Source organism: Amycolatopsis sp. NPDC024027 (assembly GCF_040638975.1).
Classification (GTDB): Bacteria; Actinomycetota; Actinomycetes; order Mycobacteriales; family Pseudonocardiaceae; genus Amycolatopsis.
Map to the genome: position 1 here is coordinate 147,141 of NZ_JBEZYY010000022.1, position 42,631 is coordinate 189,771.

General features: G+C 65.7%; 32 protein-coding genes and 5 pseudogenes (1 of these 37 running past the window's edge). 11 read left to right on the top strand and 26 right to left on the bottom strand.

Annotated features, from left to right (window positions below):
* A pseudogene (gene rlmN / locus AB0F52_RS40115) lies at window positions 1-415 on the bottom strand (23S rRNA (adenine(2503)-C(2))-methyltransferase RlmN) (its annotated part extends 176 nt beyond the left edge of the window); the annotation flags it as partial.
* A 650-nt stretch (window positions 416-1,065) separates the two neighbouring features.
* Here rlmN (AB0F52_RS40115) and AB0F52_RS40120 point away from each other — a divergent pair.
* Complete coding sequence (locus AB0F52_RS40120) at window positions 1,066-1,551, top strand: hypothetical protein (RefSeq protein WP_360182643.1); 486 nt, start codon at window positions 1,066-1,068, stop codon at window positions 1,549-1,551.
* A 113-nt stretch (window positions 1,552-1,664) separates the two neighbouring features.
* Here AB0F52_RS40120 and AB0F52_RS40125 read toward each other — a convergent pair whose 3' ends face one another.
* The 6 genes from AB0F52_RS40125 to AB0F52_RS40150 form a co-directional block, all read right to left on the bottom strand.
* The gene (locus tag AB0F52_RS40125; RefSeq protein ID WP_360182646.1) at window positions 1,665-2,033 is read right to left on the bottom strand and encodes a hypothetical protein; all 369 of its coding nucleotides are present in this window, start codon (window positions 2,031-2,033) and stop codon (window positions 1,665-1,667) included.
* Entirely contained in the window at window positions 2,021-3,574 is a 1,554-nt protein-coding gene (locus AB0F52_RS40130) for a tetratricopeptide repeat protein (protein WP_360182649.1), read from the bottom strand. Before AB0F52_RS40130 ends, AB0F52_RS40125 begins: the two co-directional genes overlap by 13 nt.
* Before the next feature lie 5 nt (window positions 3,575-3,579).
* Window positions 3,580-4,389 carry an NB-ARC domain-containing protein gene (locus AB0F52_RS40135; RefSeq protein WP_360182652.1) on the bottom strand — a complete coding sequence of 270 codons (810 nt, stop codon included), beginning with the start codon at window positions 4,387-4,389 and terminating at the stop codon, window positions 3,580-3,582.
* Window positions 4,390-5,126: 737 nt separating this feature from the next.
* Window positions 5,127-5,261, bottom strand: a complete 135-nt coding sequence (locus AB0F52_RS40140) for a hypothetical protein (protein WP_360182655.1) — start codon at window positions 5,259-5,261, stop codon at window positions 5,127-5,129.
* Window positions 5,262-5,307: 46 nt separating this feature from the next.
* Window positions 5,308-7,458 (bottom strand): tetratricopeptide repeat protein, encoded by a 2,151-nt coding sequence (locus AB0F52_RS40145; RefSeq protein ID WP_360182657.1) that lies wholly within the window; start codon window positions 7,456-7,458, stop codon window positions 5,308-5,310.
* Window positions 7,459-7,700: 242 nt separating this feature from the next.
* Window positions 7,701-7,889, bottom strand: coding sequence for a hypothetical protein (locus AB0F52_RS40150; protein ID WP_360182660.1), 189 nt, complete (start codon window positions 7,887-7,889; stop codon window positions 7,701-7,703).
* A 502-nt stretch (window positions 7,890-8,391) separates the two neighbouring features.
* Between AB0F52_RS40150 and AB0F52_RS40155 the strand changes: the two genes are divergently transcribed.
* Window positions 8,392-9,621 carry a pentapeptide repeat-containing protein gene (locus AB0F52_RS40155; RefSeq protein ID WP_360182662.1) on the top strand — a complete coding sequence of 410 codons (1,230 nt, stop codon included), beginning with the start codon at window positions 8,392-8,394 and terminating at the stop codon, window positions 9,619-9,621.
* 339 nt (window positions 9,622-9,960) lie between these two features.
* Here the strand turns inward: AB0F52_RS40155 and AB0F52_RS40160 are convergent, their stop codons facing one another.
* The 3 genes and pseudogenes from AB0F52_RS40160 to AB0F52_RS40170 form a co-directional block, all read right to left on the bottom strand.
* Window positions 9,961-10,233 carry a hypothetical protein gene (locus tag AB0F52_RS40160; protein WP_360182714.1) on the bottom strand — a complete coding sequence of 91 codons (273 nt, stop codon included), beginning with the start codon at window positions 10,231-10,233 and terminating at the stop codon, window positions 9,961-9,963.
* A gap of 37 nt (window positions 10,234-10,270) precedes the next feature.
* A pseudogene (locus AB0F52_RS40165) lies at window positions 10,271-10,843 on the bottom strand (radical SAM protein); the annotation flags it as partial.
* Between the two features lie 661 nt (window positions 10,844-11,504).
* A pseudogene (locus AB0F52_RS40170) lies at window positions 11,505-12,311 on the bottom strand (IS481 family transposase); the annotation flags it as partial.
* Between the two features lie 576 nt (window positions 12,312-12,887).
* Here AB0F52_RS40170 and AB0F52_RS40175 point away from each other — a divergent pair.
* The 3 genes and pseudogenes from AB0F52_RS40175 to AB0F52_RS40185 all read left to right on the top strand — a co-directional run.
* The gene (locus tag AB0F52_RS40175) at window positions 12,888-15,683 is read left to right on the top strand and encodes an NACHT domain-containing protein (protein WP_360182665.1); all 2,796 of its coding nucleotides are present in this window, start codon (window positions 12,888-12,890) and stop codon (window positions 15,681-15,683) included.
* A gap of 261 nt (window positions 15,684-15,944) precedes the next feature.
* A protein-coding gene (locus tag AB0F52_RS40180; protein WP_360182668.1) for an IS5 family transposase occupies window positions 15,945-16,792 on the top strand; the annotation gives its coding sequence in 2 pieces (ribosomal slippage) (window positions 15,945-16,292 and window positions 16,295-16,792; 846 coding nt in all).
* 77 nt (window positions 16,793-16,869) lie between these two features.
* A pseudogene (locus AB0F52_RS40185) lies at window positions 16,870-17,562 on the top strand (IS256 family transposase); the annotation flags it as partial.
* Window positions 17,563-17,749: 187 nt separating this feature from the next.
* Here the strand turns inward: AB0F52_RS40185 and AB0F52_RS40190 are convergent.
* Window positions 17,750-17,950, bottom strand: a complete 201-nt coding sequence (locus AB0F52_RS40190; protein ID WP_360182671.1) for a hypothetical protein — start codon at window positions 17,948-17,950, stop codon at window positions 17,750-17,752.
* Window positions 17,951-18,208: 258 nt separating this feature from the next.
* On the opposite strand from AB0F52_RS40190, the gene AB0F52_RS40195 reads away from it, so the two are divergent.
* Window positions 18,209-18,946 carry a hypothetical protein gene (locus tag AB0F52_RS40195; protein ID WP_360182673.1) on the top strand — a complete coding sequence of 246 codons (738 nt, stop codon included), beginning with the start codon at window positions 18,209-18,211 and terminating at the stop codon, window positions 18,944-18,946.
* A 104-nt stretch (window positions 18,947-19,050) separates the two neighbouring features.
* Here AB0F52_RS40195 and AB0F52_RS40200 read toward each other — a convergent pair whose 3' ends face one another.
* The 5 genes and pseudogenes from AB0F52_RS40200 to AB0F52_RS40220 form a co-directional block, all read right to left on the bottom strand.
* Entirely contained in the window at window positions 19,051-19,764 is a 714-nt protein-coding gene (locus AB0F52_RS40200) for an SAVMC3_10250 family protein (protein WP_360182676.1), read from the bottom strand.
* A 412-nt stretch (window positions 19,765-20,176) separates the two neighbouring features.
* The gene (locus AB0F52_RS40205) at window positions 20,177-20,440 is read right to left on the bottom strand and encodes a hypothetical protein (RefSeq protein WP_360182677.1); all 264 of its coding nucleotides are present in this window, start codon (window positions 20,438-20,440) and stop codon (window positions 20,177-20,179) included.
* Between the two features lie 36 nt (window positions 20,441-20,476).
* Window positions 20,477-21,049, bottom strand: a pseudogene (locus tag AB0F52_RS40210) (radical SAM protein); the annotation flags it as partial.
* 315 nt (window positions 21,050-21,364) lie between these two features.
* Window positions 21,365-23,446, bottom strand: coding sequence for a tetratricopeptide repeat protein (locus AB0F52_RS40215; protein ID WP_360182679.1), 2,082 nt, complete (start codon window positions 23,444-23,446; stop codon window positions 21,365-21,367).
* Window positions 23,447-23,463: 17 nt separating this feature from the next.
* Complete coding sequence (locus AB0F52_RS40220; protein WP_360182681.1) at window positions 23,464-24,021, bottom strand: hypothetical protein; 558 nt, start codon at window positions 24,019-24,021, stop codon at window positions 23,464-23,466.
* A gap of 350 nt (window positions 24,022-24,371) precedes the next feature.
* Here AB0F52_RS40220 and AB0F52_RS40225 point away from each other — a divergent pair, with 350 nt between their 5' ends.
* On the top strand, window positions 24,372-24,914 hold the full coding sequence (locus AB0F52_RS40225; protein WP_360182683.1) for an SLATT domain-containing protein: 543 nt from the start codon (window positions 24,372-24,374) through the stop codon (window positions 24,912-24,914).
* A gap of 292 nt (window positions 24,915-25,206) precedes the next feature.
* Entirely contained in the window at window positions 25,207-28,356 is a 3,150-nt protein-coding gene (locus AB0F52_RS40230; protein ID WP_360182685.1) for an N-6 DNA methylase, read from the top strand.
* Between the two features lie 647 nt (window positions 28,357-29,003).
* On the opposite strand, the gene AB0F52_RS40235 is transcribed toward AB0F52_RS40230, so the two are convergent.
* From AB0F52_RS40235 to rlmN (AB0F52_RS40245), 3 genes are all read right to left on the bottom strand, one after another.
* Window positions 29,004-31,067: a tetratricopeptide repeat protein gene (locus AB0F52_RS40235; protein ID WP_360182687.1), complete on the bottom strand. Its 2,064-nt coding sequence runs from the start codon at window positions 31,065-31,067 to the stop codon at window positions 29,004-29,006.
* Window positions 31,068-31,526: 459 nt separating this feature from the next.
* Window positions 31,527-31,799: a hypothetical protein gene (locus AB0F52_RS40240; RefSeq protein WP_360182716.1), complete on the bottom strand. Its 273-nt coding sequence runs from the start codon at window positions 31,797-31,799 to the stop codon at window positions 31,527-31,529.
* A gap of 35 nt (window positions 31,800-31,834) precedes the next feature.
* Window positions 31,835-32,941 (bottom strand): 23S rRNA (adenine(2503)-C(2))-methyltransferase RlmN, encoded by a 1,107-nt coding sequence (gene rlmN / locus AB0F52_RS40245; RefSeq protein ID WP_360182689.1) that lies wholly within the window; start codon window positions 32,939-32,941, stop codon window positions 31,835-31,837.
* A gap of 155 nt (window positions 32,942-33,096) precedes the next feature.
* Between rlmN (AB0F52_RS40245) and AB0F52_RS40250 the strand changes: the two genes are divergently transcribed.
* On the top strand, window positions 33,097-33,675 hold the full coding sequence (locus AB0F52_RS40250; RefSeq protein ID WP_360182691.1) for a hypothetical protein: 579 nt from the start codon (window positions 33,097-33,099) through the stop codon (window positions 33,673-33,675).
* Here AB0F52_RS40250 and AB0F52_RS40255 read toward each other — a convergent pair.
* Together AB0F52_RS40255 and AB0F52_RS40260 are read right to left on the bottom strand one after the other, a co-directional pair.
* The gene (locus tag AB0F52_RS40255) at window positions 33,668-35,962 is read right to left on the bottom strand and encodes a pyruvate dehydrogenase (protein WP_360182693.1); all 2,295 of its coding nucleotides are present in this window, start codon (window positions 35,960-35,962) and stop codon (window positions 33,668-33,670) included. The two genes, AB0F52_RS40250 and AB0F52_RS40255, sit on opposite strands and share 8 nt — an antisense overlap.
* 107 nt (window positions 35,963-36,069) lie before the next feature.
* Window positions 36,070-36,555 carry an Lrp/AsnC family transcriptional regulator gene (locus tag AB0F52_RS40260; protein WP_360182695.1) on the bottom strand — a complete coding sequence of 162 codons (486 nt, stop codon included), beginning with the start codon at window positions 36,553-36,555 and terminating at the stop codon, window positions 36,070-36,072.
* Window positions 36,556-36,674: 119 nt separating this feature from the next.
* Between AB0F52_RS40260 and AB0F52_RS40265 the strand changes: the two genes are divergently transcribed.
* Window positions 36,675-37,295: a PadR family transcriptional regulator gene (locus AB0F52_RS40265; protein WP_360182697.1), complete on the top strand. Its 621-nt coding sequence runs from the start codon at window positions 36,675-36,677 to the stop codon at window positions 37,293-37,295.
* Here the strand turns inward: AB0F52_RS40265 and AB0F52_RS40270 are convergent.
* Entirely contained in the window at window positions 37,235-38,044 is an 810-nt protein-coding gene (locus tag AB0F52_RS40270) for a class I SAM-dependent methyltransferase (protein ID WP_360182718.1), read from the bottom strand. The genes AB0F52_RS40265 and AB0F52_RS40270 overlap by 61 nt on opposite strands.
* 114 nt (window positions 38,045-38,158) lie before the next feature.
* On the opposite strand from AB0F52_RS40270, the gene AB0F52_RS40275 reads away from it, so the two are divergent.
* Window positions 38,159-39,004 carry a VOC family protein gene (locus AB0F52_RS40275; RefSeq protein ID WP_103343726.1) on the top strand — a complete coding sequence of 282 codons (846 nt, stop codon included), beginning with the start codon at window positions 38,159-38,161 and terminating at the stop codon, window positions 39,002-39,004.
* Here the strand turns inward: AB0F52_RS40275 and AB0F52_RS40280 are convergent.
* The 4 genes from AB0F52_RS40280 to tsf form a co-directional block, all read right to left on the bottom strand.
* A complete protein-coding gene (locus AB0F52_RS40280; protein ID WP_360182699.1) occupies window positions 39,001-40,164 on the bottom strand; it encodes a CDP-archaeol synthase in 1,164 nt (387 codons plus the stop codon). The genes AB0F52_RS40275 and AB0F52_RS40280 overlap by 4 nt on opposite strands.
* Window positions 40,164-40,721 (bottom strand): ribosome recycling factor, encoded by a 558-nt coding sequence (gene frr, locus AB0F52_RS40285; protein WP_020644474.1) that lies wholly within the window; start codon window positions 40,719-40,721, stop codon window positions 40,164-40,166. The genes AB0F52_RS40280 and frr overlap by 1 nt, the downstream gene beginning before the upstream one ends.
* Before the next feature lie 48 nt (window positions 40,722-40,769).
* The gene (gene pyrH / locus AB0F52_RS40290; RefSeq protein WP_013223864.1) at window positions 40,770-41,513 is read right to left on the bottom strand and encodes a UMP kinase; all 744 of its coding nucleotides are present in this window, start codon (window positions 41,511-41,513) and stop codon (window positions 40,770-40,772) included.
* A gap of 117 nt (window positions 41,514-41,630) precedes the next feature.
* On the bottom strand, window positions 41,631-42,446 hold the full coding sequence (tsf, locus tag AB0F52_RS40295; protein WP_013223863.1) for a translation elongation factor Ts: 816 nt from the start codon (window positions 42,444-42,446) through the stop codon (window positions 41,631-41,633).
* Window positions 42,447-42,631: the final 185 nt, after the last annotated feature.

The following is a 42,631-nucleotide window of genomic DNA, read 5'->3' on the forward strand; positions in this document are numbered from 1 at the left end:
GCACCAGCTGGCCCAAGTGCTTGCGCAGCCGCTTGGCCAGCAACTCCGCGCGCCACGGCTGGTCGTTGATGTCCCGGATCAACGCGTACTCGATCGACACCCGCCGACCGGACGTGTCCGCGTAGTACCGCGCCGCGGACAGCACCTCGTCCACCGACCAACGCTCGTTCACCGGCACCAACGTGTCCCGCAGCTCGTCATCCGGCGTGTGCAACGACACCGCCAGCCGAACCTGCATCTTCTCGTCCGCCAGCTTACGAATCGCCGGAGCCAACCCCACGGTCGACACCGTCACCGAACGCTGCCCGATCCCCAAACCACCAGGAGCCGGATCCGTGATCCGCCGGACCGCGGCCACCACGCGCTTGTAATTCGCGAGTGGCTCACCCATCCCGACCGTTTTACAAAACACCAGGACTGACGTCTGCACAGGTCAGAACGCCACTACGCATTCCTGTGTTACTCATCACCCCGAAGCACGCCGACCTTGCCCAAGGTCGAACACTTCCGGAAGCGGCGGCTCCGGGACCGGCCCGCTTCCCTGGTGTCAGCAAGCCTGCTCACCCGGATACAACCCCGTCAACACCGACCGCGTGCTGGGCTCAGCCGCTGACGCCAGCGCAGGCCGATGCCCGCTGCCGTTAAACCAGTCGACCACCCGCTCGATCTGGCGAAGTTCGACGCAGAGCCATACAGCCTGCTCACGAAGAACCAGATCATCGCCATGGTGGCCGATCCTCCCGACAGAGTGCAGCCGTTCAGCAGAATCACCGTGCCCTACTCCGCTGCTCCTGGATCGAATCGAAAACTTACTGGGCTGACGACCGTTGCGGCGGCGTGGCGAAGATGGCCGTGATCGGCAACCTCCGCCAGCCCTGACCCAATGATCGCTAGCTCCCGAGGCGCACACGATCCGCCCACCGCGGTGCTCTCACATCACACTTGAACGTCCTCTTCTGCCGATGTGCGGACGCCGACACCGCCGCGGGACCGGCCCGGACGAGACAGGCCGAGCGTTTCCGGCGCGCCAGGCAACCGCCACGGCCTTCCCGGCGTGCTGGTGGCATGACGTCGTCGAGGTCCTGGCTGCCCGAGGCGGCCCGGCTGTGGCTCCCTCTCGTGGTGCTGGTCGGCGGGCTCGCCGTGGTGTGGACCGGCGTCGCCATGGCCGCGGACGTGAACCGGTCGGCGGGGCTCTTCCCGGGGCGGGTCGTCTCGACCGACGTCCGGGAGGCCTCGACCGCGTACGTCCGGTACACCGGGCCCGACGGGGTGACCAGGACGGAGGCGTTCGAGCACCATCAGGGACGCGAGATCAAGTCGGGGCGCCAGGTGCAGATCCGGGTGTGGCCGGGAGAGCGGCGCGCGGAATTGGACCCCGGTGACGAGCACACTCCGGTCATCGTGGCCGGCAGCCTGCTGACCCTGACCGGCGCGGGCGCCACCCTCCTGCTGTTCATGTGGCACCACGGCGTGAGGCTGGATCTGAAGCTGGAGAAGTGGGGGGAACGGTTCGACGCGTGCCTGTGGTGGCTGTCTCGCTGGCGGTGACCTCCCGCGAGCACGGCAAAGAAGAGGGCTGGTCCGGTGTTCGAGGAATCGATGCGTAGGGCCACATGTCTGGCCGCCGGACGACCGGGTGTTTGGTCGCTGCCGCCGTGCGTTCAGGCGAGCTTGCGGACGAGTTCGCGCAGCCAGACGTCGTATGCGCCACTGGCATGCACGAGCTCGGGTACGAGGTACGTGGCCGTTCCGGCTGAGCGGATCTGCTGATCAAGGACCGGCAGCACGATGATCCGCAACGAGAACGGCCCGGCCTTGTGCCCGATCTCGGCTTCCACCGCCCGGACGACCGCGCCTTCCCGCCCCGGCCCTTGGGCGCGTGCGGCGCGGAATGCCTCGATTCCGGCCCGCTTGCAAGCCGAATGCCACGCGTTGGCCTCACCCCACCGCGTGCTGACCACGTGCCGAAGCGCCGGATAGCCGGCAAGGCCTTCGAAATCCGGCGGGCCGACCCTGTTCAGGTCAGCCATGTCCGGCGATTCCGGGGCCCGGTGAGCGACGGTCGGACGGGCGGGCCAGGCGCGCGCTCATGCCGACGAGCGGATGAGCGGATGAGCGGATGAGGCAGGGTGTTGGTCGAGATCGCAGCGAAGTGCTGGCCCATTTCCGGGCACGATAACTGGGCTGGGTAGTCGGAAACCACCGTCTCGTCAAGCCTGTGTAGGCATGCCAGCAGCAGCTTCAAGGCGCGGAGTCGCTCACGCACGCGTTCGGCCCTCTTATGGCGGGTGTCGCCGTAGATTCGCAGGGCTTCGCGCCAGCAGTCAAGTGCCCGAGCAATGTCGCCGCTCTCGCGCAGCACAACGCCGAGCGTGTCCAGCACGTGAGCGACAGACGTGGGGAAGAATTTGTGCGAAACGATGCCGAGTGCCTGCTCGCACAACTCGATGGCCCGGTGAGTGTCTCCTAAGCTGTGGTGGCTCATCGCCATAGCGCAAAGAATGCCGGCCTCACCTTCTCGATCGCCGGCTCGCTGGCTGAGGACGAAGCCGCGGCCAGCGTGCTGCAGTGCCCCCTGATAGTCGCCCAACTGGAGGCACACCTCGCTCAAGTCGGACTCGATCTGAGCTTCTATGCGTCCGTGCTGCGCACCGGGCGCCAGCGGCAACGCCGCCAGCAGACAGTCCCGCGCCTGCGCGTAGTCCTCCTGTGCCAGGTACCCATCACCAAGTTGCAGGAGCGCCGTCGCTTCCCACCATTGCTCCTCGGAATCACGGGCCATATCCAACGCGGCCAGAAGAACGCCCTCGGCGCCTCGCCATTGGCCAAGCAGTTGAGACGTCTCCCCCACATTGATCAAGGCCTGGATCTCGGCGAGGCGGCTACCACTGCGACGGGCTGCCCTCAGACCCCGCGAGTACAGATCGAACAGGTCGTCCCAGCGTCCCCGCCGATGCAAGATCATTGTGGTGGTCGAGACGAGGAGGAGAGTCAAGGACGTCTCTTCGTGCTGGTCAGCGTGCCGGGTGGCAGCAACCAGGTTGTCCACCTCGACGTCAGTCCACGCCCACGTCTCTTCATGCTCGGACAGCCGGATTTCCGGGCTGGTTGAGGTGGTCAGGCGCAGAGCGGGATCCCAGTCGCGATGCGCCGGAAACAGAGTTCGGAGTGCTGCCTTGGCATGGTGGGCGTACCACGTCAGCAGCGCAGTCCTGGCATGCGCCCGCTCTACCGACGAGTCGTCACGCTTGGCGCGGTCGGCGGCGTAGGCGCGCAGTAAGTCGTGAAATCGGTACCGGCGCCGGCTGGCTACTGACTCGATCAGGTGCGCTCGCGCCAGCGCCGCGAGCACCCGCTGCGCGTCATGCAGGTCAAGCTCTGCCACCGCAGCGGCCGCTTCTACACTGAATTCCTCACCGGGATGCAGTCCGAGCCGGCGGAACAGCCGCGCCTGTTCAGCCGACAAACGTTGGTAGGACCAGTCAAACACAGCCCGTACCGAAGCCCGTTCATCGCCGTCTTCGCTCAACGCATCCAGACGAAACCTCTCGTCGGCGAGTTCGGACACCACGTCGCCTACGGTGACGTCCGAAGTCGTGACGTGGCTGCGGCAATCCGCAGCGCCAGCGGCAACCGGGCGCAAAACCGCACCAATTCCCGGATCGCGTCCGGTTCGACAGCGCTACCGGCAGGCCCGAGGATGCTGGTTACCAACTCCACAGCTTCGTCCTCGGGCAGCAGATCCAGGGTCAACCGGGTCGCCGCCTCGGTCACCACCAGCCCGGTCAGGCTCTCCCGGCTAGTCACCACGACGACACACCCCGGCGATCCCGGTAACAACGGACGGACCTGGTCGGCGTTGTTCGCGTTGTCCAGCACAATCAGCATCCGCCGCCCGGCCAACACCGACCGAAACAACCCCGTCTGAGCCTCGACACCTACCGGGATCTGTTCGGCTTGCAGTCCCAACGCGCGCAGAAATCCCTCCAGCACCTCGCTGGGAGCGGCAGGAGCAGCAGCACCGTAACCACGCAGATTCACATGCAACGTGCCGTCGGGGAAGCGGTCCTGGACTCGATGAGCCCACCACACCGCCAATGTGGTCTTCCCGATTCCTGCAGTACCGTCCACCGCCGAGATCACCACAGCTCCCCCCACACCGCCGTCCTCCGCGGGCAGAAGCGCGTCCAAGGCTGCGATGTGCTCGACACGACCGGTGAAATCGGGAATCGCCAGCGGCAGCTGCCGCGGCACCGCTGGCTCAACTCCACGTACCCGCAGGTCAGCCGACATGGCCCGTGACACGTGCTGGAACCCCCCGGCCCGCATCGCCGGTTCAGCGTCCCAGCTGCCGGCAGCATCCCGAACACCCGCGCCATCCGTCACGGAAATCAGTGTGTCGCCCCCATGACGCCGACACAGCAGGAATTCCCAAATCAACCCACACGGACCACGCAACGCAGTCCTCAGACCGAGGCCTGACACTGAAGACGGCCACCACCCGTACGTGCCCGGTGAGCTGCACGGATGATACGCGAAGGAACGGGCTCGGCAATTTGGTGGAATCGTGCACGCCAAGTTTGGACGCCTCGACGTTCGGCGAACCAGCCCACATCCGACGCCCATCCCCGGGCGGAAGTAAGCCCGCTGCGGCTTCACCGGTGAGCTGACCAGGCACGTTTGCCCGAGCTACAGAACGTGATCGTGCGTCCTCTACCGCGACCGCTCGTACGTCCTCTCCTGCCGATGAGCAGGCTCGGTCATCGCGAGTCCGGTCTGGGGGATGCGGATGCCGGGGTCCTGATCGGTCAGGGTGATGGACATGGCGGTGCTCTCCTTGGGCTCTGTCGTTCTCGGCCAGCGTGGTGCGCCGGTGCGACGAGCTTCCGGCCTGGCCCGAGGTCGACCTCAATCGTGATCTGGCCCACAGAGCTCAGCGGTCGGATGATCACCGGCGGATGTGCCGAGAGTGCTCGGCCATGAACCATCTCGAACAGCTTCGGAGTACGGCGATCGAGCGTGGCATCCCGACCGAAGCGGCCGACCGGATCGGCGCTTTCTCCGTGTGGCGTTACGGCGTCCCGGAACACGTGGCGAACCTGCTCACCGGGCTGCTGGTCGATCTACGCGACGGCCGCGGTGCCGACCTGGCTGACGGTGTCCAGCGTGCCTTGGGCCGCCCGCCGCGGTCGTTCGAGGACTTCGTCGCGACCACCCTGGCCGTGACCGGCGGGACGCAGCCTCGAATGCGCGCTCATGCCGAATGCGGCTGTGGCGCGCCGGCCGCCGAAGGTCGACCGACGATCACTCTCCTCGCAGGTGCGCACGAATTTCCGCGGAGCGCGGGAGGTCGAATACGTCGTAGATCGCGAGTGCCTTCTCCCAGCAAGCCGCTGCCTGTCGGCGATCGCCCAGCTCGACAAATGATTCCGCCATGACGTCGAGGAGCCTGCCGACGCTCCTGAGATGACCGCGGCGCTTGTTTAACCGAGAGAGCGCTTCATTGCAGATCTTCACGGCCTCGGCGTTCCGGCCCTGGCTCTGGTACGCCAGCGCGAAGTGATAGGGGGAGGCGAACTCGAGGCCTTCCACATCGTCGGCTCGGCGGCGCAGCACCAGCTCGCGCTCGGCGTGCTCGAGAGATTGTTCGTGGTTGCCCAGACAAGCATGGACCTCGCTGAGGTTGCCTTCGATGACTCCCTCCATGCGCCCGTTCTGATAGCCGGCACTCAGCGGGCGCGCTCTGTGCAGGTAGCCGGCGGCGTCATCGTATCGACGCTGGGCGATGCTGATCAGGGCCAAGGTGTTGAGCGCCCACGACATAGCAGATGTCCGGCCGAGACGTTCCGCCAGCGCCAAGCCCCGTGTCGCGACTTCGATGGCCCGGTCGGCGTTGCGCTCGGGCATGTCCCAGAGGAATTCGGCCAGCTGACAGAGCATGTGGGCTTCGATGAGCTCCTCGCCGCTGCGCTGTGCTGCGGCCACGGTCGACTCGACGACGTCGACGACGTCGGTCCACCGGCCTCGACGCGTGAAGGTCCCTGTCGCCCCGTACAGCAGCATCACCGTCAGCTTGAGGCGCGCCATGTTCGTGGCACTCCAGCGCAGGACTGCAGACACATTGGTGGTCTCCTGGTCCCACCAGGCAGTGACGTCGTCGATCGAGGAAAACGCCAATTTCGGCAGGTCATCCGCCAGCGGCTCGCGGAACGGGTCGGCCCTGGACGGTGGGTGAGTGACCAGTTTCCCTGCTGCCACCTGCTGGGCATACCACTCGACCAGCCGCCGTTCTGCCTGCTCACGCTCGGATTGCGTGTTCTCGCGACCCGCTCGTTCCGCGGCATAACTGCGCAGCAGGTCGTGGAGGCGGTAGCGATGTCGTCCGGCCGGTTCGATCAGGTGTGCCGTCGCGAGCTTGCCCAGCAGCCGCCGGGTCGCCGCCAGATCGAGTCCGGCAAGAGCCGCGGCAGCGTGGGTACTGATATCCGCTCCCGGGAACAAGCCCAGCAGCCGGAACAGCCGCGACGCGGCGGCGTCGAGCATGCGGTAAGAGCCGTCGAACACCGCGCGGACCGTGGCTTCTTCATCGTCGGACATGCTCAGCGTGTCCAAGCGGGCTGGCTCGTCGGCGAGTTCCGCGATGAGATCGGCGATGGTGAGGTCGTCGATCTCAGTGACGCGAGCTGCCGCGATGCGCAAGGCCAAGGGCAGCCTGGCGCACAGCCTGATGAGCTCGTCCACCTGACCGGGGTCCGCCGCGGAGATCGCGGGGCCGATCAAGGTCCCGAGCATGCTCCTGGCCTCGTCCGGGCCAAGGAGATCCAAGGCCATCCGGCGAGCCGAGGTGTTGACAACCAGCCCGGTCAGCGACGCCCGGCTGGTCACCAGGACCAGACAGCCGGGGTCGCCCGGGAGCAGCGGTCTGACCTGGCTGGGTGTGTTCGCGTTGTCCAAGACGATAAGCATGCGCTTGCCGGCCAGCAGCGACCGGTACAGGCCAGCCTGGCTTTCGATGCCGGGAGGGATCATCTCACCCGGCACACCGAGAGCCTGCAGGAATCCTTCCAACGCCTCGCTTGGGGAGAGTGGGGCGCCAGGCCCGTAGCCGCGGAGGTTGACGAACAGGCTCCCGTCGGGGAACTGCCGCTCGACCTTTCGTGCCCAGTGCAGCGCCAGCGTTGTCTTGCCAACGCCGCCGGTTCCGTCAACCGCAGTGATCACTACGGCCTCAGCTCGGTCGTCCTGGGCTTCCACGCGTAGCTGCGCATCCAGGAACGCCAATTGCTCCTGCCTGCCGGTGAAGCCGGGCATGGCCTGCGGGAGTTGCCGGGGCACGGCAGGAGCCGACCACCACCGATTAGTCCCCATGACAGAGAGCTGCTGGATCGTTCCGGCCTGCACCACCGAACCGAGATCGCCGCCACCTGCGAGATTTCGGGTATGAATCGGATCCATGGGCAGCGGTCACGCCTCTCTGAGCGATGTCTCGAGTGCGGCGATTCCCGGGCGATCCTCCGGCTCACCTCCACACCCCTTGCCAACGCAGATCCGCCATGGCGCCAGCATGTGAGTCAGTCGCGCAAGACTCCGCCACCGTTACAAACAACCACTGTCCGTGAATGCAATGTTCCGAGGCCTGCACCGGGTGGCGTCCGACGGGACGCCAGCGCCTGGACTGATGCTCTGCCGGGAGTTCCTTAACGTCCTTCGCGGTCGATCAAGCGCAAAGCCTGCAACGGCGTACGGCCCGTCGCCTCGGCGAGGGCCGTCACAGCCGCTGCCGCCAGCGCGGTCAGGTTCAGAGCAGCCATCACCGCGTCCTCCCGGGCGGCGGCATCGGTGATGTTGTAGAGATCCGCGTTCTCATCGGCGCGGTAGGCCGCCACGCTTTCGACCGCGGCGCGGCGCGTGGCTGCCGCTTCTTTCGTTCGCTGCTCGACACTCGGCCAGTATCCTCGCCGGCGTCGTAAGTAGCCGCTGAGTGACCGTTGTCGGGGCTGTCAATTACGCATCCCGTGTCACGAGGGCCTACCCATCGGCGGCGAGCTGCCCACAAGCGGCGGCGATCTCCTGGCCCCGGGTGTGGCAGCGCCGCCAGCGAGACTCAACCGCGTCTCGACCCCGATCGGGCGACCGTCGTGCCGCGACACCGCCGTGCCACGGCGTCAGACGCTCGCGTGGCGGTCCCATCGAGCGGGAAGACACAGCTCTCGGAAGTATCACCGAGAACTTCGACGCGACAGCCCCTCCGGTGGAGTAGTCGGCAACGAGCTGCGCTCAGAGTCACTCCTACGGGATTCCCAGTCGAAAATGTGACGGTACTTCAGCATTGCTCGCCACGAGATAGGGCATGCTGATGTCGTGTCTAATCAGTCCAGTCTTGCGGGAATGCAGCGGATCCGGCTTCGGCCACTTCGCTGGTGGTGGGTTGCCATCGCGGCGCTGCTCGTTGTTGTCGCGGGCGTCAGTGTCGGATGGACGCTCTGGCTACAAAGCGAAGGCTCAACGGGACCTGCGTCGGCACAAGCTCACGCAGATGCGATCCGCACGGGGCTAGCAACCGCCGGGGGCACGGGTGCTGCGTTGGCACTCTTGCTCGCCGTCCGCCGGCAGCGCTCCACCGAACTCGCACTCGACCTACAAGCTGACGACTTGATCCAGAAAGAACAGGTCGCCTCAGTTAACAACCACGACGCCACAGAACGCCGCATCACAGAGCTATACACCAAGGCCGTCGAGCAGTTAGGCAATGACAAGGCACTCGTCAGACTAGGCGGCTTGCACGCCCTAGAACGACTCGCCCACGACAACAGAACCCACCGACAGACAATCGTGGATGTCCTCTGCGCATATCTACGCATGCCCTACACGCCAGCCGACCAGCAAACGCTTATCCATGCTCACCGGCTGCCTGCGTCCGCCCAGGAAGGAGACATCACTTTCGCTGCAGACTCAAACCTAAACGCCCCAGAACTCGAGCAACGCGAGCAAGAACGCCAAGTACGGCAGACTGCGCAGCGGATCCTCGCCAGCCACCTCAAGCCATACCGAGACAAAGAGGGGCAACCAAGCAACCCGAAGTTCTGGCCTGACATCGATATCGACCTCACCGGCGCCTATCTCATCGATTTCGCAATGAACCAGTGCGAGCTTTCCACCATCACCTGCAACGGCACAATATTCTCAGGCGAGACTACTTTTAGATCATTTTCATGCAATATGGCCTTCATTCAAAGCGCCGAGTTCATTAGACATCCAACGGCGGAGACCTTCATGGCAGACTTCCGCGGCTCAAAGTTCAGCTCTGATGCATGGTTCTCATATACCACTTTTGCCGGAAAGCCCTTGTTCAACGCTGACGAATTCTTCGCGGGTTCACACTTCAACGGACACGCAAGCTTCAAGGAATCAACCTTTTGTCGCGGCGCAAGATTCGATGGCGCGACATTCGAGGCGGGCGTCAACCTCACTGGCGCACGAACCCGAGTAGGCGACGACCCGGCAACATGCTGGCCAGAACACTGGGTCAAGTTCTCGACGAGCCAAGCCTCCGACGAGAACCGTCGCGAAGCGGGCGGCCAATGGCACGAAATCGTTACACAGGAGGATCAACTCTGAATTTAAGCACATATCTGGATTGACTCGTCGAACACGGTCAATTCGCTGGTCAATATTTTAAATTCGTCCCAACGACAAAATCTCATCGAGAGTCTGCCGCCCTCGACACCGACCTCGCGACCCAGACAGTAACAGCATGCGTAACGATGGAACAAGCAATGCGACACTGGATCCTGGAAGTTATCGACCTCTACCAGGCGACGTCCGAGGCCAATTGCGCACGAGCGTCTTCGCACGCGCACGTGAACGAAGCTACCGCAGGTGGGACGCTGTCCTTTGGTTCCACCGGACGAACGCTACCGCAACGACGGCCAAGTGAGCCGCACGCGATGACGAACGTCAGCGGCTGAGCCACGGTGCCAGCAGCTTCTCCAGGTCGGCGTCCGACAGCGAGCGCGGGCCGCCGTGGAACTCGTGCCACCGGGCCGCGTCACAGGCGGCGGCGTACTCGACCTCGAACGCGCGCATCAGCACGTACATGAACGTCACCGAGCTGAAACGCTCACCCAACAGGTTCCGTGCCTCGCGGGCAACCTCGGTCGCACCGCGGCCGACCACGTCCGCGAGCCGAAGCTCCTCCGCAGCCGGGTCTAACAGGCTGGGGGCATACATCACGACAAACACTCCACCATCATCGAAACGAACAAGATCAGCCTTCAGCGGCCAGCTGGCCACACGCCGCCGCGATCTCCTGACCGCGCGTGTCCCGCACGGTGCACGCGACGCCGGCGGCGTTCACCAGCCGCACGAACTCCCGCTCCACCGGCTTTGGCGACGCATCCCACTTCGAACCCGGCGTCGGATTCAACGGGATCACGTTCACGTGCACCAACTGCCCCAAGTGCTTGCGCAGCCGCTTCGCCAGCAGCTCCGCTCGCCACGGCTGGTCGTTGATGTCCCGGATCAACGCGTACTCAATCGACACCCGGCGCCCGGACGTGTCCGCGTAATACCGCGCCGCCGACAGCACCTCGTCCACCGACCACCGGTTGTTCACCGGCACCAAGGTGTCCCGCAGCTCGTCGTCCGGCGTGTGCAACGACACCGCCAGCCGCACCTGCATCTTCTCGTCCGCCAGCTTCCGGATCGCCGGCGCCAACCCCACCGTCGACACCGTCACCGACCGCTGCGAAATACCAAGCCCAGCAGGAGCCGGATCAACAATCCGATATATCGCCGATATAACGCGACGAAAATTCGCGAGAGATTCACCCATCCCCACCCTTTTACAACGCGAGATAGATGCGTGGACGCACAGGTCCAGAGCACCATTTGAGTCAAAATATGAGATAACGCACAGCGCTTCGATCCCCACCCACCGTACCGGCCACACAAAGCTCGGACCCCAGCCGACCACCAGCGGCGAACGCCGAAAGAAGCAGTGCAACCCGCGTTGAACACGTTCGAGATCGCCTTCGACGGCCACCGGGCCACCGGGCCGCCGGACGCAAGGCTCCCAAGCTACACCGCCCGTTTGACAGGCGCGCCAGCGTCGGCTTGCGCGTCATTCCTCGGTTCGCAATCGTCGACGGAAGGCTACGGCCTCGTCCGGCGAGTTCAGCTGAAGTGTCGACCGATCACACTCGGGCAACTGGGCATCGGTGGCCTGCCAACTGCGGGCGTCAACGGTAAGGAGCCTGATCGTTCCCGCCAGGAACGGGCGACGACCAGGCGCGCGATCAGTGTCTCCGGCCGACGCGCAGTTCTGTGACGGGGCTCCTGATCCAAGCTCCTATCAGGTCAGACCCGTCTGGCCGGTGCGCATACGGTGCTGCGCCCGAGCGGGCCGACAAATCGAACGCAGGACACCACGAACTACCCGTGGGTCACACCTTGGCCGGGGTCAGACGAGCCCGGCGCAGTTCCAAGCCCCAGTCTTCACAGATCTTGCTATTGGTCTGCGGCCGATAAGGCCGGGTTCGCTTCGGGGTGATCCCCAGCTCCGCGCAGGTGCCGCGCCAGGCGTGCGAGCGGTAGGCCGAGCCGTTGTCCGACCGCACCCGTTCGACGGTGACGCCGCGGGCGGCGAACCAGGACACCGCGCGGCGCACCGCAGTGGCAGCAATTTCGCCGGCATGGATTTCGGCGTAGGCGACGCGGGAGTGGTCGTCGAGCACAGGTGCACGAACGCGGTCCCGATCTTGGGGTTGCGGCGGGCGTTGCGGGGCTTGCCCAGTGTCGCGGCCCGGTTGCGCTTGCCTTGAGCGCGGCCGACGAACCGGTGTCCGCCGCCGCCGTCGGGGATGTTGCCGAACTTGGTGACATCCACATGGATCAGCGAACCGGGCTGGTCGTGTTCGTAGCGGCGCAGCGGTTCACCGGTGACCCGGTCGATCCGGGACAGCCGGTTGATTCGGCACCGGGTCAGCACCGCGTGCACCGTCGAGGCGGGCAGGCCGAGCCGGCCGCCGACCTGCAGCGGGCCCAGCCGCTGCCGCCACCGCAGCCGCACGATCGGCCACACCAGGTGCTCGGGGGTGCGGGCAGGGCTGCGAGGCGGGGCGGCAGCTGCGGTCAGCCATCCCGGCCACACCTTCGGCGCGGTAGCGGGCCGCCCACTTCGCGGCGGTTTTGGGTGCGACCATGAACATTTTCGCTGCTGCCGCGCAGGGCCAGCCCTGTTCGACGATCAGACGGGCCAGCCGCCGCCGGGTGCGTGGGGTCAGGGTGGGACACGAAGGCCTCCGGATGGTGATGTGGTTCCTAGACAGCTCCACTTCACATCCGGAGGCCTTCACCTGTCTGCACGACAGGCCGCCACGGTCACCTCAACTCGGGACAACCTCCCTGAACATCACACCTAGGACGCCGGCGTTTCCCGGTCGTGGCTCTACACCCAACCGGACCTGATCGCGGGCCTGCGTCAACTCGCTGGACAAGTACCAACGCCACGATCAGCCCCGGCCAGTGAACAGTCCCTGCGAGTCCGCCTCGCCGCGGCTCAGACGCGAAACGAACGACTCCAACGGCGAGTCGACGCTCTCACCGAGCAGAACAACCAACGACGCCAACAACTCGAAGTCGCCTACGCCGAACTACGCCGCCTCGAAGCCTCGCGACCCCCCTTCGACGCCGGGACTTGATCAACTGCAGTATAGATTTGATTGAAGTTGGTCGTTTTCCCACTGCATGCACAATCGGTGGTTCTTATAGATATCGGCGTTGATCACTCGATGCATCGTTACAGCCTGCCGAGTCAACACGGACAGATAACGGCATCCGGTCCCATACCTGACAACGAGGCCGAGTTATGGTCTGATCCTCCTATGACATCCGGGTTCGAGGCCTCCGCAGCGAGGGCGTTGAGTCAGGTCAGTTGGAAGCTCTTCGGCGCAGCAGAGAAGCGCATGGCCAAGAAGCGCGTCCGGCGCGACGCTCGCACGCTGGTGTCCACCCGGGTCGCCGAATCCTTCCTCACCGAACTGAAAGAGGACGAAACGAGAAAACTCTCCGATTATCTCGGGTCCCCTGACTTCGAGGAGATCGCTCTTCAGTTTGTCCTTGGTCGTTCGCTCGGCGATATCTTCTGGGAGAGCGCTACTGCGGATATCCGAGAACAATTGCGCCACGGTCTGCGTGCTTCCGCTGGCCTACGCAAGGAACTACTGGTCACCGCGACTGACGTCGTCTTCGACTCCCTCGCAACGGCGTTCGATGAGAGCGTCGATATCAACGTAAGCGCCAAGCCAGACTCAAGTTTCATCGCAGTAGCCACACGTTTGACCACCGCAGCTGTTGCGAACTCTCAGCTTCTGCGTGGGCTGGAGAACCTAACCGAGTTCCACGACTTCGCCAGCGCGCTGCGCGTCCAGGTCGCTTCCCAGCACGAGCACATGCGTCCGCCTCACCTAGGGCTTAGCAAATCCGTGCCGTACGACCAACTCTACATTGAGCCCAGTGTTCTGCCCATCCCCGATCATCCGTCTGAAACGCCTCACCCGGCGCGGCTAGCTCTGTCTGGGCATCGTTCCGTCATACTCGGCGACCCGGGCGCCGGCAAGTCAACCCTCGCAGCAAAGCTTGCTCACGATGTTGCCAGCGACCTAGTCCCCGGGGCCGAAGGCCGCGTGCCACTCCTCTTGGTACTGCGGAACCACGCTGGCTCTTTTCGCGACGGCGGCAAGAGCCTGGTGCATTATCTGGAGCGGACTTGCGCTGATCCTTACAACCTAGAGCCACCCGACAAGGCCATCGAGTACCTGCTGCGCAATGGCCGGGCGGTCGTGATGCTCGACGGTTTGGACGAACTGGTCGAGCCCGATTTGCGACGCAAGGTCGTCGATCTAGTCCACGGCTTCGTCAACCTTTATCCACTTGTACCGGTCCTAGCCACGGCTCGGCGTATCGGCTACTCCGATGCACCTCTAACAAGCCCTCTTTTCAGTCACGGCGCCATAGCCGAGCTGGACAATGACCAGGTCCGCTATTACGCGGAGCACTGGTTCGCGCTCGACGAGAGGATCCCGAAACTCGAGCGTCCACAGATATGTAATTCATTCATGGCGGAAAGTGAGGGCATTTCAGAACTTCGATCGAACCCACTTTTACTTGCCCTGCTTTGCGCGCTGTACGCCAGCGAACGCTACATCCCAAGCAACCTTGCGCAGGTTTACGAGAGATGTGCAACAATGCTGTTCGATCGCTGGGACTCCATGCGAGGTATTGCCAAACCATTTCAGTTTGTCGGTCGGTTGCGCGCCGCAGTGCAGTACCTGGCGTGGCAGCTTTTTACCGCCAGGGAGTCTGGAAAAGCTCAGCCCAGACACGCGATTGTCCGCACTCTCACCGACCATTTGACAGCCAAAAAGTTTGATGAGGACGAGGCCTCTGCCACAGCCGAGCAGTTCGTCGATTTTTGCACCGGACGCGCTTGGATCTTGACTGATGTGGGCGCGACCGAGCAGGAGCCCCGCTTTGGTTTCACACACCGCACCTTCATGGAGTACTTCGCCGCAGAGCATCTCGTACGTACTCACTCCACGGCTGAAAGACTATGGAATCAACTCGATACTCACATTTTGGACAGCGAATGGGAGATGGTCGCCCAAATTAGCCTCCAACTGTTGGACCGTAACATCGACGGCGCTGTGGACGATTTTCTTTCCCTAGTGCTCGAGTTCTCCTCCAGCGATCATAAGGCAGGTTCGACCTTGTATCCATTTGCGGCGCGCACCCTGCGCTACGTACATCCCAGGCCCGATACGATCGCCGACGTGGTGTCTGCTGCCCTGGAGTGTTCACTCGACCTAGACATCGGTACGCGGGGACACTACGGGTTCGCCAGAGGAGTCATGACACTAGACGCCGACGAGGCGCTGCGAGATCTCGTAGGTGAGTGTTCACCAGCAAACTTGCCCACCGTGCAGAGGAAAGTTGTAACACATCTGGAAGGTCAGATCTATTCTGGCAATGAGACAGCTATGCTCCTCGTTCTCAGGCTTGCTGGAGCGTCGTTTCTTGGCCGTATGGGGCACGTGTGGGATTCTTTTGTCGGGGAATTGCGCGATCGACATGAGTCACGCTTGAGGACGTGGGGTAGCCAGGCCCCTTGGGCGAGCATTGCGGCGGGCGAAGACCCGGGACTGATACTTACGCGATTCGGGCTAGAGCCACTTTATAAAAGCGTTATGTATCCGACCGCGTATCACCCATCAGTGATCGAACAGATTCTTTCTGCTGATGAACCTTTCAACAGATTCGACTTCTTTCGACAATTGCAGAATCTGCCGCACCCTTGGATCTCCGACGATCACTGGTGGCGCGACTTCCAGGCATTGTCCAGCGACGATTCTCCACTCGGACAACAGGAGGTCATCACGCCTGGCGTGTTGTTATTACTTCCTTGCTTGGAGATGTATGAGCACGGACATCAACCGTTCCGCATGTCCAAGGTAGATCAAGTGATGGCTGAACTCATTGAGGCACGCGCCAAACGCGGCAATCGCTCGATTATCAGCAAACTGGACCTTCACCCTTCGTTCACGAACGAGATGATGGACTTCCTCATGGCATGGACCAACGGTGAGTTCGACCTGGTCGTGCCACCGCCGCCGCCAGAGTAGAATCGCGCCCGTTCGAGGGCAAACGACTTCGGTCTGAATCACCTCGGCTTTGCGACCTGTTAGGAGCAAGCCGCGAGTCTGGTCACTCACACGGACCGACAAGAGAAGGTGCATGGCCACGCGCCGTCAAAGGCAGTTGAGCTTGGCTCTCACCTCGCCGACCTGCTCATACGAACTCGATGACGTGGACTAGGGCGTGTCCTGTAAGCGGTGGAGCTGGGCCTCTGGTAGTTGTGCCGGGTGGTTGGTCGCGGTGAGTTGATGGACAAGGCGTGGGCGGTGATCGAGCCGTTGCTGCCGCCGCAGCAAGGCGGTGGGCGGCGGTGGCGGGATCACCGTCAGGTGATCAACGCGATCCTGTGGAAGCTGCGCACCGGCGCCCCGTGGCGTGATCTGCCTGACCGCTACGGGCCGTGGAAGACCGCGCATGAGCGGCTGCGGTTGTGGACCAAGGACGGCACCTGGGACAAGATCCTCGACCGGGTGATCGTCAAAGACGACGCCGTCGGCGACCTCGAGTGGGTCATCTCTGTCGACTCGAGCGTGGTCCGGGCGCACCAGCACGCCGCGGGTGCCCGGAAAAAAGGGGATGCAGCGACGAAATCGACGCCCTCGCTCTCGACGGAGAAGGACTCGGCCGGTCCCGCGGCGGACTGAGCACCAAGATCCACCTCGCCGTCGACGGGCGAGGCCTGCCGATACGGATCCTGCTCACCCCCGGCCAGGCGGGAGACAACCCGCAACTGGTGCCGTTGCTGGATGGCATCAGCGTCGCCCGCCTCGGGCCGGGACGTCCGCGGTGCCGGCCGAAGACTGTGATCGCGGACAAGGCCTATTCGCATCCTTCAACTCGGGAGGCGATGCGGGACCGCAGAATCACCTTCGTCAGCCCCGAACGGGACGATCAGATCGCCCGCCGCAAGGGCAAGGGCTCCCGCGGCGGGCGACCACCGGCCTTCGACGCCGAGGCCTACAAGCACCGCAACGTGGTCGAACGCTGCTTCAACCGGCTCAAACAGTTCCGTGACCTGGCCACCCGCTACGCCAAACGCGCCGCCTACTACCAGGCAGAACTCACCATCGCCGCCATCATCCTCTGGCTCCGATGACTTAGGGACTGTCCCAAGATCGGTGTTTCCGGCCCGACACGCCGGGCTGAGGTCCGGCGGGATGGGCACTGTGAGTGATGACATCGGAGCTTGTGAGTCCACGTAAGCGTGAGTCGAAGCCGGCGCGGGAGCTGTCGCCGGAGCAGGCCGCTGCGGCGGCGATGGTGGCCGAGGCGAAGGCTCGCGGGCTGGCGTTGACCGGCCCGGACGGCCTGCTGAAGCTGTTCACCAAGAACGTGCTGGAAACCGCCCTCAACGAGGAGATGACCGAGCACCTCGGGCATGAGAAGAACCAGGCCGACCCCGACCGCGAGTCGAGGAATGTGCGCAACGGCACCCGCCCGAAAACGGTGATCTCCGACACCGCGGGCGAAGTCGGTATCAACGTGCCGCGGGACCGGGAGAGCACGTTCGAACCGCAGATCGTGAAGAAAAGGCAACGGCGACTCACCGAAGTGGACGAGATCGTGCTGTCACTGTATGCGAAGGGAATGACGACCGGGGAGATTTCGGCACATTTTGCCGAGATTTATGGTGCTGCGGTGTCGAAGGAGACGATCTCGCGGATCACCGACAAGGTCGTCGCGGAGATGCAGGAATGGGCCAACCGGCCGCTGGATGCGATATATGTGGCGGTGTTCATCGACGCGATCCACGTCAAGGTCCGTGACGGGCAGGTCGCCAACCGGCCCGTCTACGCCGCTATCGGCGTCACCGTCGACGGCCGCAAGGACGTCCTGGGTCTGTGGATGGGCGCTGGCGGGGAGGGCGGGTGACGACGACCAGGTTTGAGAAGTCCGCCGCGATCGTGTCAGGTCGACGAGCATGCGGTAGATCCCGGCTGTTGATTCCGCGTCCGTCCCGTACGGCCAGACGTAGGGCATCAGGTCGAGGGGCGAAGGTATCGCCAGTAGCACGTCGGGCGAAGCGGACCAGTTGCTGAGCGAAGTACACCTGCTACACGTGCCATCCGGCCGCTCGCCAGGACAGGGCCTGCATGTGACTGTTGTTGGCCCACCATTGGCGCCGCTCGTACGCCGAGGCCGGTAGACCGTTGACCAGTTCCGCGATCTCGGCGAAGGAAAGCTCAGCAGCAGCCTGGTCAGCAGACGCGAGCGCGGCGAGGTACCGCTGGAGAGGTTCGTATTTGCCCGCCATGCCGCGTCTCCTCACGGTAGATCCCAGTGACCGTCCCACGCGACGACGTGTCTTGCCATCATGACGCTGTAACGCCGCGTGACCAACTCCGGCAGGACTGCCCGCAGGCTGTTGACCGCGCACGCGTCCATCCCGGCCCAGCGTCACCCCGCCGCTGGTCCGCTCCGGCGTGAACCGACCGATCGACGCGAGTGACGCCGGGCTCGGGACCGGCGTGGCAGGTTGAGGATGGCGGCCACGTGCCGTATGAACCCGACCATGCCCCGCGCCGATCGCGTAAGTCTCACCGAGGAAGGCCTGGCGATTCCGCCCGTCGACCACCTCTCAAACCGGAGCGTCACCAACATTCTGCTCGACCGAGCTTTTTCAGGAGTCCCGGCAGGCATACCTCCGGATCGCATACTGGTCGGTCTCTTCGTAAACTTTGCACGGCTTACCGACAAGGCCCTGCGAGAGTATGACGCCGCTCGCACGGAACTACTGGCATACGTCGCGCCTGGCACCTCGCTGCAGACGAGCTGCTACCTGCGGGCGATCGATCACATGGAGAACTGCATCAGTGCCCTGCATCGAGCAGTGCTCAACGCTCGAGCACTTCGCGCGAACAAGATCGGCAGAGCGGGCCCACGCCTGACTGAGCGACAGGAGCGACGGCTGGCCTACTCACGCAACGCGATAGAACACGCCGACGAGAAGCTGACTGGGACGTCGAAGATCAAGAACTTCGGGCGATCGGACCCATTCTCGCTACGGATTGCGAACACATCGACGGTCATTGGAGACAATGTCCTGACCTATCAAGAGATAGTGTCTGCAATGACCAAATGCCACAACAACATCGAGATCATCCGCGGAGTGCCAACTGGAGAACCGGGGCCGTCCTTCCCCAACGCAACGCTCCGCACCAACCCAGGCACACCGGCCAATTCGAGCACCACGCTGCGCGCCTCCACTTACCTCAAAGAGCTCAGCCGCCTGACTGTCACCCATTCGTAAGTTCATGGATGGAGCGCCAGCCCCGCCAAGCGAACGCGACAGACCTCGCGACCAGCATCTCGCCCAGGGTGTGGCGCACGACCGGCGAGATACACTAAGTACAGTTAGGAGTGGTCAATCCCCGGCGACTCGATGTACTCGACGTATAATGGTGTCGCGGCGAGGACGACGCCACCGTCGATCGGAATCACGGCAGTGACTCGCGCATAGCCCGCCATCCACGCTGCCGCGTAGCGCGGCCGCATTATTTCGGTAAGCACATGAATTCCGTGTTCGACATCGTCAGAACCATACGGCCTCCAAGTATTTTTATCAGCCGTTTTGCGCCCCTTATTCCCAAATTCATCAATAGTTCGCAGGAGGTATTCACCGAAGGTTACCCAGGACGAACTAGGGAGCAAGTTCGGTATGTCATCATCCAGATCCGTCGGCCGTTCGCCGACGAGATGGCGACGCGATCCGTGCAGCAACAACCTCAGGCGCCCACCGGTCGGATACTCGTCGCTCGGCTCGTCGTCATCAAGAAATATCACCGCGTCACCGGCTACACGGTGAGCAAGGGGAGACTCAAATTGAATCCATTCCCCAGGCCTGACTGTAGTTTCAGCGAACCAGGCAGGCGCTCGGGACGACTGGTTCAATATTCGGATCGCGGCGGCGAGACTGGGTTCCCTCTTCCGAGCAGGCCTGCCGATCTTAAATCCACCCAAAGGCGTCTTAAATTCCGCTTCCAAGTCGCGCGACCCACCAGAGCCGCGAGGAAGACCTTTCGCCAACTGATAGAGCTTCGCGTCAGATACGTACACAAGCTCGTGCATCTAGCCATACTGCACGAACTCTGCCCGCAACGCGACGATCCACGCCTCGAAAATCGCCCCGTGATAGCCGGCGGGCCCTGAGCCCCGGGGACGAGTCTTTCGGCGGCAGGATGACAGGATGAGAAGTGCGCCCCACTCGCCCCGTAGAACTGGAAGACCGTCCACACGCCGCCGTTGAGGCTCCTCTGCCAATCGAGGGCTGCCGCGCCGCCTTGGGCGCTCGTCGCCAGGCCAAGTAAGTGCTCGGCGTCGACCGGCTGTCAGCTGACCGCTGATCGTGGACGGGTCCACACCGCAGCCCGACCGCTACCCGACCCCCAGGTGAACGAACTGATCAATGGCGGCATCTCGCGCAACCTCGCCATATCGAGACGTAGCGCGTCAGGTTGACGGCGACGCGGGTAAGCGATGGTCAGCGGTCGAGCCAGGGAGCAAGCAGCTTCTCCAGCTCCGCATCCGACAACGCACGCGGCCCGCCGTGGAACTCGTGCCAGCGCGAGGCGTCCCGCGCCGCGGTGTACTCGACCTCGAACGCTCGCATCAGCACGTACATGAACGTCACCGAGCTGAACCGCTCACCCAGCAGCGTCCGGGCCACCTCGGTCGCGCCGCGGCCGACCACGTCCGCGAGCCGAAGCTCCTCCGCAGCCGGATCCAACAGACTGGGGGTGAACATCACGACAAACACTCCATCATCGAAACGAACACGAACTCAGCCTTCAGCGGCCAGCTGCCCGCAGGCCGCGGCGATGTCCTGGCCCCGGGCGTCCCGGACCGTGCAGGCGACGCCGCCGGCGTTCACCAGGCGGACAAACTCCCGCTCCACCGGCTTCGGCGACGCGTCCCACTTGGACCCCGGGGTGGGGTTCAGCGGGATGACGTTGACGTGGACCAGCTGACCCAGGTGCTGGCGCAGCCGCTTCGCGAGCAGCTGGGCTCGCCACGGCTGGTCGTTGATGTCCCGAATCAGGGCGTACTCGATCGACACCCGTCGTCCGGAGGTGTCGGCGTAGTACCGCGCGGCGGAGAGCACCTCGTCGATCGACCAGCGGTTGTTCACGGGCACGAGAGTGTCCCGCAGCTCGTCGTCCGGCGTGTGCAGCGACACCGCGAGGCGGACCTGCAGCTTCTCGTCCGCCAGCTTCCGGATCGCCGGCGCCAATCCGACCGTCGACACCGTAACCGACCGCTGAGAGATGCCAAGGCCAGCAGGAGCCGGATCAACGATTCGATATATCGTCGATATAACGCGACGAAAATTCGCGAGAGGTTCACCCATCCCTACCCTTTTACAACTGTCAGAAGCTCCAGGTTTGCGCAGGTCACCGTCCATCCAACTCACTACTGTGCCCTTCGCCACTCGATGAATCCTCAGCCCAATTCCCAAGCAGAGCACATCGCCCGAGACTCGATACATCGCCGACTTATCGCTAGGCTCCAGCGAGCAATAGCACCCGAGGTCGTCGAGACTTCCCTCATGTTGCGTCGGTGGTGTGTTTTGGCACCTGGTCAACGAAGCGGACGACGGGGACGGCCTAGCCCAGTTGGTCACCAACTGGCCGTGCGCTCTACCGGCCCGCGTGTCCCACTGGGTGGACGTTCAAACCACCTGAGCACGCCAGTAGTCGAGCGCGTCACGTGTCTCGACAGCATCGGGGTGTTCGACGCCCAGCACTCGTTCGCGGATAGGCAGCAGTTCGACGAGGAGATCACGGGCGCCTGCCGCATCGCCAGCACGACCGGTCCAGACAGCGACATCGTGGCAAGTCGACAGGGTGACGGGGTGTTCTGCACCCAGAATTCGCACACGAACGGGAAGCAGCTCGGCCAGCAGATCGCGAGCTCCAGCCGGGTTGCCTGACTGGCCGGTCCAATAGGCCAAGTGACTCTCCACGAGCAGTGTCCGAGGATGTTCGAGGCCGAGTACTCGTTGCCGGACCGGCAGCAGCTCGGCGAACAGGTCACGGGAGGCGGCCGCGTCACCCGTTTCACCGGTGAGACGGGCCAACGTGCTCCAGACGGCCAGCACCGCGGCATGCTCGGTGCTCAGTGCTCGTTCGCCCGTGGTCAAGAGCTCTCTGACCTGGTCGCGCGCGGCAACGGGATTGCCAGCGTGCCCGGTCCAGCTCGCGAGGTCGTGTCGAGTCGTCAGGGTGGCCGGATGTTCGGCGCCGAGTGCGCGCTCGCGGACGGGAAGTAGATCGCGGAGCAAGTCGCGCGCCATAGCTGGATCGCCGGCGTGCCCGGTCCAATACGCAAGTTCGTGGCAGGTGGCGAGGGTCGCTGGGTGCTCGCCGCCGAGTACCTGCTCGCACACTGGGAGCAGATCGCGGAGCAAGTCCCGGGCCATAGCTGGATCACCGGCGTAGCCGGTCCAGCAGGCGACGTCCCGCCGAGTGACGAGGACTGGGGCTTGCTCCAGTGGCAGGATGTCCAAGAGCTTGCGCACGTGCGCACGGAGGACATTCCAGGTACCGAGGCTGGCGGCAGTCACGGAATCACACGGAGGCATCGCGGCGACGACGAGCGAGTGGGCAGCCTCGGCCCACGCGCCAGCCTCGGATAGGGCGCGGAGCCGGTCGAGGGTCACGGCTTGCACCAAGCGGTGGACCGTAACGCTGTCCACCCCGGCGCCGGTGATCAGGCTGTGGCCGTGCAGCACGCCCACGGCGCGACGCCTGGTCAGCTCGTCGGCGAGCAGCGGACGCAGCTGTGGTCCGACCGCGACGGGCAAATCGATCGTCTCCGGAACACCGGCAAGCAGCAACGAAACCGGAATCGCATCGGAGGCGTAGAAGGAAAGGAGGTTCAGCAGCGCCGCCGCGCTCGGCGGGAGCCGTCCGATCGCAAGCTGCCACGTGGTAGCCACAGTGTGAGGGTAATCGGGTGGCTGGGCATCGGCGTTCAGCTCACTCGACCGCGCCTGGTAGAGCCGGAGATAGGTGGCGAGGTCGATGCCATTGGCGCGAGTGAACGATCCTGCCTGGCTGAGGGCCAACGGGAGCCGTCCCAGGTCGGCAGCCAGCGCTTCGGCGCTTCTTCGGTCGGTGTCCAGCGACAGATGGATGAGTAGATCGATCGCCCCTGCCGGCGTGAGAGCGCCGATCCGCAGAACTGCGTCCTCGACTGGCCAGTGACCAGACTGGCTGGTGATCAGCACATGACCGTTGCCTGCGCCGGGTATGAGAGATTGCGCGACCGCCGCATCCGCCACGTTATCCAGAATGAGCAACCAGGGGTTCCGCCAGCGGGACAACAGGATCAGCGCCGCGGACCGGGCGTCGCGGATGCGGCCCGCTTCACCCGGAGGCAAGAGGAACTCCAGCAAACCGCGGAATTCGGCGTCAATAGCGTCGGAATCTTCCGCCCGGATCCACCATACGATCTGGTAGTCACCTTGGTGTCGCTGAGCGTAAGCACGGGCCAAGGTCGTCTTGCCTACACCTCCCATGCCGCACAAAATGCGGACCACGGGCATGCGACCAGTCGCCAGTCCCGCGACCAGCTGCCTCAACTCGTCTTCGCGCCCCACGACGCGAACAAGACCTCCGACCTGAGGACAGATCACTCGGTCGACCATCGTGCGGGAAGCCGCAGCCGCGAGCGTCTGGTTGACGATGACCTGGCCGACCTGGCCGAACGCATTGCCGAAGCGGCCAGCTGGCACGAGCGGGTTGGGCACAGAGACGCCGGACGCGGTCAGCCCTGGTTTCGCGTCGGCTCCAGAGGGTCCGGGAGGTTAACCCCGACTGAGCCACCCGTGACCCCACCGATCGCGATACCTCCGCCGGTCGCACTCACCCCTCCGGCGACGACGACGGCGTGGTCTCCTGCGACCGCCCCGGGGCCGCCCTGGACCTCGTGAACGGCAGCAGCGAGTTCGGAGGCGAAGGTCTCGTCACCCTCGACAGCTTCCTCCAGCGCGAGCCGAACCCTCATCTTAGTCCTCGCCGTGGCCTCGCCAGTTTTGGCTGCCTCGTCCTCGAGGACAGCGAGGGCGGGATCGTTGCCCAATTTGCGAGCCACCACGTCGTGCAGCTTGTCAAGGCCTGCGTCCAAGGTGGCATCGACCTTCCCCTCGAACCGATCGCCCACGTGCTTCGCACGACGCACTAGCCAGGCGATCAGGAACCCAACCACGACTTCGACGCCGCTCACGTAGCCTCCCAGTCGGTTCGACAGATCCTCAATGTAGGTCGTTCCGCCCGGAAGAACGTTAACAACGACGAGTGAGGATCTATACGTCGCGAAGATCAATCCGCCTTGCCAAGCAACCCATATACTGCCCGGGATCGACTGCCACCGTCACGGCGCATCTGGTCGCCGAGATCGGCTCCGCTGCCATGCTTGAAGCGGACCTTGCCAGCCCACCATCGCAACAGCTAGCGTCCGGCGCGCCAAACCCGCCTGCCGCCGACTCCGGCTGCCTCGGCGAAAGCCGCGACACACGGCAGCCTGGGATCGACCCCGCTGCCGCTCGGCGACGCGAGCACCTGCAGGTTACGCTGCGGCGCACCGAAGGCCTAATTTGCTTGCAATGACCTGACGGGTCTTCAACGATATTCAGGTTACAACTACTCGGTCTCATGATTAACGATGGAGGTTTTGTGACAGACGCCGAAAGCAATAACACAAAGCGAAGAGCTCTCGAAAAGGAGTTGAAAACCATCCAAGCTCAGGCCCACAATATTGCAGGAATGCAATTTGCACAGGCATTATTGTGGCGCTTTATAAATCTTGCCGTCGGCTTGCCCGCGGCGGCCAGCGCCGCGGTGGCTGGCGGACTGGCACTCTCGGGGTCCGCCAGCTCTGGCGTCGTCGGAGTCCTTTCGCTTGTGTCAGCATCCCTCGCCTCACTCCAGGCAATACTCGGCGCACAGAAGCGGCAATTTACGGCCGAACACTCCGGAAATGCATACCTAGAGGTGCGTAATTCCGCCCGCAGACTCGAGCGGATTGACCTCGAGAGTCTCACGCATCACGAAGCACGTGCACGACTTGAAGCTATCACTCTTCGCCAGGAGGAGATAAACCGTTCTTCCGACCCCCCATCAGTCCTGGCAATCTGGAGAGGGAAGCGATTCTCGGCAAAGAAACGAATTGTCGCTCCACATATTTTCGATGACCCGGACCAGAGCATGAAGCCGTAGCCTCAGCCTGCTGGACGTCTGGACAGCAAGCTGTGCAGGCTCCCAGGACTGGATCGGATGACAGAGATGGCCCATACGAAGGACGTTAGCCGCCGAGGAGGGACGCCGACAGCGAGATCACATCGAGTTCGCGAAGAAGGCTGGTCCGGCAGCGAGGTCCGCTGGGGACAACGGGAATCGATCTCTCGGCGCTCGGCGACGTACGCGGCGCTCGTCAGGCGTGCGACAATCCAATTTCGCCGTGCACCGCACCGGCGGGCTGTGACACACCAGCAAGTCGACCGGGAGACACGTGAGCAACTTTCGAAACCTGACCAGCCTGGTGTGGTCCGTCGCCGACCTCATGCGTGGCAGGCTCACCTCCTCGGAACACGCGAAAATACTCATTCCCTTCACCGTGCTCCGTCGGCTGGAATCCGTCCGAGCTGGCGAAAACGTCACGCTCGCGGAGCTGGCGACCCGGCCGGACATCACCGTTCAGGCGTTTTCCGACTACATCGGATCCTTTCCGCCGATTGTCCGCGTCCCCCTGGAAGAATACGACTTTCTTCGGATCATGCAGCAGTTGGACGACAACGCCGTGCTCCATCAGGTCGTCGCGCGGTTCGCGGAGATCGACCTGAGCGCTGAAACTGTTTCAAACAGTGATATTGTCCACGTCTTTGACGATCTGTGCCGCGGTGCCGCCGACCGATTCATCGAGCAGACGGGCGAGTTTTCCACCCCACCCGATGTCGCCACCTTGGCGGTTAAGCTCCTGGTGGGACCCGATTCCGCCGCGTTGGCAACGACCAGCTCACCCAGAACCGCACTCGATCCCGTGTGTGGATCCGGTGGCTTCCTGAACGAGCTGAGCAAGCAGCTCGCGGCCATCAACCCCGCGCTCGATCTGGGGTTGTACGGCCAGGAGATCAACCACGAAACCTGGGCGATTTGCCGCATGCGGATGCTCCTGGAAGACCGAGATTCGAGCCGTATCGAACTGGGCGACACACTCTCCGACGATCGACATCCCGACCAACAGTTCGACTATCTCATCGCCACCGCCCCCTTCGGAGTGGAGTGGAAGAAGTCGGCAGAATTCGTCCGGCAGGAGCATGAGAACCTCGGCATGGCTGGCCGTTTCGGCGCAGGTATACCAGGCATGGCCGACGGTTCACTGCTCTTCTTGCAGCACCTGCTTTCGAAGATGAACCCGGCGGGAAGTCGGGTCGTCACACTCTTCAACGAACCGGTGATGCAGCGAGGCCGAGCCGGCAGCGGCGAGTCGGAAATCCGGCGCTGGGTCATCGAGAACGACTGGCTCGAATGCGTTGTGGCCCTGCCGGACAGCATGCTCCACAACACGTCGATTCCCACGTACTTGTGGACGTTGACCAACCGCAAATCCGACGACCGACGCGGCAAGGTAGTCCTGGTCGACGCCCGGGATCAGGCGGAACGGATGCGGAAGCCGCAGGGCTCGAAGGGCAAGTACCTCACTCACGAGCAAGTCGACGTGATCGCACAGACGTGCCTACACCCCGTGCAGGCCCGATCGGACCCGGACCACCCGATGAGCGATCGGGTCCGAGTCGTCGAGAACCGGGATCTCGGCCACCAACGGATCATCATCGAACGCCCGTTGCGCCTACGCTTCGAGCTGACGGACGGCGCGCTCACCGAGCTGTCGGCGTCCTGCCTCGCCCGCGACGGCGACAACCTCGAGGGGGTCGTGGCGGCGCTCCAGGGCAAGCTCGGCTCCGCGTGGCCGGACGAAGAGTCCGCGCTGGCCGGCGTCAAGCGCATGGTGCGCGACGCCGGCTACCTATGGCCACCTGACCCCGGGTTCAGACGAGCTGTAGTCCGCACCATGGGCATCCGCCACGCGGACGGGACAGTTCAGATGCGCCGAGGCGCCCCGCTACCCGATCCGGAGCAGCGCCGCTCCGTGCGAGTTCCCCTGGACACCGACTTCGATGCATACCTGCGCACAGAAGTCCTGCCAGGTGCACCAGACGCGTGGGTTGACCGCGAATCGGCGGAAATCGGGTACGCGATATCGCCGATGTTGTTCTTCCGGTATACGCTGGACGCTGAATTCGTCAATCTGCACCAGCTGGCGGAGCCCGTCGCGGATCGGGTGAAGCCGAGCAACACCGGGCACCAGCTGCGTCAGCTTCGCGGAAAAGATCTCCACTCGGTCGATTCTGCCGCGAAACTTCCTGCGACCGCCGGAGCCGACTCGCGTCTGGTTATCTGCACCGGCGGCGACCTGGTGGGGAACGGCGCGAGCTGGCGGGCACTGCCGGCGGATTTCGGCGAGGCCGCGACGTCGCTGCCGGCGCTTCGCCCCCACGGCCCCTACGGTCGTGCGCTGTGCGAGTGGATCAACCACCGCACCGACCACACACGTTTCTCGCACGCACCGAGGCACCCGCCGGACGACCTGCCCGTCCCGATCGACCTGATCACCGACGACCTTCTCGACGGAGTGCTCGAGGAGTTGCAAAGGCACCGCAGAACACTGGGCGGCGCCGTGTCGAACTTGGTGCCGAACGTGTTTTCCGCGACCAACCGGGACGTCCGGCACTTCCGCGAGCACGCCCGGTCGATCGCCGTGCAGGCCGGGCTGGCCGACGATGTCATGACCTCGGCGATCGACCCGGTGTGGCAAGCCGAGCTAACGTTCCCGTTCCACGTCGCCGCGCTTGCTCGCCAGTACCGGCTCAGCGTTCAACCGGCTGAGCGTAAAGACGCTTTGCTCAAGCTGGGTGAAGGGCTGGCTCGGACCATCGGCATCCTGGTCCTGACCGAGTCTTCCGACGGCGGCCGACTCCCAGCCACCCTGGACAGGTCGTTCCGGACCGGGGCGACCTTCGGCACGTGGCTCACCATCATCAACCGCTTCATGCGGGGAAGCGCTCCTCCGAAAATGCGAGAATTGGCCGAGCTGAAACTAGGCACTCGGCTGGTCGAGTTGCTACGGGCGATTAAGGACGCCCGGAACGACTCTTCCCATGCGCACGGCGTACGCGCGACACACCAGCTGGAGGACGAGGCTGATGCGCTGGAACCGGTGGTCCTGTCGGCCCTTACCTCCGCCAATTGGCTGTCCACGGTCCACTGGGACTGGGTGGCGCGCTGTGAATACCAAGACGAGTTCTCCTACCTGCTCGTCGGACAGCGCCTCAGGGGAAGCCACCCCAGCTGGGAACCGTTCGAGCGGTCGAGCACCTATCCGTTGCGACCAGGCCGGATCTACACGGGCACCGACACCACCACCGAAACCGGCCGGCCGGTCGACCTGTCACCGCTGGCCGAAGCGAGGATTTGCGCCGACTGTCAAACGCGCGAACTGTTCCTGATCAACACGGTCATGGGCGACGACATCACCCTGCGCAGCCTGGCGGACCACGCTGCCGACGTCACACAGTCACCGGCACCGGCGGAAGGCGAGTGAGATCAGATCAGCACCGGCCTGCTCGTCGTAGCGGGGCAGGCCGGGATCGGTGACGGCCTCGCCTGCCAGACGAACTCCGTCATGCCCGATCGGCGTGCTCGCCGTCGAGGTCGATAGCCTCGTGCGGCACAACCAGATGCGGGGCCACCGAGTCGACACCGACCCCGCAGCCCCCGCCATCGGTAACCACACGAACAACAGCCGAGGCCGGTGGAAGAGGCAGGGTCAGGCCTCGGCTGGTAGTCGGCGGCTCCGCTCAGCTCTTCCTCGTCGAGGTGCCGCCACATCGCGATACGGGCGGGAGCGAGTCCGGTCGGCAGGAACGGCCGGTACCGAACTCGGACACCGTCCAGCCACACTGCGTTGAGCTCGCCAAGCGCAGTGATCCCGGGCGAGAGCTCGCCCGGCTCCACGGTGCCAGTGACCGGATTCTCCGCGAAGTGCAGCAGCTCGCGGACGACTTCCCCCGTGCACGGCCCCGCCGACCCAGTCGACGCGGGACGATTCCCGCCGCTGGCAGGTGCGCCATGCCCCGAACCGCTGCCCGGTTGTCCCCGTGGACCGCAGCACCGCCGACGCGCTGCTCAAGACTGATTCGCCGATAGGCTTGCTGGGCAACGCGCGAGCGTCAGCTTGGCTGCCACTGATCACCGGTCTTCAAGGTTGGGATCCGCGCCAACGGCAGCTTCAAGGGCATGGAGTAGTTCACGCAGATCATCGAGCGCAACCTCTTCGGGGCTGCAGTCCTCGTATATTTTCAAGGCTTCGCGCCAGCAGCCGATGGCCCGTGCAGTGTCGCCGATGTCGCGCAGCACGACGCCAAGTGTGCCTAGCACGCGGGCAACAGCTGTGGGGAAGAATTGGCGTGAAACTATACGAATGGCCTGCTCACACAGCTCGATCGCCATCTGATGATCACCGAGACTGTGGTGGATTATCGCCATTCCACGCAGACAGCCGACTTCCCCTTCACGATCACCGGCTTGCTGGAAGAAGGCAACGCTGCGGTGGCCGTGATGCAGAGCTGCTTGATAGTCGCCCAGTCCCGAGAACACGCGGCTCGACACCCACTCGATGTAGGCCTCTACGCGACCGTTTTGGGCACCAGGGGCCAGCGGCGACGCTGCCAGCAGATAGTTCTGTGCCTGCGCAAACTGCTTCAGCGCCACGCACCCACTACCAAGTTGCAGGAGTGCCGCCGCCTCCCGCCATGGATCCTTGAGGCCGCGGGCCATCTCCAATGCGACCTGAAGCACACCTTCGGCGTCCCGCCACTGGCCGAGCAATTGAAGTGTCTCACCAAGGTTGATTTGGACTTCGACTTCGGCGAGGCGGTCATCGCTACGGCGGGCTGCCCTTAGGCCCCGCGAGTACAGGTCGAAAAGGTCATCCCAGCGTCCCCGCCGGTGCAAGATCATTGCGGTGGTCGTGACGAGGATGAGAGTGAGGGGCGTCTCATCGTGCTGATCAGCGTCTCGCGTAGACGCGACCAGGTTGTCTACCTCGAGGTCCGTCCAAGCCCACGTCTCTTCCCGTCCGGAAAGCTGAATCTCTGGCCGGGCCTGCGTGGTCAATCGCAGAGCGGGATCCCAGTCACGATGCGCCGGGAACAGAATCTGGAGTGCTGTCTTGGCGTGGTGGGCGTACCACATCAGCAACACTCGCCGGGCACGCTCTCGCTCGTCCGGCGGGTCGTCACGCTTGACGCGGTCGGCGGCGTAGGCGCGCAGCAAGTCGTGGAATCGATACCGACGCCCGCCTGCGGCCGGTTCGATCAGGTGCGCTCGCGCCAACGCCGCGAGTGTCCACCTCGCCTCAGACAGGTCAAGCTCGCACACCGCAGCGGCCGCTTCCACACCGAATTCCTCGCCGGGATGCAGCCCGAGACGGCGAAACGCCCGGGCCTGTTCCGCGGGTAACCGCCGATAAGACCAGTCGAACACCGCCCGCACCGCTGCCCGTTCGTCCCCGTCTTGACTCAACGCATCCAGGCGAAACCGGTCGTCAGCGAGCTCGGTGACGACATCACCTACGGTGATGTGCGGGGTGGCGGCGCGACTGGCGGCAATCCGCAATGCCAGGGGCAGCCGGGCGCAGTAGCGCACTAATTCGCGGATCGCGTCCGGTTCGGCTGCGGCACAAGCCGGGCCGAGGATGCTGGACACAAGCGTCACGGCTTCTTCGTCCGACAGCAGGTCGAGACTCAAGCGGGTCGCCGCCTCGGTCACTACCAGCCCGGTCAGGCTCTCCCGGCTGGTCACCACAACAACGCATCCCGGTGTTCCCGGCAGCAACGGACGAACCTGATCAGCATTGTTGGCGTTGTCCAGCACGATCAGCATTCGCCGTCCCGCCAGCACCGACCGAAACGACCCCGCGAGGGCTTCGACGCCCACCGGGATCTCCTCGGCCCGCAGACCCAGCGCCCGCAGGAAACCCTCGAGCACCTCGCCGGGTGTGGCCGGATCTCCAGCCCCGTAGCCGCGCAGGTTCACATACAAGGTGCCATCCGGGAACCGGCTCTGCACTCGATGTGCCCACCACACCGCCAACGTGGTCTTCCCGATCCCCGCGGTGCCGTCCACCGCCGAAATCACCACCGCTCCCCCAGCCCCGCCGTTCTCCTCCGCAGGCAGCAGCGCGTCCAATGCCGCGACGTGCTCGGCGCGGCCGGTGAAATCCTTGATCGCCAGCGGCAACTGCCGCGGCACCCGTGGCTCAACTTCACATGCTGACCTAATCAGCGACACCTCCCGGACCGACCCCGTCCGCGCCAGCGGGTTAGCTGGCGGCAACGAGTGTCCTCCTGACTACCCGTGGCTTCCGTCACAGAAGTCAGTGTGTTGCTTCCTCGGTGCGCAGAGACGGCAGACGCTCGCAGGTCCACCCACACGGAGCACACAACGCGACGATCCGCCAGAGATCTGACGCTAGATCACGACCGGAGAATCGCGAGCAGACCACGGTCAAAGAGCCATTCACACTTCACCGATAGATTCCGAAATGGATCACTGCAGCAGTCGGACGCCGCGCGCGCTGCAGGGGCAGCAATCGCCAGCAACTCTGAAATGCTCCAACAGAGTGGACCGGCCCTCCCCCGCCCGAGCAACTTTTCGTGATCGAAGTGTGAGGGTGAGCCGGCTGCCCACCTCAGACGGCTGATCGAATCGTCAGCGATCAAGCCAGGGAGCGAGCAGCTTCTCCAGGTCAGCGTCCGACAGCGCCCGCGGCCCGCCGTGGAACTCGTGCCAGCGGGAGGCGTCCCGCGCTGCGGTGTACTCGACCTCGAAGGCCCGCATCAGGACGTACATGAACGTCACCGAGCTGAATCGCTCACCCAGCAACGTGCGGGCCTCACGGGCCACCTCGGTTGCTCCGCGACCAACCGCGTCCGCGAGCCGAAGCTCCTCCGCAGCCGGATCCAACAGGCTGGGGGCATACATCACGACAAATACTCCATCATCGACACGAACAAATTTCAGCCTTCAGCCGCCAGCTGGCCACAGGCCGCGGCGATGTCCTGGCCCCGAGTGTCCCGGACCGTGCACGCGACGCCGCCGGCGTTCACCAAGCGGACGAACTCCCGCTCCACCGGCTTCGGCGACGCATCCCACTTCGAACCCGGAGTCGGGTTCAACGGAATCACGTTCACGTGCACCAGCTGCCCCAAGTGCTTCCGCAGCCGCTTCGCCAACAGCTCCGCCCGCCACGGCTGGTCGTTGATGTCCCGAATCAAGGCGTACTCGATCGACACCCGACGACCGGAGGTGTCCGCGTAGTACCGCGCAGCCGACAGCACCTCGTCCACCGACCACCGGTTGTTCACCGGCACCAGCGTGTCCCGCAGCTCGTCGTCCGGCGTGTGCAGCGACACCGCGAGCCGCACCTGCAACTTCTCGTCCGCCAGCTTCCGGATCGCCGGCGCCAGACCCACCGTCGACACCGTCACCGAACGCTGAGAAATACCAAGCCCAGCAGGAGCCGGATCTACGATCCGATATATCGCCGATATAACGCGACGAAAGTTCGCGAGTGGTTCACCCATCCCCATGAAGACGATGTTCGACAGCCGGCCGGGCCCACCGGGCATCGCCCCGTCGCGCATGACCGCCGCCGCGGACCGGACCTGGTCGACGATCTCCGCCGTCGACAGGTTGCGGTCCAGCCCGCCCTGGCCGGTCGCGCAGAACGGGCACGCCATGCCGCAGCCCGCCTGGCTCGAGATGCACAGCGTCGCCCGGTCCGGATAGCGCATCAGGACGCTCTCCAGGAGCGTGCCGTCGTGGGCTCGCCACAGCGTCTTGCGCGTCGCGCCGTCGTCGGCCGCCAGGGCGCGGACCTCCGTCAGCAGCGTCGGCATCAGGTCCGCGACCAGCCGTGACCGGGACGCCGCCGGGATGTCCGTCATCTCCTCCGGGTCCACCGTCAGGCGGGAGAAGTAGTGGTTCGACAGCTGCTTCGCGCGGAACGGTTTCTCCCCCAGTTCGGCGACGGCGGCCGCGCGCTCGGACACCGAGAGGTCGGCGAGGTGGCGCGGCGGCAGGCCGCGCTTGGGCGCGTCGAAGACGAGGGGAAGGGCAGTCATAACCGGATCAGTGTCCCATGCGCCCGCCGGCACCGCCCGGGCCACCCTAGCCCGGTGTACCCCAGGTCACGGGCCGCCCCCGGTCGGCGGGGCCGCGTCACCCGGAGGGATGATCGACGGCGTGAAAACCGGCGCCCGACGAAAGAGGTGAGCGCGTGTCCTTCCGGCACCTTGTCCTGGTGGCCGCGGTCATCCTGAGCGCCGCCGCCTGCAGCACCCCGGGCGAGCACCCGCCCGCGCCGAGCACGCCGAGCGGCCCGCGCGCCACCGTGGGGTCCTTGCACCTGACCCTGCCGGCCGGCGCGACCTACACCGAGCACAGCCCGGACGGCCTGCTGGACGGCTGCGTCACCGAAGGCGCCGTGGCCTGCGAAGCGCGGATCGTGAACCTGCGCAAGCCGGACTCCGGCACGCCGATCAACCTCCCGAGCACGAAGCGGCCCTTCGGCTGGTACACCGGCACGGACCTGCCGACCTGCATCACGCCCGCGTCGCCGCCCGGCAAGGCCACCGGGGCCACCGGCAGCACGCTCATGGACTCCGGCTTCGCGCCGGTCGGGCCCAAGAACGCCGAGTACGGCCGCTGGAAGGTCACCTGCGAGAACTCGGCGCAGAACAACCAGGTGCGGATGTGGTGGCTGCCGACGAGCCGGATCCTGATCGTCCAGTACGGGTCCTTCCCCGGCTGGGACGCCAAGATGGACGCCCTGCTCGCCGGCGCCACCTTCAGCTGACGGCGTCGAGCGCGGCCCGGATGATCGAGTCCGTGTCGATGCCGTGGTAGCGGTAGACGTCCTCGAGCGACCCCGACTGCCCGAAGCCCGTGACGCCGAGCGCGACCGACGGCACCCGGTTGATCCCGGCGAGGAACGCCAGCGTGTGCGGGTGGCCGTCGAGCACGGTGACCAGCGGCTTCGCCCGCGAAGCCGGGAAGACCTGGTCGAGGATCCACGACTCGGCACTCCCGCGGCCGGACCGGGCTTGGAGCGCCTCGAACAGCAGCCCCGGGCTGGTCACGCACACGACGTCGGCCTCGACGCCGACCTGGGCCAGCCGCTCGGCCGCCGCCAGGGTGTCCGGCACCAGCGCGCCCATCGCCGCCAGCGTGACGGCCGGTGCAGCCGCCCGCCGCAGCAGGTACGCGCCGGCCACGACCTGGCGGCGACGGCGTTCGCGGGCGGCCGGGTCGGCGGGCACCGCGGCGAGCGTCTGGTCGACCGGACGCGTCGAGAGCCGGAAGTACGACGACGTCCCGCCCGGCTTGCCGAGCCGGCCGAGCGCCGCCAGCAGGGTCCACTCGGTGTCGATCGCGAACGCCGGTTCGTAGCTGACGCAGCCGGGCTGCTCGATCCCGATCGACGGCGTGGTGATCGACTGGTGCGCACCGCCTTCCGGCGCGAGGGTGACCCCCGACGGCGTCCCGATCAGGATCGACTGCCCGCCCGCGTAGATGCCGAACGACCACGGCTCCAGCGCGCGCTCGACGAACGGGTCGTACATGACGCCGATGGGCAGCAGCGGCTCGCCCCACCGGCTCCAGGTCGCGCCGAGCTCGCCCAGGAGGCCCACCAGGTTCGTCTCGGCGATCCCCAGTTCGACGTGCTGACCGGTCGGCTTCTCCCGCCAGTGCATGATCGTCTCGGGGTCGTCCTCGAACCAGTCGCGGCGCTCGGTGGCCGACCAGACGCCGACCTTGTTGACCCAGCCGCCGAGGTTGGTCGTCGAGCTGACGTCCGGGCTGACCGTCACCACGCGCTTCGCCGCTTCGGGCGCTTCGCGCGTCAGATCGAGCAGCACGCGGCCCAGCGCGGCCTGCGTCGTAGCGGTACCGGACGGCGTACGTCCGATGTCGACGGGCAGGTCCAGCGAAGGCGCCGAAGGGACGTCCGGACGACGAAGGCGCGAAGCGACTTCAGCGCACAACGCGGCTTCGGCCGACCCGTCGGCGAAGCGCTCCCACGGCGAAGCGAGGTCCGTGCCCGATGACGAAGCCAGCTCTTCCATCTGCGCGACGGTCAGCAGCGACGAGTGGTTCTGCGGATGCCCTTGCGTGGGCAGCCCGCGTCCCTTGACGGTGTAGCAGAAGATCACCGTCGGCCGATCGTCCGCGATGGACGCGAAGACCTCGTCGAGCGAGCCGAGGTCGTGCCCGCCGAGGTTGCGGATCGCGGCCAGCAGCGTCTCGTCGTCGAGCGACGCGACCAGCTCCGAGAGGGCGGCGTCGCCCGCGGGCAGCCGGTCGCGGACCTGCGCGGCGTCGCAGCGCAGCAGCCGCTGGTATTCGGGGTTCGGCATCGCGTCGATGCGGGCGCGCAGCTCGGCGCCGCCGGGCCGGGTGAACAGCTCCTCCAGCAGGCGGCCGTACTTCAGCGTCAGCACCTGCCAGCCGGCGGCGGCGAACATGCCCTGCAGCCGCCCGGCCGCGATGTTCGGGACGACCCGGTCGAGAGACTGGCGGTTGAGGTCGACGATCCAGACGATCTCGCCGAGTTCGGCGACGCCCGGGTCGAGGATGGCCTCCCAGATCGCGCCTTCGTCCAGCTCGGCGTCGCCGACCAGCGAGTACTGGCGACCGGTGCCCGCCGACGAGCCGCGGGTCGTCAGGTAGCGGCGGGCCAGCGCGCCCCAGATCGGGGCGGTCGCGCCGATGCCGACCGAGCCGGTCGAGTAGTCCACCGGGTCGGGGTCCTTGGCGCGGCTCGGGTAGCTCTGCAGGCCGCCGAACTCGCGCAGCGTCGGCAGGTAGGCCTCGTCCAGGTCGCCGAGGAGGTAGTTGATCGCGTGGAGCACCGGCGACGCGTGCGGCTTCACCGAGACGCGGTCCTCGGGCCGCAGGTGCCGGAACCACAGCGACGTCATGATCGAGACCAGCGACGCGCACGACGCCTGGTGCCCGCCGACCTTCAGCCCGGACGGGTTGGGCCGGACGCGGTTGGCCTGGTGCACGATCGCGGTGGCGAGCCACAGCACCCGCTGCTCGATCGCGGTGAGCGCCGGGGCGGTCACGGGGGCCTGAGTCATCGTCGACACCTTTCGTGCAGGAAGCGCCCACCAGGACAACACTGGTGGACGCATCGCACAACCGATGCCGCCGAGAGTGCGCAGAATGCACACCGGACACTGAGGGCTCAGGTCTCCGGCTGCGCAGAATGCACGCGCTCCAGCAGGGGCGCCAGGCGGTACGGGACGAGCTCACGCATGACGAGCGAGATGTTCGTCCGCTCCACCCCCGGCGAGGCGAGGATGTGCCCGGCGATCCGGTAGAGGTCGTCGGCGTCGACGGCGACCACCTGCACCATCAGGTCGCTCGCCCCGGTCAGCCCGCACACCTCGGTCACCTCGGGGATCGCGGCGAGGGCCGTGCCGATCTCGGCGAGGCGCCGCTGGTCGACCTGCGCGTTGACGAACGCCCGCAGCGGGTAGCCCAGGCGGGCCGGGTCGATGCGGCGTTCGAACGACCGCAGCACACCGCGCTGCTCGAGCCGCGCGAGCCGGGCTTGCACCGTGTTGCGGGACAGGCCCAGCCGCTCGGCCAGCGCGACCGCCGTGGACCGCGGGTCCTCCCCCAGCGCCTGGAGCAGGCGCGCGTCGATCTCGTCGATGGTTTCCGGCACGCCGCCGATCTTTCCACCCGGGCGCAGACGTGAGCGGGCTCACCGCGAGCGGGTTGCAAGCCGACCGTTTCCGATATATCGTGAACGTGTCGCAACAGTTCGAGAAAGGAACACAAGACATGCGTAGGCACCAACACCCCTTCGCTCACGAACGTGGGCGCACACCTTTCGGGCCCTTCGGTGGTTTCGGCGAGTTCCCCCCGGGCTTCGGCCCCGGTGGACGCGGTCGCGGCCACGGTCCGGGCCGGCGGGGTCACGGCGGACGGCGCAGCCGCCGCGGTGACGTCCGCGCCGCGATCCTGGCGCTGCTCGCCGAGCAGCCCCGGCACGGCTACGAGATCATCCGCGAGATCGGCGAGCGCTCCGGCGGCTTCTGGCGGCCGAGCCCCGGCTCGGTCTACCCGACGCTGCAGCTGCTGGCCGACGAAGGCCTGGTGATCAGCAAGGACGAGCACGGCAAGAAGCTGTTCGAGCTGACCGACGCCGGCCGTGCCGCCGCGGAGCAGCAGGACAGCACCCCGCCGTGGGAGCACATCGCGCAGGACGTCGACCCGACCGAGGTCGGGCTGGCCAAGGCGGGCAAGAACCTGGCCGCCGCCGTCGTGCAGATCATGCGCGCGGGCACCGAGAGCCAGCAGGCCCGCGCGGCCGAGGTCCTCAACGACGCCCGGCGCTCGCTCTACGGCATCCTCGGCGAAGACGACGAGGAATCCGCTTCCGGCGAAGAAGCGGCCGAGTGACCTGGCAGGACGAGGCCGGTGGGCTTGATCCGCGTGTGGACGCGGTAGCCCACCGGCAGCGTCAGGTCCTGCGCGCGATTCCCGTTACGCTGCAGGGACTCCGCGATCGCCTGTTCGGCGACCGGCCGGCTGAACTCGATCTTCAGCACGGCTTCGAGGTCCGCGGCGGTCGCGAACCGCCATTCGGTCGCGACGCGGCGGCAGCCGAACCCGGCCCGGGCGAAGAACCGTTCCACGGCGCCCGGGTCGTACTGCGGTAGGTCGGCGCGCATCCAGCGCCCGTAGGGCTCACTGGTCACGTCCAGGTCGACGATCAGGAGCGCGCCGCCCGGCCGCAGCACCCGCTCGGCCTCCGCCAGCCCGGGCTCGCACCCGGGCCCGAAGAAGTACGCCGTGCGCGCGTGCACGACGTCGACGCTCGCGCTGCGAACCGGCAGCCGCTGGGCCCGGCCCATCCGGACGTCCACGTTCGACAGTCCCTCGACGCGCTTCAGCGCGGTTCGCACCAACGGCTCGTGAGGCTCCACTCCGAGCACCGATCGCGCGTCACGAGCGAAGCGCGGCAAGTGAAACCCGTCACCGCAGCCGACGTCCAGCACGTCCCGGCCGGTCCAGTCGTGCTCCTCCCGCAGCACCCGCCAGATCTCGCCGCCGCTGTCCTGCGCGCGGTTCTCCAGCTCGTAATCGGCCTGGTAGTACCAGATGTTGGGGCTGGGCACGACCTCCGCGCGCCGGGACGACCACCGCACCCCCGCTGCTCCTTCCGGGTCCTCGTCGCCGGGCCGTGTTCTCACGGAGGCGAATTCTTGGCGGAAAACTCACGGATCGCGCCTAGAATCCGGTGGGTATCGGGAGGAGCACCCATGGCAATCGGCCCGTCCAGTACCCCGTCCCCGGTCCCGGCCGGAATTCCGTGCTGGATCGAGCTGGCCTGTCGCGAGCAGGCCGTGGCGGAAAGATTCTACGGTGCCCTCTTCGGCTGGGAGTACACCACTCAACGAGACCCGGCGACCTCCGACGGCCGCTACTCCATCGCGGCGCTCAACACGCTGCCCGTGGGCGGGCTCTACCGCGCCGCCCAAGGCGCGCCGCTGGGGTGGATGCCGCACATCTCCGTGCCGCACACCGCGAGCGCGGCCGAGTGGGTGGAGCACCTCGGCGGCCGGATCACGCTCGGGCCGGTGGCGATCCCGGACCGCGGCATGATCATGCACGCCATGGACGCGTGCGGCGCGCCGGTGGTGTTCTGGGAGGTGCCGCCGAACTGGGAGTTCGTCACCGGGATCCCGAACACCTTCAGCGGCGCGGACCTCAACACCCACGACGGCGTCGCGGCGGATCACTTCTACACCAAGCTGTTCACCTACGGCAGCCATCAGATCGGCGACGGCGAGATGCTCGACTACGTCGAATGGCTCATCGAGCACGAGCCGGTGCTGTACCGGTACGTGATGGGTTCGGAGTACAGCCTCGACACCCCGCCGCACTGGCTCGTGTACTTCGACATCGACCCGGCCCGCGGCGTCGACGCGGTCGCGGGCGAGGCGCTCATGCACGGTGGCACGGTGGTGATCCAGCCCTACGACACGCCGTTCGGCCGGATGTCGATCCTGGCCGACCCCGAGGGCGCGGTGTTCGCGGTGATCGACCACTCCCGCGTCGCCGAAGGCTGGGGCCGCGCGGAGGTCGACGACCCTTACGACGACTAGACCGGCACGAACGCCGAAAGCAGCAGCCAGGACACGACCGCCGAAGGCAGCAGCGAGTCGAGGCGGTCCATGATCCCGCCGTGCCCGGGCAGCAGCGTGCCCATGTCCTTGACGCCGAGGTCGCGCTTGATCAGCGACTCGACGAGGTCGCCGAGGGTCGCGGTCAGCACGATGGCGACGCCGAAGATCACGCCCTGCCAGACGTGGCCGTCGAGCAGCAGGCTGAGCGTCAGCGCTCCGGCCACGACGCCGCCGATCACCGAACCCGCGAAGCCTTCCCAGGTCTTCTTCGGGCTGATGGTGGGCGCCATCGGGTGCTTGCCGCCGAGCACGCCGGCGATGTAGCCACCGGTGTCCGACGCGACGACGCCGATCAGGAAGGTGAGGACGCGCCCGACGCCGTCCGACGGCGGCACGAGCATCGCCGCGAAGGCACCGAAGAGCGGCAGGTAGGCGGCGGCGAAGGTGGACGCGCTGATGTCGCGCAGGTAGCCCTTCGCGCCGCCGGGCAGCCGCCACAGCAGGCAGGCGAGCACGGTGAGGACGAACGCGGTGAGCGCGCCCTCCCGGCCGAACGGCCAGGCGAGCCAGATCATCGCCTGCCCGCCGACGAGCACCGGGATCATCGCGACCCGGATGTCGGCGACCCGGCGCAGCACCCCGGCGAATTCGAAGGTGCCGACCGCGATCGCGATCGCGATGATCCCGATGAACAGGTAGCGAACGGTGAGCAGGGAAACGATGATCGCGGCGCCGAGCAGCAGCGCGACCCCGATGGCCGCGGGCAGGTTCCGGCCCGCCTTGGAAGCCTTCTTGGCTTCCGGCGCCGGTTCCGCGGCCGTGGAACCGGGCGCGGCGGGGTCCGCCACCGGTCCGGCCACCTCACCGTTGGCCGACGCCGCGGAAGTTTCGGCCGCGGCGGTTCCGGCGGCCGACAACCGGCTCGCTTCCCCGGTGCCCGAGGCCTCCGGCACGACCGGCGTCCCCGCCGCCCGGCCGGCTTCCGAGGTCGCCGAAGCCCGGCTCCCGTTCGGGTGTTCCGGCGTCCCCGGGAACTCCGGGGTGCCGGCGTCACCCGGCTCCGGCGTCCCGGGCGCGGCCGCCGGGTGTGCTCCGGTGGCGTCCACCCGGTCCTCGCGTTCCTCGCTCACCTTTGCCATCAGACCTCGAGCAGCTCGGCTTCCTTGTGCTTGACCAGCTCGTCGACCTTGTGCGAGTACGTGTCGGTGAGGTTCTGCAGCTCCTTCTCCGCGCGCACGACCTCGTCTTCGCCCGCTTCGCCGTCCTTGCCGATGCGGTCGAGCTCTTCCTTGGCCTTGCGGCGGATGCTGCGGATGGTCACCCGCGCGTCCTCACCCTTGCTCTTGGCCACCTTGACCATCTCCTTGCGCCGCTCCTCGGTGAGCTGCGGGATGACGATCCGGATCACGTTGCCGTCGTTGCTCGGGTTGACCCCGAGGTCGGACTCGCGGATGGCCTTTTCGATCGCGACGAGCTGGGTCTGGTCGTACGGCTTGATCAGCGCCATCCGCGCCTCCGGCACGTTCACGCTGGCCAGCTGGTTCAGCGGGGTCGGCGCGCCGTAGTACTCGACGACGATGCGCGAGAACATCGACGGGGTGGCCCGGCCGGTGCGCACCGACGTCAGATCATCCTTGGCGACGGACACCGCTTTTTCCATCTTCTCCTCGGCGTCGAGGAGGGTCTCGTCGATCACGGCTACTCCCGTTGTTGTGATGGGTGGCGCTTGCTGATCCCAGCAGGTCTAGGCCGGCACCCCGGCAGTGGGGGTGCTGACCAACGTGCCGATTCTTTCACCACTCACCGCGCGGGCGATGTTCCCCTCGGTGAGCAGGTTGAACACGATGATCGGCATGTTGTTGTCCATGCAGAGGCTGAACGCCGTCGCGTCGGCCACCTTGAGGTCCCGCTCCAGCACCTCGCGGTGGGTGATCTCGCGGAACATCTCGGCGGTGGGGTCGGCCTTCGGGTCCGCGGTGTAGACGCCGTCGACGGCCTTCGCCATCAGCACGGCTTCGCAGCCCAGCTCGAGCGCCCGCTGCGCGGCCGCGGTGTCGGTGGAGAAGTACGGCATGCCGACACCGGCGCCGAAGATCACGACGCGGCCCTTCTCCAGGTGCCGCTCGGCGCGGCGCGGGATGTAGGGCTCGGCGACCTGGCCCATCGTGATGGCGGTCTGCACGCGGGTGGGCAGGCCCTCCTTCTCGAGGAAGTCCTGCAGCGCGAGGCAGTTCATCACGGTGCCCAGCATCGCCATGTAGTCGGCGCGGTCGCGGTCCATGCCGCGCTGCGACAGCTCCGCGCCCCGGAAGTAGTTGCCGCCGCCGATCACGACCGCGACCTGGACGCCGGTGCGGGCGACGTCGGCGATCTGCTGCGCGACCGAGTGGACGACGTCCGGATCGACGCCGATCGAACCACCGCCGAACATCTCGCCGCCCAGTTTCAGCAGCACCCGCCGGTAGCCACCTTCGACCCGGTCACCCATCTATGTCGCCTCCTACGCCCCTCGACCGCTGTGAATTCCTCTGGACCCGACAGTGCCCCGTCCCCGATGGACGGAGACGGGGCACTGTGGGGGTAGAACCTACGCCCTGGCCTGACGTCAGGCCTGGCCGACCTCGAAGCGCGCGAACTTGGTCAGCGTCACGCCGGCCGCGTCGAGCAGGGCCTTGACGGTCTTCTTGTTGTCCTTGACCGACGGCTGCTCGAGCAGGACGTTGTCCTTGTAGTAGGCGTTGACCTTGCCCTCGATGATCTTCGGCATGGCCTGCTCCGGCTTGCCTTCTTCGCGGGCGGTCTGCTCGGCGATGCGGCGCTCGTTCTCGACGATCTCGGCCGGCACCTCGTCGCGGGTCAGGTACTTCGCGCGCAGCGCGGCGACCTGCATGGCGGCACCACGGGCGGCCTCGGCGTCGTCACCGGTGAACTCGACGAGCACGCCGACGGCCGGCGGCAGGTCGGAGCCACGGCGGTGCAGGTAGGTCGCGGTCTGGCCCTCGAAGGCCACGACGCGGCGCAGCTCGAGCTTCTCGCCGATGCGGGCCGAAAGCTCCTGGACGACCTCGTTGACGGTCTTGCCGTCGAGCTCGGCACCCTTGAGCGCCTCGACGTCGGAGGTCTTGACGGTCTTCGCGACCTCGACGATCTTCGCGGCGAGCGCCTGGAAGTCGGCGTTCTTCGCGACGAAGTCGGTCTCGGAGTCGAGCTCGATGAGGACGCCGCCTTCGCCGGTGACCAGGCCCTCGGCGGTGGCGCGCTCGGCGCGCTTGCCGACGTCCTTGGCACCCTTGATGCGGAGGAACTCGACGGCCTTGTCGAAGTCGCCGCCGTTCTCCTCGAGGGCCTTCTTGCAGTCCATCATGCCGGCGCCGGTCATCTCGCGCAGGCGCTTCACGTCAGCGGCGGTGTAGTTCGCCATTCTGGTAAATCCATCCTTTGCAGGAAATCTGTGGGTTGCTACACCCGTGGGGGCGGGGGCCGGGGGGGGGCCGCCCGAATCTTTCTACGATGGGGGTTGGGTGTGGGGGGGTATCGACGACCGGCGGGCGGGGAGCCGCGGGGCCGCGCTCTCGGGGTGGGGCCCGGCGGGGGGGGGGCCCCCCG

Coding starts and splice junctions, on each gene's coding strand:
- AB0F52_RS40195 (WP_360182673.1), top strand. CDS start 18,209: ATGCCCCGCGCCGATCGCGTAAGTCTCACCGAGGAAGGCCTGGCGATT.
- AB0F52_RS40155 (WP_360182662.1), top strand. CDS start 8,392: ATGCAGCGGATCCGGCTTCGGCCACTTCGCTGGTGGTGGGTTGCCATC.
- pyrH (WP_013223864.1), bottom strand. CDS start 41,513: ATGGGTGACCGGGTCGAAGGTGGCTACCGGCGGGTGCTGCTGAAACTG.
- AB0F52_RS40175 (WP_360182665.1), top strand. CDS start 12,888: ATGACATCCGGGTTCGAGGCCTCCGCAGCGAGGGCGTTGAGTCAGGTC.
- AB0F52_RS40125 (WP_360182646.1), bottom strand. CDS start 2,033: ATGGCTGACCTGAACAGGGTCGGCCCGCCGGATTTCGAAGGCCTTGCC.
- AB0F52_RS40120 (WP_360182643.1), top strand. CDS start 1,066: ATGACGTCGTCGAGGTCCTGGCTGCCCGAGGCGGCCCGGCTGTGGCTC.
- AB0F52_RS40205 (WP_360182677.1), bottom strand. CDS start 20,440: ATGTTCACCCCCAGTCTGTTGGATCCGGCTGCGGAGGAGCTTCGGCTC.
- AB0F52_RS40190 (WP_360182671.1), bottom strand. CDS start 17,950: ATGGCGGGCAAATACGAACCTCTCCAGCGGTACCTCGCCGCGCTCGCG.
- AB0F52_RS40200 (WP_360182676.1), bottom strand. CDS start 19,764: ATGCACGAGCTTGTGTACGTATCTGACGCGAAGCTCTATCAGTTGGCG.
- AB0F52_RS40255 (WP_360182693.1), bottom strand. CDS start 35,962: ATGACTCAGGCCCCCGTGACCGCCCCGGCGCTCACCGCGATCGAGCAG.
- AB0F52_RS40265 (WP_360182697.1), top strand. CDS start 36,675: ATGCGTAGGCACCAACACCCCTTCGCTCACGAACGTGGGCGCACACCT.
- AB0F52_RS40145 (WP_360182657.1), bottom strand. CDS start 7,458: ATGGATCCGATTCATACCCGAAATCTCGCAGGTGGCGGCGATCTCGGT.
- AB0F52_RS40240 (WP_360182716.1), bottom strand. CDS start 31,799: ATGTATGCCCCCAGCCTGTTGGATCCGGCTGCGGAGGAGCTTCGGCTC.
- AB0F52_RS40280 (WP_360182699.1), bottom strand. CDS start 40,164: ATGGCAAAGGTGAGCGAGGAACGCGAGGACCGGGTGGACGCCACCGGA.
- AB0F52_RS40140 (WP_360182655.1), bottom strand. CDS start 5,261: ATGAGCGCGCATTCGAGGCTGCGTCCCGCCGGTCACGGCCAGGGTGGT.
- AB0F52_RS40160 (WP_360182714.1), bottom strand. CDS start 10,233: ATGTATGCCCCCAGCCTGTTAGACCCGGCTGCGGAGGAGCTTCGGCTC.
- rlmN (WP_360182689.1), bottom strand. CDS start 32,941: ATGACTGCCCTTCCCCTCGTCTTCGACGCGCCCAAGCGCGGCCTGCCG.
- AB0F52_RS40275 (WP_103343726.1), top strand. CDS start 38,159: ATGGCAATCGGCCCGTCCAGTACCCCGTCCCCGGTCCCGGCCGGAATT.
- tsf (WP_013223863.1), bottom strand. CDS start 42,446: ATGGCGAACTACACCGCCGCTGACGTGAAGCGCCTGCGCGAGATGACC.